Origin of the sequence: Corallococcus sp. CA054B, from assembly GCF_003611625.1 — a bacterium.
GTDB classification, from domain to species: domain Bacteria; phylum Myxococcota; class Myxococcia; order Myxococcales; family Myxococcaceae; genus Corallococcus; species Corallococcus coralloides.
Genome location: NZ_RAVY01000024.1, coordinates 1 through 55,036 on the forward strand (window position 1 = coordinate 1; position 55,036 = coordinate 55,036).

Sequence of the window (55,036 nt, forward strand, 5' to 3'; positions counted from 1 at the left end):
GTCCGTCTACCTGGCCGAGCACGTGTCCATTGGCAGCCGCGTGGCGGTGAAGGTGCTCCACGAACACCTGACGCGCTACCCGGAGCTGGTGCAGCGCTTCCACGCCGAGGCCCGGGCGGTGAACCTCATCGGGCACGAGAACATCGTCAGCATCTTCGACCTCAACGCCACGGCGCCCCGTCCGTACCTCATCATGGAGTTCCTGGAGGGGGCGCCCCTGTCGGCGTGGGTGGGGACGCCCATGTCCGCCGGGGCGGTGGTGCCCATGCTGATGCAGGTGTGTGACGCGCTGCATGCGGCGCACGCGCGGGGCATCGTCCACCGCGACCTGAAGCCGGACAACATCTTCCTGGTGAAGCGCGGGCGGGGGATGCCGTTCGTGAAGGTGCTCGACTTCGGCATCGCGAAGCTGGTGGACGCGAGCATGCCGGAGACGGTGGCGGGCATCATCGTGGGCACGCCGGAGTACATGGCCCCGGAGCAGTCCCTGAGCCGGCGCCTGGACGGCCGCGCGGACCTGTACGCGGTGGGCGTCATCGCCTACCAGCTGCTCACCGGGCGGCTGCCCTTTCCCGACGAGGGGCTCACCGCCCAGCTCGTGGCGCACCAGACGCGCACGCCCCCGGCCCCGCGCTCCATCTGCCCTTCGGTGCCGGCCGCGCTGGAGGCGGTGGTGCTGCGCGCGCTGGCGAAGACGCCGGAGGAACGCTTCCCCCACGCGCTCGCCCTCAGGGCCGCGCTGGAGCAGGCCCTCGCCACGCGGCCCCCGTCGCCGCGCGCGGCCGTGGGCGGTCCCCGTCCCATGCAAGCCGGATCCACCCCGGGGACTCCCGTCACCGGGCCCCGGCGCACCCCGCCGCTGGCCCCGCCGGGCGCGTCCGGGGGAAAGACACTCCCGTTGCCCGTGCAGGTGGTGCTTCAGCCGGGAGCCCAACCCCGGGCCTTCACGGGGTCGGACCTGTCGCGCGGCGGTGTGTTCCTGCACGCGACGGGGGAGCTGCCTCCGCTGTTCGCCCAGGTCCAGGTGGTGCTGCCGCTGTCCACGGGGCCGCTGTCCGTCACGTGCGAGGTGGTGCGCCACGTCTCGCCCGAGCAGGCCCAGGCCTGGAGCATGCGCCCGGGCTTCGGCGTGCAGTTCGTCGCGCCGTCCGCCGCGCTGAAGGCCCGCGTGGAGCAGCACCTCGCGAGCGCCACGGCCTCTCCGCTCCCCGCGCCCCGGGAGCTTCCGGACGACGCCGAGGCCGAGCGCGTCCTGGCGATGTGGCGCGGACAGCTGGCGGGGGAGGGGACGCACTATGCGGTGCTGGGGCTTTCACCGGACGTGGAGCTGGAGTCCGCACGGGAGCGGGCGCGCGAGCTGTGGGGAGCCCTGTCCGCGCTGCGGCAGCGGTCCCTGTCGCGCGGGCAGCGCTCGCGCCTGGAGTCCATGCTGATCCGCGTGAGGGACGCGGGCGACACCCTGGGCGTGCCGCTGCGCCGGGCCCGCTACGACGCCCGGCTGGGCAATGCCCGGGGCGTGGCGCGGTGCCTGGAGGCGGGCCTGACCGCGGTCCAGGCGGACGCCCTCCGCCGTGAGTACCTGGCGGAACAGCCCCGGGCGGTGGGCACCGCGCGGGTGCACTTCCTCACCGGCAACGCGCTGGAGCGCGACGGCCAGCTCCAGCGGGCCCTGGAGTCCTACGAGCGGGGCCTGGAGCTGGACCCCCTGGAATGGGAGTACCACCAGCGCCGCCGGGTGGTGGACCGGGCGCTGGGCGCGCGCCTGTCGGGGCCCCGAAATGAAAGAGCCCGATTCCCTGGGGAGGGAACCGGGCCCTGACGGTGCTTCCGGCGATTCAGCCGGAAGACGTGACTACTCGCCCCCGCAGGCCGCGCTCACGCCATCGAGCTTGGCGTTGCACTTCGAGAGACGCTCCGCGAACGCCAGCTGCTCGGTCTGGGTCTTGTCGTTGCAGCCCTTGACGTCGTTCATGCAGGTCACGAACGCGTCCAGCTTGTCCTTGTCCGAGTCGCTGCAGTCGTCGAGCGACTCCTTGCAGGACTCGATGTCCTCGTCCGTCGGCTCCTGGAAGCCGGTCGTGGGCAGGCCACACTCCTCGACCTTGTCGATCAGGCTCTCAAACGCGTCCGCGGTGTCGTCGCAAATGTTGCCGCCGCAAGCGGTGAGCGAGGCCATGGCCGCCAGACCGAACAGGATCTTCTTCATGATGGTTCTCCCCCTCAGGGATGAGGTACAGGTACAGGTGGAAAGCAAGCGGCGCACATCCTAGCGAGCGCTCGGTTGCGGTCCAGTCGACTTTATTCCGGGAATTCTATTCAAAAGCAAATAGGGAGCCTGGGGGCGGGCTGATCCGCCAACTGCCTTGACTCCCCCCCGGGATTCTCGTAAGTCCCGCCGTCTTTTAGCGCGCCGGCCGGTCCTCCGTCCGAAATGCGCGTTGGATTCCATGGGTTGAACCAACCCGAAGCTGACAGGGGTTCGACGATGTACGCAGTCATTCGCACGGGCGGAAAGCAGTACCGCGTCGCCGAGGGCGACGTTGTCCGGATCGAGAAGATCGCCGGTGACATCGGCGCTGAGGTCTCGTTCACCGAGGTTCTCCTGCTGGGCGGCTCTGAGAGCCCGAAGGTGGGCCAGCCGACGGTGGCGGGCGCGAAGGTCGTGGGCAAGGTGCTGGCGCAGGACAAGCACCGCCGCGTCCTGCACTTCCGGAAGGAGAAGGAAGGCTGGACCCGTCGCCGTGGCCACCGCCAGCCGTACACCGAGGTGAAGGTCACCTCGATCTCCGGCTAGTCGCTTTTCCGGGCATTCCCCACACGAACTTCAAGGAGCAGGTGTCATGGCCCATAAAAAAGGTCAGGGTTCTTCGCGCAACGGGCGTGATTCCAACCCGCAGTACCGTGGCGTGAAGGTGTACGGCGGTGAGACCATCACGGCGGGCAGCATCCTCGTCCGTCAGGTCGGCACGGTCATCCACCCGGGCACGAACGTGAAGCTCGGTCGCGACTTCACCCTCTTCTCGACCGTGGACGGCGTGGTGAAGTACGAGCGCCTCGGCCGCGACAAGAAGAAGGTGTCCGTGTACCCGGCCGCCGCCGAGCAGGCGAGCGCCTAGTCAGTGGCCTCGGGGCAACCCGGGGCACGGCTTACCGAGCGGGTCGTTCCCGGTCCTTCCGTTCCCGTTGGGAACGGGCGGATGCGAGGACGGCCCGCTTTGTGTTTTTCCAGGAGGGCGTTCGCCCCATGAAGTTCGTCGACGAAGTACGCATCTACGTGAAGGCAGGAGACGGCGGGAACGGCGCCGTGGCCTTCCGGCGTGAGAAGTTCATCGAGCGCGGCGGCCCCAATGGCGGGGACGGCGGCAATGGCGGCTCCGTGGTGTTCGTGGCGAACCCGCAGCTGACCACGCTCCTGGACTACCGCTACCAGCAGCACCACCGGGCCAAGAGCGGCGAGCACGGCATGGGCAGCGACTGCAACGGCCATGGCGCCGAGGACCTGGTCCTCCAGGTGCCGGTGGGCACGCTGATCCGCAACGAGCAGACGGGCGAGCTGCTGGTGGACCTGAGCGACCCGGGCCAGCAGTTCGTGGCGGCCAAGGGCGGCCGGGGCGGCCTGGGCAACATGAACTTCGCCACCTCCACGCGCCAGACGCCGCGCTTCGCGCAGGACGGCGGAAAGGGTGAGGAGATCACCCTGCGGCTGGAGCTGAAGCTGCTGGCGGACGTGGGCCTCCTGGGCTTCCCCAACGCGGGCAAGAGCACGTTCATCTCGCGGGTGAGCCGGGCGCGGCCGAAGGTGGCGGACTACCCGTTCACCACGCTGGTGCCGAACCTGGGCATGGTCCAGTACAAGGACAACCTGTCCTTCGTCATGGCGGACATCCCCGGCATCATCGAGGGCGCCAGCGAGGGCGTGGGCCTGGGCCACCAGTTCCTGCGCCACGTGGAGCGCTGCAAGGTGCTGGTGCACCTCATCGACATGGGCGCCGAGGGCGAGGGCCGCAAGCCGCTGGACGACTTCAACATCCTCAACACGGAGTTGAAGAAGTACAGCGCGGAGCTGGCCAGCAAGCCGCAGGTGGTGGCCGCCAACAAGCAGGACCTCACGGAGGGCCGTGAGCGGCTGGGGCCCTTCACGGAGGCGCTGCGCCGCCGGGGCATCCGTGTGTACCCGGTGTCCTGCGCCACGGGCGAGGGCATGCAGGCCCTGATGGACGCGGTGGCGGAGGTGCTCTTCACCGGCAGCACGGACAAGCTCCACGTCGAGATGCCGACGGAGAGGTCCGCCTCCAAGGCGCCGGCGAAGAAGGCTCCGGCGAAGAAGGCTCCGGCGAAGAAGGCGGTGGCCAAGGCCCCCGTGAAGAAGGCCGCCGCGAAGAAGGCCGCGAAGCAGGCGGCGCGCAAGGGGCCGGCGAAGAAGGCTTCGGCCAAGAAGGCCGCCGCGAAGAAGGCTCCTGCGAAGAAGGCCGCCGCGAAGAAGACTCCTGCGAAGAAGGCCGCTGCGAAGAAGACCTCGCTCAAGCCGGTGGCGAAGAAGGCCGCCCGCAAGGCCCCGGTGAAGAAGGCCGCCCGCAGGGCCCCGGCGAAGAAGCCCGGCGGGAGGCGCTGAGCCGATGGCTGGTGGAGGCCCCCGCTACGAGAAGTTCGAGCGCGAAGGCGTCGAGCCGGAGCAGTTCCTGCTCGACGTGCGGAAGGAGAAGATCGACCGCGTCGTCAGCCAGCGCACGCGCAACTTCGTGGTGGTGCTCGACCGGCTGGAGGACAACTTCAACATGGCCGCGGTGCTGCGCACCTGCGAGTCCATGGGCGTTCAGGAGGTGCACGTCGTCATCAACCCGGAAGCGCCCTTCATCCCCAACCTGCGGGTGGCCCAGGGCTGCGACAAGTGGTTGGACGTGCACCTCTACAAGACGTTCGCGGAGTGCCGCGAGCACCTGAAGGGGCGGGGCTTCAGCCTCTACGCGTCGGCGCTGCGCGAGGGGGCCACCAACCTCTACACGCTGCGCTTCGACACGAAGTTCGCCATGGTGTTCGGCAACGAGCGCTATGGCGTCAGCGACGACGTGCTCAACGGCGTGGATGGCACCTTCTGGGTGCCCATGAAGGGCTTCAGCCAGAGCCTGAACATCTCCGCGGCGGCATCCGCCAGCATCACCCGGGCGATCGCCTGGCGGGACGAGCACCTGGCGGGGGGCTCCGGAGATCTGACGCCCACGGAGGCCCAGGAACTGCGGGAGCGCTTCTACCTGCTGGGCGTGAAGCAGCGGAAGCGTCTGGTCAAAGCCACACAGCGGTGAATGCCGGCCCCCCGGGGGCCGTCCGGATGCGGTAGATGGACCCTGCGGGCGCCCTGGGTGCCCGCTCCGGAGGCGCACGCCATGTTGCTGGAATCCCTGCTCTTCACGCTCCTCACGCAGGCCCCCACCACCGCGCCCGCGCCGAAGCCCGCGGCCGCCGCCAAGGCCCCCGCCGCCGCTCCCAAGGATGCCGGCACGGCCGCCATGCCCCCCGCCGCGAAGCAGGGCGACGCGAGCGTGGCCGCCAATGCCGCCAAGCCCACTCCGAAGCCGATGGCGCCCGAGGTGAAGACGCTCGTGGACCGGATGCAGGCCTTCTACGAGAAGACGGGCGACTTCAAGGCGGGCTTCAAGCAGGACTACAAGTACAAGGCCTTCCGCCGCACGCAGACGTCCACGGGCACGGTGACCTACAAGAAGCCGGGCCTGATGCGCTGGGAGTACGAGAACCCGTCCAAGCGGACCTTCGTGCTCGCGGGCAACAAGGTCTACATGCACGACCCTGAGGCGCAGACGCTGTCGGTGGCGGCCATGGACACCAGCCAGCTGTCCGCGTCGGTGACGTTCCTCTTCGGCCAGGGGAAGCTGGCGGACGAGTTCGCCATCACCAAGGGCGACTGCAAGGACTGCAAGGGCACGCTGCTGGTGCTGGATCCGCTGAAGAACGAGCCCCGCTTCCGCCAGGTGCGCCTGGAGGTGGACCCCTCGACGGCGCAGGTGCTCAAGAGCACGGTGGTGGATCCGGACGGCAGTGAGAACACCATCGCGTTCCTGGACCTGAAGACGAACGTGGGCATCTCCGCGGACAGCTTCAAGCTGAACCCGCCCGAGGGCACCCGCGTGGACGACTTCACCAAGAAGGCGCAGTAGGACGGGCCGCCCTCCATGCGTGGCGTGCTGCTGGCGGGATGCGTGCTGCTGGGCGCGGGGTGTCACTCCGCCGCGCCCGCGGGCCCTTCACGTCCCACGAGCCTCGCGGGGCAGACGCTGCCCCTCCTGTCGTCGCCCTCGCTGCGGCTGACGGTGGCGGGGCGGTTGGGAAGCCGGGCCGTGCCGGTGGTGCTGGACGTCACGCGGCCGCTGTCGCTCGTGTCCTCCAGCTGCTTCGGCGGTGAGCCGCCCGTGGCCGCGGGGACCGCGCGCGTGCCGGAGTCCTCCGGAGGCCATCGCTCCTGGCCGGAGGTGCCGGCCCCGCCGGTGACGGTGGGCCCGGTGGCGCCGCCCCTGCGCACGCTGCTGCTCTCCGGTGAGACGGGCTGCTCGGTGACGCTGGGGCAGGACGTGCTGTTCCCGTATGCCCTCACGGTGGATCCGCTGCGCCGCGAGGTGACCTTCACCGCTTCACGTCCCCGCGAGGCCTACGACGCGGAGCTGCGCGCGACGGACTCGGTGCGCGAGTCCCACGTGGTGGAGCTGAGCCGCGAGCCGCTGGGCGACTGGCCGCTCCTGGCCGTGCAGGTGACGCAGGGCGGAGCGAGCATCACCGGCCCCTTCGTGCTGGGCACGCGCGAGCCCTTCTCCCGCCTGGCGGTGGACCCCGCGCTGGGGCTGGGGCTTCAGCCGCTGGAGACGGCCGCGGGCCTGCCGCCGCGCACCTTCGTGGTGGACGCGGTGGAGGTGGCCGACGGCCTGGGCGTGAAGCCGCTGGTGATGGAGGCCGCGGGGCGCTGGCCGTCGCAGAGCAGCCTGGGCCGGCTGGGCCCGGACGTGTGGGGCCGCTTCACCGCCACCGTGGACGCGCAGGGTGGGGCGCTGGTGCTGCGCAGGCCCCACGTGCGCACGCCCGAGGGCGGAGGCCGCCAGCAGTGCGCGGGCGAAGGTGGCGCGTTCAGTGAGGAGGCCTGCTACGGCATCTTCGTGCGCGCGGAGCCCGACGGCGCGGTGGCCCTCTCCGGCGAGGTGTTCCGGGACGTGCCGGAGGGCGTGCGCCTGTACGTGGAGCCTCGGGGCGCGGAGGGTCAGCGTCTGGAGACGGGCTGTCAGGTGGGCCTGAGCTTCCCGACCACCACGCGCGGAGCCAACACCCAGCACCGGCTGCCCTGGGCCTCGCTGGCGAAGACCCTGCCCGCGTGCCACGCCGCGCTCCAGGGCGCGAAGAGCTACGCCGTGTCGCTGGTGGAGGAAGGGCGTCAGCCCGAGTGCCCCACGACGTGCGCCTTCGTCACGGAGTCCGCGTCGCGGCGCACCGTGTGCGAGTGCCAGCCCACGCCGCTGGGCGAGGGCGTGGCGGTGCCGACGAAGGGCTCGGGCCCGCAGCCGCCGCCCGTCGAGGAGCGCGAGCTGGAGCCCGAGGATCCGAAGTAGGGCCCACGAACGGCTCGGGCCCGCGACCGCCTCCGGGTGGGAGGACGGGGCGGGCCCGGGGTACGGCCTTCGTTCGTGACGGACTACTCCGGCCGCGGCTCCGGCGGACGCGCCAGCGCCTTCAGCGGCACGGGCGCGGGATGGGCCTCGCGCGGGGTGTGCTCGCGCTGCTTCGGATCCGGACGCTCCACCACGCGGGCGATGAGGTCGTAGTCGTGCGCCTCCGTCACCTCCACGGTGACGAACTCGCCCGGGTACGCCAGGCCGTCGTTGATGTAGACCTGCCCGTCGATTTCCGGCGCCTGGCCCTCGTGGCGGCCCACCAGCAGGTGCTCGGACTCCTCGCTGGGGCCCTCCACCAGCACGGTGAGCTTCTGGCCCACGAGCTTCTTGTTCTGCTCGCGGTTGATGCGCTTCTGGATGGCCATCACCTCGCGCCAGCGGCGCTCGATGGTCTTCGCCGGGACCTTGTTCGGCAGGTCGAACGCGGCGGTGTTCTCCTCGTCCGAGTACTGGAACACGCCCAGGCGCTGGAAGCGCTGCTCCTTCACGAATTCCTTCAGGAGCTCGAAGTCCTCCTCCGTCTCACCCGGCAGGCCGACGATGAGCGAGGTGCGCATCACCAGGTTCGGCACGCGCTCGCGCAGCTTGCCCAGCAGCTTCTTGAGGAACTCCGAGTTGCGGCCGCGCTTCATGGACAAGAGCAGCTTGTCGCTGGCGTGCTGCACCGGCATGTCCAGGTACTTGGCGATCTTCGGCTCGGTGGCGATGACGTCGATGAGCTCGTCCGGGAACACGCGCGGGTAGGCGTAGTGCAGGCGGATCCACTTCACGTCCACCTTCACCAGCTCCTTGAGCAGCTCGTGGAGCTTCGGCTTGCCGGGCAGGTCATGCCCGTACGCCGTCAGGTCCTGCGCGACGAGGTTCAGCTCCTGCACGCCGCTGTCCGCCAGGTTCCGCGCCTCCGCCACGATGTCCTGCACCGTGCGCGAGCGCTGGCCGCCGCGCAGCGTGGGGATGATGCAGAACGCGCAGGCGTTGTCGCAGCCCTCTGAAATCTTCAGGTACGCCGTGTACTTCGGCATCGAGTTGATGCGCGGCGTCTCCGCGTTGTGGATGTAGTCCGGATCCGGAATCACCTGGCGCGGCGTGGCCTCCGCCGCCAGCAGGTCGCCAATCTGGGCGTACGCGCTGGTGCCCAGGAAGTGGTCCACCTCCGGCATCTCCTGCGACAGCTCCTGGCCGTAGCGCTGGGACAGGCAGCCGGTGACGACGAGCGTCTTGCACGCGCCCGACTTCTTCAGCTCCGCCATCTCCAGGATGGAGTCCACCGACTCCTGCTTCGCAGGGCCGATGAAGGCGCACGTGTTGACCACGATGACCTCGGCCTGCGAGGCCTCCTGCACGAGCGAATAGCCGCGCGTGCGCAGCGTGCCCAGCATCACCTCGGAGTCCACCCGGTTCTTCGGGCAGCCGAGGGTCATCATGTACAGGCTCTTGGTCTCTTCCACGCGCGTCTACCGCTTTCCCAGTTGCGTCCGCTCGAAGTGGTCCGCACTCCAAACGAAGTTGATGATGGCGCCGTTCGAGTAACCGATGTTCAGCGCCCCGTCTTCTTCCAGCTCCACCGAGGTGGCGCGACCCAGCGCACAGGTGGCGGCCGGCCAGTCGAGCACCCGCTGGGCTGTCTTCCCCGACACCACATAGAGCCCCATGCGGAGCTCGTCATCGGAGTCGCATTGACCCTCGACGGCATAGGGATTCTTCCCAGTGAGCACGGTAACGACCGGCCGTCCGTCCGGCAGGCTTAATGTTTCCGGCAGGTTCACGCCCATCTTCGACGCGTCCACCGCGTTGGGCGCCACCAACTCGCGCAGCGAGCCGGGGGTGAGGGGCGCGTCGCCCTGGGCCCAGTTGGGGTAGCTGAGCACGCCCCAGCCCAGCCAGCCGGTGGGGGCCGCCTCCAGGGCGGTGACGTTCTCCGGGGGCTTCAGCTTGAGGTTCTTGCGCGCCTCGTCCGGCAGGCGCAGCGCCTCTCCCTCCGGCATCGTGCCGCCCTTGCAGTTGGACACCGGCACCACCTTGGCGCCCACCTGGTCCTGGTCCTCGTAGGTGATGCAGAGGTCCATGACGAGCGGATCCACCGCGGGGAAGCGGGGCAGGGCGCGCACGGGAATCATCGCCACCACCGACAGCGTGTCGCCCTGGCGGTGCACGGCGGCGTTCACCAGGCCCTGCGCGAACTTCGGCGTGCCGCTGTCCGCCCCGGAGGTGCGCTGGCCGTCGAAGGCGAAGCGGTAGGTGTAGCCCGTGGCGGTGGGCCCCGAGTCCGGGAAGTAGAGCGTGAGGGTGATGACGTCACCCGCGAGCAGCTGGTTGTCCGTGGCCTCCACGCCCACGAAGAGCGTGTCCTTGCGCCAGCCCACCCGGGCGGAGAAGTTCGCGGTGGCACCCTCGGTGGACAGCGGCTTGAGGACCAGCGGCGAGCCGAAGTCCTTGAGCCCCTTCTCCGGCCGGGGCGCCTTCTTGAGCACGGGCACCGGCTTGCTGGGCCGGGGCGCCGCGCCCTGCGCGAACGCGCCGGTGGCGAGGAGCAGACAGAGGGGCAGGGGGGCCAGACGGGCGGCGTGCATGGCGAAGGGGCGCCTCTAGTCGCGGAAGTTGGTGAACTGCATGTCCAGGCTGAGGCGGTCCTGCTCCTTGCGGAACAGCGCCATGGCCTCCTGCAGGTCGTCCCGGTTCTTGCCCGTGACGCGGAGCTGATCCGCCTGGATGGAGCCCTGCACCTTGAGCTTCGACTCCTTGAGGACCTTGATCAGCTCCTTGGACTTCTCCACCGGGATGCCCTGCTGGAGCTTGATGGGCTGCTTGACGTTGGACAGGCCCGTCTTTTCGATGTCGCCGAACTCCAGGACGCGCAGGCTGATGCCGCGCTTGGCCAGCTTGCCGAGCAGGACCTCCTTGGCGGCCTGGAGCTTCTCCTCGCTGTTGGTCTTCAGCGTGAGCGCGGAATGATCCGGGGCGATGTCGATTTCGGCCTTCACGCCCTGGAAGTCGTAGCGGGTGCTGAGCTCCTTGCGGGTCTGATTGACCGCGTTGTCGAGTTCAGCCAGATCGATCTTGGAGATGACGTCGAAGGAGGGCATGGGGGGACCTTTCGCGCCCTTAACATACCTACACCCGGACGACCAAGGGCACCACCAGGGTCCGCCGGGAGGTGTGCTGCTTGAAGGCCCGCTTCACCGCCTTCGTGAGCTCCTCCCGGACCAGGGCGTCGTCCCCCCGGAGCAGGGGGTTGAGCTCCTCGAAGAAGGCCCGCGCGTCCTGGGCCACCCGGGCCAGCACGCCCTGCTCGTCCGGGCTGAGGCCCTGGCCGGACAGCTGGGGCCCCGCCACCAGCGCCTGGGTGTCGCGCCTCAGCACCACCGCCGCGGCCACCACACCCGTCTCCGCCAGCCGGTTGCGCTCCACCAGCGTCTCCGGCGTCACCACGCCGTCCCCGGAGCGCTCCATCATGAGGCGCCCTGAAGGCACGCTGCCAGTGAAGCGGCCCCGTCCCTCCTCGAACGTCACCACGTCCCCGTCGTGGGCCAGCAGCAGGCCTTCCGCCGCCATGCCGGCTTCGCGCGCGGTGGTCAGGTGTCGGTGCAGGTGCCGGACTTCCCCATGCACGGGGATGAAGTTCCTGGGGCGGATCAGCTCCAGCACCCGGCGCTGCTGGGGGCGGCTGGCGTGTCCGGAGACGTGCACGCCGGGCTCCACCTGCGCGTAGACGATGCGTGCGCCGCGCCAGTGGAGCTGGTCGAGCAGCGCGCCCACGGAGCGCTCGTTGCCGGGGATGGGCCGGGCGCTGACGATGACGGTGTCGCCGGGCTCCAGGCGCACGGGCCCGTCACCATTCGCCAGCTGGGTGAGGCCCGCGCGCGGTTCGCCCTGCGCGCCCGTGGTGAGCACCGCCACGCGGTGGGGCGCGAGCTTGGGCACGTTGTCCAGGTGCACGAAGAGCGAGTCGGGCACGTCCAGGTAGCCCATCTCCCGCGCCAGCTCCACGTTGCGCACCATGCTGCGGCCCTGGAGCGCGACGAGCCGGCTGGTGCGCTCGCACAGGTCCAACAGGTGCCGGATGCGGTGGAGGTTGGAGGAGAACTGGGCCACGACGATGCGGCCCTTCGTCTCGTGGAAGAGGCGCTCGAAGGTGGTCTGCACCACGCGCTCGCTGCCGGTCTCGTCCACGTGCTCGGAGTTGGTGGAGTCCGACAGCAGGCACAGCACGCCTTCGTCGCCCGCCTCGCCCCAGCGCTCCAGGTCCGTCTTGAGCCCGTCGATGGGGTCCGGGTCCAGCTTGAAGTCGCCGGTGTGGATGACGGTGCCTTCGGGCGAGCGCACGATGAAGCCCACCGCGTCCGGCACGGTGTGCGTCACGCGCGTGGCCTCCACGCTGAAGACGCTGCCCACGGGGAAGGGGGTGCGCGGCTCGATTTCGCGCAGGTCCGCCTTCACGCCCAGCTCCTCCAGGCGCTGCCGCGCGAGCGCGAGCGTGAAGCGCGTGCCGTAGATGGGGACGGGCACGTCGCCCAGCAGGTAGGGGAGCGCGCCGATGTGGTCCTCGTGCCCGTGCGTGAGGAGCACGCCCTTGAGCTGGGCCGCGTTGCGCTGCAGGTGCGTGAAGTCCGGGACGATGATGTCCACGCCGGGCATTCCCGACGAGGGGAACATCAGGCCGGCGTCGATGAGCAGCATCTCCCCACGGCAGGCGAGCACCATGGCGTTGAGGCCGATTTCGCCAAGGCCGCCCAGAGGGATGACGTGGAGCATGTGCCCGGGAGTCTAAGGGCCTGGCCCCTCCCGTGCGTGGGAATCCGCACACCCCACCACCGCGAGCCACTGCCCGCCTGCTTGACGGATTCAAACTAAAGGCTTAGTTGTATTTGAACTAAGGATTTAGTTCGAAGCCGGGAGGCCCTGCCCGTGACGAAGCCGCCGTCCGTCGAGGAGTCCAAGCCGCTCACGCCCGTGGAGCTGGAGCTGATGCAGCTCGTGTGGAAGCTGGGGGAGGTGAGCGTGGCGGACGTGCTCGCGGCGCTGCCGCCGGAGCGCAAGCTGGCCTACACGTCGGTGTCCACGGTGCTGCGCATCCTGGAGCAGAAGGGCGTGGTGCAGAGCCGCAAGGAGGGGCGGGGGCACCTGTACTCGGCGCGGCTGTCTCGCGAGGCCTACGAGGCCCAGAGCGTGCGCCACCTGGTGGCCACGGTGTTCGACGGGACGCCGTCGTCGCTGGTGGCGCGGCTGGTGGAGGCGGTGCCGCTGTCCGCGGAGGAGGTGGAGCAGATCCGCAAGCTGCTGGGCCGCAAGGGAGGCCGGGGATGAGTGCCCTTGTCCGGGACGTGCTGGCCGCGTACCTCACGGCGGCGGTGCTGGTGGCGGTGGGCTTGGGGCTCTTGCGCGCGGCGCTGGCGTTGGGGATGGAGCGGCGGTTGGACGCGCGGCAGACGCTGCGCGTGGGGCGGGTGACGCTGGGGCTGGCGGTGCTCCTGCCCTTCGTGGCGCTCGCGGCGCGGGAGTGGATGCCGTCGGCGCCGCTCTTCAAGTTCGAGCGTTCCCTGGCGGGCTACGCCGCGCCGCTGGTGCCTGTCGAAGCGCGGCCCGTGCTCGGCGCCGTGCCGGAGACGCGGTCCCCGGGCGCAGACCTGCCGTGGGCGAGGGTCGGAGTGGGGTTGGTGGGCGTGGGGGCGTTGGCGTTCCTGGCGTGGGAGCTGCGGCGGTATGCGCGCTTGCGGCGGAAGCTGGAGACGCTGCCCGTGCTTCGTCGCGTGGGCCGGGTGCGCGTGGTGCTGGGGGACGCGGCGGACGGCGCGTTCTCCGTGTGGTTTCCCGGCGGCGGCGCGTGGGCGGTGGTTCCCGCTGAGGTGTTGGAGGACTCGGAGGCGCTCCGGCTCACGGTGCGGCATGAGCTGCAACACCACCGGCAGCGGGACACGGTGTTTGCCTATGCGCGGCTGGGGTTCGACAGCGCCTTCTTCTGGAATCCGTTCGCTCGGGCGTTCTCGCGGTGGTTGGCGGAGCGTCAGGAGTTCGCCTGTGACGAGGCGCTCGTCACGGTGAAGCACGTGTCCGCGGAGGCGTATGCGCGGTGCCTGTTGCAGGCGTCGCTGCGTGTCCCTGCTGCCTTTTCCCTTCCCGCCGGTGTCACCGGCATGTCCCACCCCACCGTCAGGAGGATCCACATGCTGTTCCAGCCACGTCCCCGTAGCTCCGTGCGCACCCTGGGGCTGTCGTTGTCGCTGGCGTTGGTGCTCGCGCCGCTGGCGTTGTGGGCGCAGGGCACGGTGCGGGGGCGCGCGGTGTCGCTGGCGGAGGCCCGCGCGCTGGCGGAAGCGGGGCAGAAGGCGGGGGACCTGCCGGTGGTGGTGGATGCCGCCGTGGTCGAACAGCTCAACAAGTTCGTCACCACGCGGAAGGGCCGCGACTTCATGCGCAAGGCGCTGGCGAACCTCCAGGAGCACCGGGAGGCGATGACGGGCACGCTGCGCTCGCGCTCCCTGCCGGAGGGGCTGCTCGCGGTGGCGATGGTGGAGTCGGCGGTGAGCAACCTGCCGGAGACGTCTCGCGAGCCGTCGATGGCGCCGGGGTCGAGGGGCGCGGGCGTGTGGATGTTCATTCCGGAGACGGCGCGTCGCTACGGCTTGAAGGTGGAGGCGGGACGCGACGAGCGGCTGGACGTGGCGCGGGAGACGGAGGCCGCCGCGGCCCTCTTCCAGGCGCTGTATGCGCGCTACGGCGACTGGCGGCTCGCGCTCGCGGCGTACAACCAGGGGGAGGGCGCGGTGGACCGCGTCCTCGCGGAGACCGGCGTGCGCGACGTGAGCGAGTTGGTGCGCACCGGCAAGCTCAATGGCTACACCGCCACCGTGCAGGCCGGAGTGCTGCTGCTGCGCAACCCGCACCTGCTCGACTGAGCGTTTGTCCACCGCGCGGGGAATGTTCCCGCCACGCCCGGGTTCGGATGCGCGCCACCCTGCATTCGCGCGAGGATGGCGGCGCTCAGCGCCAGGGGTGGAAAAGGCCATGAAGATCGTCGCGCTCGTTCGTCCCGCGGGTGAGGTTCCGGAAGCCGCCCAGGTGCTCGCCGCCGCGGCGGGCATGGCCCCGGCGGAGGCCCGCATGCGGCTGGCCCCCGAGCCTCCCGCCCTGATTGCACGCCTGGCTCCCGATGCGGCGGATGCCCTGGTGAAGACCCTCCGGGACGCGGGGCTCGCGGCGCTCGCCATCGACGAGTCGGAGGTCGCGGAGCGCGTCACGGCTCGCACCGTGACGTTCGGCGCGGCGCAGGCGACGTTCACGCCTCGCGCGGGCGCGCCGCTCACCATGGCCTGGGAGGACGTGACGGTCATCCTCCGGGGCGCATCGTCCCTGCGCACGCAGAGCGAGCACACGGAGAAGACGACGAAGGTGGCGCTGGGCACGGCCCTCATCACGGGCGGCCTGAAGATGACGAAGACGGAGGAGAAGAGCGTGCGCGGCTCGCAGGAGGAGACGTCGCAGGTCGTCTTCGTCTTCGACCGCGACGGCAGGGGCGCCGTGCTGCCGGAGCTGGGCTTCGACTTCTCGTGCCTGGGGCCCGCGATGCAGCCGTCGCGCACCGCGAACATGGTGACCCTGGCGCGCCTGGTGCGTGAGCGTGCCCCGTCCGCGTTCTACGACGAGCGGCTGATGCGGCTGGGACGCCGGCCCTTGCCCTTCGTGCTGGGCGGGGCCGTGCAGGTGGTCAGCGGCGCGATGTCGCACTCCCGCATCAACACCGCGCAGGGCCTGGACGTGCTCGCGGAGGCCATGCGCCTGGGCGTGGCCCAGGGCGACCTGCCCTGACCGCTCAGGACATCGGCGTGGAGCCCTCCGGAGGCGGACGGGAAATCCACGCGGCGATGAACACATCCAATTCGCCTCGCATCACGTCCTTTACGCGGGGCGTCCCAGCGCCGGTGCGGGGATCCTCCACGCGCGCTCCCCGGCCCAGGAAGTAGCGGCGGGCCTCGTCGGTGCTGGCGCCCTGGCCGGCGACGACGCGCGCGGCGATGCCCTTGAGCTCGTCCAGCTCCCCGGCGCCAATGAGCGTGAGCACGCGGCCCGTGGCCTCGTCCTTCGCGGTGACCTCGTTGCGCACGCGCTGGAGGTACTCGCCCTCGCGGCTCTTCACCGGCCGGCCCTCCAGCACCAGCAGCTCCCGCTCCACCTCCTCCAGCGGCCCACCCCGGTGCACGCGCACGTACGCGCGCTGGCGCTTCTCGTCCTCCAGGCGGCGGTGTAGCCCCGCCTCTCCCGCGAGGAACCCATACGCTCCCGGTCCTGCGATGCGCACCACCACGCGCGCGGGGGCGTCCGCCTCCGCGACGGCGGTGGCCTCGTAGCCCCGGCGCTGCGCCCAGCCCAGGTACATGGTGGCCAGCTCCTGCACCCACACGTCCTGCAGCTCCGACGCGTCGCTGGCGCAGATGTCCACCAGCGCCTCGTTGTCCAACGTCGTGGCCCCGGCGGCCCGCAGCGCCTCTGCCATCTGGACCTCGCGCGCGACCTCCTCCACCTGCTTCGCGGCGGAGCCCAGCTGCATCTCGTTCTTCGCCTCGCGCACCAGCCGGCGCCCGAACTGGCACGCGGCCTCCAGGCGGTCCAGCTCTCCCAGCTGAGCCTCCACCGTGCGGAAGGCGCGGAGGACGTCCGCCGCGCGCAGCGAGTCGTCCCAGAGGTTGGGCGCCTGCGTCTCCGCGAGCAGCGCCGCGCGGCGTTCCTCCAACTCCGACCGTCCCGTGGACTCGGCGAGCGCGCGCGCACGGCCCACCAGCCGGTCCATTTCAATCAGCAGCGACTTGCGGTCCAGCCGGCGCTTCACCGCCGCGGCCTTCGGCGTGGGCAAGAGCAGCTGCGCCGTCACCTCTCGGGGCGGCGGCACGGGCTCCGCGACCGCGACCACGCGGCCTCCCGGGCGGGCCTCCACGCGCACGGGCGTTCCCGGCGGCAGCGGCCTGCGCGCAATCTCCACCGCGAGCGCCGCGGTGAGCGTCTTCTCGATTTCACGCTGCAGGTAGCGCGCGCCGAACTGCGGCGAATAGCCGCGCTCCACCAGCCGGTCCACCACCTCCGGCGTCACCTCCACGTCCAGGGCGCGGGCGCGGATGCCCTCGCGCTCCAGCACGCGGCCCACCTCGCGCTGGGCAATCTTGCGGATGTCCACGCGCGACAGCGGACGGAAGTGGCAGATGGCGTCGAAGCGGTTGAGGAACTCCGGACGGAAGGCCTCCGCGATGCGGCGGTCCACCTCCGACACCTGCTCCTCCGCGCGCTTGTGCGCGGCGAAGCCCAGGCCCGCCTCGCGGTACACCTCCGAGCCCACGTTGGACGTGGCCACGATGAGCGTGTTGTTGCACGACACCGCTTCGCCCGCGCCGTTGACGAAGGTGCCCTCGTCGAAGAGCTGGAGGAACCGGTCGTGCACGCTGCGCGCGGCCTTCTCGAACTCGTCCAGCAGCAGCACGGTGAACACCTTGCCGTCGAGCAGCGCGGACAGCTCACCCCGCCGCGTCTCCAGCGCCGGTGCCCATGAAGCGCCGAAGGGGACGCTCTCATCGCCGTCGTTCGGGTAGTCCGCCATGTTGAGGCGCACCAGCCTGTCCGCGGATCCGAAGAGGTACTCCGCCAGCAGCTTCGCCAGCTGCGTCTTGCCCACGCCCGTGGGCCCGGCGAAGAGGAACACGCCCAGCGGGCGGCGCGGGTCGTTGAGCCCCGCCTTGAGCAGCGCCACCGAGCGCAGCACCGCGGCCACCGCGTCCGTCTGGCCGAGCAGCCGCTCCCCGAAGAAGCGCTCCGTCTCCTCCAGGTCCAGCGGCATCGCGTCGTCCACGACGAAGCGGGGCAGGCGCGTGGCGGCGCAGAAGCGGGTGAGCACGTCCTCCGGCCCCACGTGGTCGCGCGCCACGCCCGCGGCCTCCGCCGCCGTCTCCTTGAGCAGCTCGATGGCCTTGCGCGGCATGTGCTGCGCCAGGAGGAACTTCGCGGACAGCCGCAGCGCCAGGTCGCACGCGGCCGGGTCGATGGGCAGCCGCAGCTCGCGCTCCAGCTCCTCCGCCACGCGGCCGACAATCCAGCGCGCCTTCTCCAGCGGAGGCTCGTTCAGCGGCAGCAGGTGGAGCCGCTCGGCCAGGGCCTCGTCGGCGCGCAGCAGCTCCTGCACGCGCTTGGGTTCGGTCTCGAAGATGAAGCGCAGGCCGCCGGTGCGCAGCGCGCGCACGGCCACCGGCGCCAGGGGGCCGCCCAGGGCCACCGGCAGGTCGCGGATGTAGACGATGGGGCAGGGGTGGCGGCCCAGGTGGGTGAGCAGCTCCTCGAAGGACTCCGCGGCCTGGCGCTGGGTGCTGCGCGCCAGGATGTTCGCGACGGACACCTCCACGAGCCGTGCCTGGGCCAGGTCTCCGTCCACGCGTCCTTCGGCGATGCGGCGGGCCACCTCCTGCACGAGCGCGCTCTTGCCCACGCCGGGCTCGCCCGCCAGCAGCGGGTGCTTGCCTCCACGCGCCAGGAGCCCCAGCACCTCCGTCACGGAGGTGTCCACGCCGTGGGCGGCCGGCAGCTTGCCCTCGCGCGCCATCGCGGTGAGGTCGCGGTCGATGAGCCGCTCCTGGTCTTCGTTCTTCCTCGTCGCCATGGTGTGGTCCGGAACGCCCCCTCGACGTGCGGCACTCTAACCGTTGCGGCGCGGAAGCGAAGTCCCGGCCCATCCGCGTGGGCCAGGACCTTACGCTTCCAGCTCCGTGTGCCAGTAGGCCACGTCCCTCAGGAACTTGCGCCAGGACAGGGGCAGGCCCTTCTCCATGAGGAACGACACGACCAGTGCGTCCGGCAGCCGCTTCGGCTTCGCGGGCACGGTGCGCAGCGTCATCCGCGCCTGCGCCGGGGTGCGGTTGCCCTTCTTCTGGTTGCAGGGCACGCAGGCGATGACGATGTTGTCCCAGCTCGTGCGGCCACCCTGCGCGCGCGGCAGCACGTGGTCGTACGTGGCCTCCGGACGGGTCACCTTGCGGCCGCAGTACTGGCAGCGGCACTGGTCGCGCTGGTAGACGTTCTCGCGGCTGAAGCGCACGCCGCGCGGGCCCTTCCACAGGGCTCGCACGAAGCGGATGACGGACGGCATGCGCAGCTCCACCGTCACCGAGCGGATGACGCGGTCCTCGTACTCCTCGACGACCTCCACCTTGCCCTGGACCAGCAGCATGACGGCGCGTTGCCACGGGATGCGTGCGACGGGTTCGTAGGACTGGCTCAGCACCAGCGTTTCCATGACACAGGGGCCTTTCGGGCGGGACAGGCCGCCAGGGAGTCGAACCCTGCTCGTCCGGATTTGGAGTTCGGACTGCACCCGGTGCGCGGCCTATGGGTGGGAAGCGGAAGGTGGGTGGGAGCCCGGACATGAAGAAGGCCGGGTCCCCGTTGTCGGGAGCCCGGCCTCCAGGGACATGCCGCGTCAGGGACGGGCGTGACGCCTTCAGGAGCCGGGCGAGGCGAGGCGAAGGGACGCGAAGCCCCGCCAGCGGCACGTGGAAGGAGCGGTCACCGGGCTGGGACGCGAGGCCGCGTCGATGCCGTGACCGGAAGGGTTCAGGTGCTTGAGGTTCATCGGGGCCTGCTTCATCGCCTGGCGCATCGGGACCGCTCCTTTCGCTCCCAGCGACGGACGCGGAAATTCAGTCCTGACAAGCAAGCAGGGCGGCAGGGAGCCTTCAGTGCGTCGCGGAAGCGCCCCTCAGGGCTTGGGGGACGTGGCGGTGGCGGGCTTCAGGTAGCGGTCGAGGAACGCCAGGACGCGCCGGTCCACCTCCGCCTCGTTCTTCTTCTTCTTGAAGCCGTGGCCCTCGTCGGGGAGCAGCAGGTACTCCACGGGCACGCCGTTCTTCTTCACCGCCGCGACGATGTCGTCCGACTCCGCCTGGAGGACGCGCGGGTCGTTGGCGCCCTGCACGACGAACAGCGGCTTCTGGATGCGCTCCGTGTGGAAGAGAGGGGAGGTCTCCCTGAGCATCGCCTCCTGCTTCTCCGGGTCGCCAATCTCCTGGAACATGGCCTGACGGAAGGCGCCCCACTCGGGCGGCATGCTCTTGAGCGTGCGCAGCCAGTTGGACACGCCGAAGACGTCCACGCCCACGTCGAAGGCGTCCGGGTGGAAGGCGAGCGCCGCCAGCACCATGTAGCCGCCGTAGCTGGCGCCGAGGATGCCCGCGCGCGAGCCATCCACGTACGGCAGGCTCGCCAGGTACTTGCGCGCCTCCACGCAGTCGAGCAGCGGATCCTTGCCGTGCTTCTGGTCGTCCGCCTTCAGGAACGTCTTGCCGTAGCCGGCGCTGCCCCGGTTGTTGATGCCCAGCACCACGTAGCCGTGGTTCACCAGGTACTGGACGAAGTTGTTGTAGCCCCGGCTCGTCTGGCCGCCGGGACCGCCGTGCACGTAGACGATGGCGGGGGCCTTGTTCTGCGCCGTCGCCTGGTGCGGCTTGAAGAGCAGGTTGGGGATCTCCATCCCGTCGAAGGACTTGAAGCGCACCACCTGCGCGTCCACCAGGTCCTCCGGGTCCAGCTCGCGGCTCATCGTGTCCGTCACGCGCCGGGTCTTCTTCGTGACCAGGTCCAGGACATAGAGGTTCGCGGAGGTGCGGTCCGTCTCCAGCTGGACCGCCAGCTGCTTCTCGTCACGGGAGAAGACGACGTTGGAGATCATCCCGGCGGGGAGCTGCGTCAGCGGAACCTGGGTGCCGGCCTTCACGTCGTGCAGGCGCACCTCGGTGCCGGCGTCCACGTTGATGATGGAGGCGCGGAACGCCCCCGAGCGCGAGAACCAGGTGCCGTAGATGTCCCAGTCCGTCTTCTCCACGTCCTCCCACTTGCCGGCCTCCTTCGCCGGGCGCACCACGCGTTCGAACTCCGAGCCGTCGTCCGTGATGACGTACAGCTCCCCGGTGACGGGGTGGATGTCCCCCACGCGGTAGCTGGCCGAGCCCGTGTGGGGCGTGAGGTTCTTCAGCGTCTTCGTCGCGACGTCGTAGCGCCACACGTTGCGGTCCGACGTGGTGACCGCCTCCTCCAGCGCCACCCAGCTCTCGTCCGGGGCCACGGCGGCGACGCCGAACCCCTTGTCGTTCTGGACCAGCAGCGTGCGCGCGCACGTCTTCGCGTCATGGCGGTACACGTCCATGGCGCCCGGGTCGCGCTCGTTGGTGGTGATGTAGAACGCGCTGTCGTCGTGACTGAAGCCCAGGAAGTGGGCCACGCCCTGCTTCATGGGCGTGAGGTCCTTCTCCTTGCCGTCCGGGGTGCGCACGTAGACGTGCGACTGCTCATCGCCGCCCTTGTCGCGCTCGAAGAGGAAGCGGCTGTCACGAGGGAAGGCCCCGACCACCCGGATGCTGTCCGTCTTCGAGCGCGTCAGCGCGGTGGGCTTGCCCCCACCCACCGGCACGCTGTGCGCGTTGAAGATGCCGGACGCGTTCGACGAGAAGAGCAGCTGCTTGCCGTCCGACGTGAAGACCGGGGCCACCACCTCCGTGGACCCCATGAACTGCTCCACCGTGTACTGCTTCGACGGCCGGGTCACCGACGCGCCCGTGGCCGCCTTCACCGCCGAAGCGGGCTTCGTGGCGGGCGGGGGGGCAGGGGGGGCGGCCCCCAGGAGCGGCAGGAGCAACGTCGGGGCAAGGAGACGGGACAGGGACTTCCACGCGGGCATGCGGGCTCCTGGAACGGCGGACCGGGGCACTCTGGGCCAAGCCCCGCCGGGTTCAACAGAGGAGGGCGACAAACCTGACATAAGGCTGTCACGGACCGGGGCGACATTGATTGCGTTCCCACAACGCGGCACCGGAGATTCCGCCATGACCCAGAACGACCTTCAGAAGACCCCTGCCCTGCGCGGCCTGCACACCTACGCGGGCGGCTGCCTGTGTGGCGCCGTGCGTTACGAGGCCACCGTGGACCTGGCGGGCGTGAGCCGCTGCAACTGCACCATCTGCATGAAGTACGGCTACGGCGGCGGCGCGGGGATGAAGCCGGACGCCTTCCGGCTCCTGAAGGGCCAGGACGCCCTCAAGAAGTACGGGCGCGACGGCAGCCCCAACACCCGCAGCTTCTGCTCGAACTGCGGCGTCGTGTGCTTCGGCGACGGCGACGTCCCGGAGCTGGGCGGGAAGTTCGTCTCCATCTACGTCAACACGCTGGATGACGTGGACCCGTCGCTGCTCACCTTCGGGTACTGGGACGGCCGGCACGACAACTGGGCGGCCGGGATGCGCTCCACGCCGTGGCCCTTCCAGGCCGCGGCCTGAGGACGTCCGGAGGGGCAGGGGCCTTCAACGCCCCTGCCCGTCACCGCCCATGACTACACATTCCCCGCGGCGGCCCGGCCCGCGGCGCGGCCGGAGAAGATGCAGCCGCCCAGGAACGTGCCTTCCAGGGCGCGGTAGCCGTGGACGCCACCGCCTCCGAAGCCGGCCACCTCACCTGCCGCATAGAGCCCTGGGATGGTCTGCCCCTGGGCGTTGAAGACGCGGCCCTGGAGGTCCGTTTCGAAGCCGCCCAGCGTCTTGCGCGTGAGGATGTTCAGCTTCACGCCGATGAGCGGCCCTGCCTTGGGGTCCAGGATGCGGTGCGGCTTCGCGGTGCGCACCAGCTTGTCCCCCCGGTAGTTGCGCGCCTGGCGGATGGCGGCCAGCTGCAGGTCCTTGCTGAAGGGGTTGTCCATCTGGAGGTCGCGCGCCTTCACCTCGCGCTCCACCGTGGCGAAGTCCAGCAGGGGCGTTTCCGTCTTCGCGTTCATCCCGGCGACCAGGTCGCGCAGGTTGTCGGAGATGACGAAGTCCTCGCCCTTCTCCTTGAAGGCCTCCACCGGGCCCATGGCCTTCTTGCCCACGGCGCGGTTGAGCACGCCCAGCCAGTCCTTGCCGGTGAGGTCCGGGTTCTGCTCCGAGCCGGAGAGCGCGAACTCCTTCTTGATGATCCACTGGTTGAGGATGAACCAGGTGTGCTCGTGGCCCGTCTTGAGGATGTGCTCCAGCGTGCCCAGCGTGTCGAAGCCGGGGAACAGCGGCGGCGGCAGGCGCTTGCCGGTGGCGTCCAGCCACAGCGAGCTGGGGCCCGGCAGGATGCGGATGCCGTGCCGGGGCCAGATGGGGTTCCAGTTCCGCAGGCCCTCCGTGTAGTGCCACATGCGGTCGCGGTTGATGAGGCGCCCGCCCGCGGCCTCCGTGATGGCGATCATCCGGCCGTCCACGTGGTCGGGCACGCCCTGGATCATGAACTTGGGCGCGGGGCCCATGCGCTGGGGCCATGCCTTGCGCACCAGCTCGTGGTTGCCGCCAATGCCGCCGGACGTGACGATGACCGCGCTCGCGCGCAATTCGAAGTCACCCACCGTCACGCGCGAGCTGCTGGCGCCGCGCGGGACCTCCGTGGGCTCCAGCCTCATGCCGCGCACGCCCACCACGGCGCCGTTCTGGGTGAGCAGCTCATCCACGCGGTGGCGGAAGTAGAAGGTGAGGGTGCCCTGGGCCTCCGCGGCCTTGGCGCGGCGGACGAAGGGCTCCAGCACGCCGGGGCCGGTGCCCCAGGTGACGTGGAAGCGGGGGACGGAGTTGCCGTGGCCCACGGCGCCGTAGCCGCCGCGCTCCGCCCAGCCCACCACGGGGAACCAGCTCATGCCCTGCTGGACCAGCCAGGGGCGCATCTCGCCCGCGGCGAAGTCGACGAAGGCCTCCGCCCACTTTCGCGGCCAGTGGTCCTCCTCGCGGTCGAAGGCGGCGGTGCCCATCCAGTCCTCCAGCGCGAGCGCGTGGGAGTCCTTGATGCCCATGCGCCGCTGCTCGGGCGAGTCCACGAGGAACAGGCCGCCGAACGACCAGAACGCCTGGCCGCCCAGGTTCTGGGGTCCCTCCTGGTCCACCACGGCGACGCGCTTGCCCGCATCCGCGAGCTCGGTCGCGGCGACGAGTCCCGCGAGCCCTCCGCCCACGACAATGACATCCACTTCCTGTCCCATGCGTGCCTCCCGGTAGCACCTGGCGCGCGGATGATAGCGGTTCGCGCGGATTGCGCGTGGCCCTTCACATGCGCAACTCAGAAGGGGAGGTGAATCAGCCATGTCACGCAAGACAATGGATTGCCGGGAGGCCCCCAGCGAGTCCAACTGCTCGCTGACCATCACCGGCGAAGAGGACGAGGTGCTGCGGGCCGCGGTGGAGCACGCGGTGTCCGTCCACGGGGAGAAGGACAGCCCCGAGCTGCGGGAGATGATCCGCGGCTCGCTCAAGGATGAGGCGCCCATGGGCGCCCCCATGCGGAGCCCCGAGCCCGCGCGGCCGGGCATGCAGTGAAGCGTCCTCCGAAGCGCCGGGGGGCAGGCCCGGAGGCGGACCGGGCGCCACGGCGCTCCGGAGGGTAGAGTTCCGCGCATGGACTCAGGAGTGAAGGGCAACACGGGGCCGCTGGGCCATGACGCCGCTGCCTACGCGCAGCGTCAGGAAGGGCTGTCCCCGGAGCCGCTGCGGGACGCGGCCTGGAGCGTGGCGGGGCAGCGGGCCTTTGGCGTGGTGCTCGACGTGGGTTCGGGCAGTGGCGGGTGGATCCGCCGGCTGCAGCGGAACCCGGCCATCGAGCGCATCCTCAGCACGGACATCCACGACGCGGGCGCCAGCCGCCTGCCGGGCGTGGAGTTCCAGCTGCGGGACGTGTCCCGGGACGCGCTGCCGTGGGGCGATGCCTCGGTGGACTGGGTGTTCGCCATCGAGGTGCTGGAGCACCTGGCCAACCCGCGCCACTTCGTGAAGGAGGCCTTCCGCGTGCTCAAGCCCGGAGGCCACCTCTTCTTCACCACGCCCAACAACGACAGCCTGACAGCGCGGCTGTCCTTCCTCGTCCGGGGCTACTTCCCCGCGTTCTGCGAGCAGGACTACCGCGACTCCGGACACATCACGCCCATCACGGAGCTGGACGCGCGGCGCATGGCCGTGGAGGCGGGCTTCCAGTCCATTGATTTCGAGTACCCGCTGCCCGGACGGATTCCCCGCAGCAGCGTGTACTGGCAGCGGTTCCTGCCGGGGCTGCGCGGCCGGTGGTGGAGCGACGGGCTGTTCGCGCTGCTGACGCGCCCGCGCTGAAAAGACAGGCGACAGGACTGGCCGCCTGTTCAGTATTCGTGGTAGCCCCGGCCGCGAACCAGCGAGGAGCGTGGATGCAACAGCGTTGCGTGTGGGTGGGGACGGATCCGCTGTACCAGACCTACCACGACGAGGAGTGGGGCGTGCCGGTGCGAGACAGCCGCGCGCTCTGGGAGATGTTGATGCTGGAGGGCTTCCAGGCGGGGCTCGCGTGGATCGTCATCCTGCGCAAGCGCGAGGCCTTCCGGAAGGCGTTCAAGGGCTTCGACCCGAAGGTGGTGGCGCGCTTCACGGAGAAGGACGTCACGCGCCTGATGGCGGATGAAGGCATCGTCCGGGCGCGCGCCAAGATTGAAGCGACCATCGGCAACGCGCGCGCCTATCTGAAGATGCAGGAGGCGGGCGAGGACTTCTCCGCGTTCGTCTGGGGAATGGCGGGAGGCAAGCCCATCCGCAATGTGTGGAAGGGCCGGGGCGACGTGCCGGCGAAGACGGAGCTGTCGGAGGCGTACTCCAAGGCCTTCAAGCAGCGCGGCTTCAAGTTCGTGGGGCCGGTCATCGTCTACGCATGGATGCAGGCCACGGGCATCGTGGACGACCACACGGTGGACTGCTTCCGGCACGGCGTGCAGCACCGGTGAAGTGAAGCGATGAAACTCCTGGGAGGAATGCGATGCGGATCAGTGTCACGAGCGTGATGGTGGATGACCAGTCCAAGGCCCTGAAGTTCTACACGGAGGTCCTGGGCTTCGTGCTGAAGGTGGACGTCCCGATGGGCCCCAAGGACCGGTGGCTGACCGTCGTCGCGCCGGACGCGCCGGAGGGCACGCAGCTGCTGCTGGAGCCCATGGGCTTCGCGCCCGCGCGCGTGTTCCAGAAGGCGCTGTTCGACGCGGGCATCCCGCTGACGTCGTTCGGCGTCGACGACTGTGCGGCGGAATATGAACGCATGGTGAAACTCGGCGTGGTGTTCCGCAGCAAGCCCACGGTGATGGGCCCTGTCACGGTCGCTGTCTTCGAGGACACTTGCGGAAACCTCATCCAGATGGCGCAGGTCTGAGCCGGTGATGTTGCCCCGGGCTCCCGGGGTGTTGCGCTAGCGTGGAGCCATGTCTTCGGAGCGCAGCAAGGGCCGTGTCCGCACGGTGGAGGAATGGTTGGGGCGACTCTCCTCGCGCGATGTGGGCGCACGCGAGGAGGCGCAGTCGGCGTTGGAGGAGCTGCTGGTGTCCGGGGCGCCAGAGTCGCGGGAGCGGACCGCGCGGGCGCTCCTGGAGGAACTGGGGCGGCCCGGAACATCGGTCGCGGAGCCCCTGCTGTTCCTGTTGCAGCGCAGCTGGTGGCCTCCGCAGGCGGGCCTCACCGGGCTCGCCGTCCAGAGTGTGCTGGCGGTGCTGACGCGGATGGAGGCGGACGCCCCGGCGCTGGAGAACGCGGCGAACGTGCTCGCCGGGGTGTGCCGGGTGGATCCCTTCCAGCTCGCCGCGCTGGACGGGCTGTTCCAGCACCCGAAGGCTTCCGTGCGCGGCGCCATGGCGCGCGTCGTGGGCCGGCTGGGGACCGCCGCGGCGTCGGAGCTGCGCCAGCTGCTGGCGCTCCTGGAGGACGAGGAGGCCGTGGCCCTCTCCGCGCTGGAGTCCCTGGCCGCGCTCGCGCCGCTGGCGCCGGACCTCACCGCGCCCCGGCTGCTGGAGCAGGTGCGCAAGTCGGACGGTGCTCGCCTCTACCTGGCCCTGGTGTCGCTGCGGGGCCTGCTGGAGGAGTTGAACGGAGAGGCGCGGCCCGCGCCCGCGTTGCCGGACCTGGAGTCCGCGCTGCTGAGCACGCTGCCCGCGCCGGAAGCGCCCATCCGGCAGGAAGCGGCGGCGCTGCTGGGGTTGTGCGGTCCGCTGTCGCCGGAGGCCATCGCGGCCCTGCGCGAGCACCTCCGCGACGAGAGTCCGCACGTCGCGGCCCGCTCCGCCGTGGCGCTGGTGCGCTCCGGCGCTCCGGCGGCGGAGGCCCTCTTCCTGCTGAAGGGCCAGCTGGGCCCGGCCGCGTCGCGCGAGCTCCAGGAGGCCGCCGTGGCCGCGCTGGAGGAAGCGGACCCGGCCCGGCTGGGCCGGGCCCGGGGGATGCTGGAGACGGCGGCTCGCGACGCGGCGGGGCTGACGCGCGAGGCACTCTTCGAGTTGCTGGGGCAGCTGCCCTGAGGCGTCAGCAGCCCAGGTTGTTGCCGGGGCTCACGCCGAGCAGGGAGCAGAACTGCAGGTACTTGTCGATGCGGCTCTGCACCTGGCCGGGGTTGCGGCCGTAGCACTCCACCGACCCGTTGATGGTGCGGATGGTCTCTCCGAAGCCCGCGCCGTTGACGATGGCGTTGTGGGCCGTCATGGAGCCGGCGCCGTTCTGCGTGGTCCAGAACCAGAAGCCCGTGCGCCACGCGGCGTTCGCGTCCTGGGCCAGCAGGTCCGGGTTCGCCTGGAGCGGCAGGCCCAGCGCGTTGCCCGCCGCGCAGTAGTTGCCGTTCCACGACAGCTGCATGGGGCCGCGTCCGAAGTACCGCTTGCCCGGGGCGCAGCTGCATCCCGGGGGACCCCACGACGTGTCGCAGTAGTCGCCCTTGTTGATCTCCTCGATGTGCACGAGCCCGCCCGTCTCGTGCGACACGTTGGCCAGGAAGGCGGCCACCTCGCGCTTGCGCGTGTCGGTGTCACCCGTCGTCGCCAGGCCCGGGAAGCCGTTCGCGGCGGCGATGAGCGCGTCGTACGTGTAGAAGCCATTGCGGTTGGGGAACATGGTGTTGAACATGTCGCGGGTGAGGATGCCCCCGAAGCCCGAGCCGCCTCCGCTACCGCCGCCGGAGACCTTGTCGAACGTCCAGCGCTGGTTGTCGCGGTCCGCGTAGAACGGGTACTGGACGATGAGCGTGCCGTTGTCGAAGGAGCCCCACGACAGGTCCATGGCCATGCCGGTGTGGCGCGGGTGGAAGCTGAACTGCGTGCCGCCCCGGTTGATGAACTGGAACTGCTGGTTGGCGCCGTCGACGTAGGTCCACTGGTGGAGGACCGCGTTCTCCGCGGTGCTGACGCCCTGGATGTCCAGCGCCTTGCCGCTGTTGACGTTGATGATCTTCCAGAACCCGCCGGACGTGGGCGAGATGCGGAACTTCTGCGCGTTGGTGCCGTTGCAGTCCCACTGCTGCACCTTCGCGCCATCCGCCGTGCTGGACGACGCCACGTCGATGCACTTGTTCGTCCGCACCGAGCGGATGACGTAGTCGCCCTCCGTGATGGTCGACACCACGGCGGCGCTCTCCACCTGGCCCACGGTTTCTGGCGTGGTGTCTCCGGCCTCGGGCCCCGAACAGCCCGCCAGCGCGCCCACGACTCCCAGCAACGACAGACCGCGGAACATTCCCTTGTGGCTCATGACGTCTCCCTTGGGTACCGCCAGCAGGTGAAGGAACTCCTGGGAGGTGGATTCGTACATCCCAGGTCGACTTTGTTTTTTGAGAGAACAAAGTCTCCAGGGCTTCATGTCATTAGACTTGGTATTCAGTCAATCCTTGGAATCCAAAAGGGTGTTGGGTGAACAGGGATTGAAGGACGCCGGGCGCGGAGGCGCAGCCCTGGTTAAGCTGCCGGGCCAGTTCGTTCCCTCTTCCCCAGAGGTCTCATGCACAAGCCCAGGATTGGCGATGGTCCCCGCGTCAAGGCGTCGTCGCTGCCGAAGTCGCCGTCCGCCACCTCCGCGCCCAAGGCGCCGAACACCGTCGCCACGCCCTCCGCGAGCACGAGCAAGAAGCGCCCGCTGGACGCTTCGGACGCGGCGTCGTCGCCGGAGCCGAGCAAGCTGGCGAAGACAGACGTCAAGGACAACACGACGGAGGCCCGGCTGAAGCGGGCGAAGCTTCGCGAGGAGCGCCGTCAGTCGTCCGCGGACGCGGTGGGCTCGTCGAACGGCCGCAGCGGCTTCGTGTCCACCGCTCAGGACCTCATGAATCTGAAGCCGAAGGTAGACGGCAAGCAGCTGGTGGGCACGTCCTTCGGTCCGGTGAACGCGAACCCATTCACCAGGACGTCCGACCCGGCCTTCATGATGACCACCGTGAAGAAGAACTACGACAAGCAGTCGGTGGGGCACAAGTATTCGGACATGGTGGCTGCGATGAAGGCCGGGGGCGCCAGCGACAAGGACATCGCCACGGACCTGCTCAACGCTTTGGACCCCAAGGCAGCCGCGCCCTCCGTCATCACTGACGGCAAGTCGAAGAATGGCGCCGCCAAGATGACAGCCGTCATAAACGTGTCCGAGCCCATGCGCGTCCCGGGTTCCAGCAAGGCAGGCCGAGCGGCGCTGCGCATGGTGCAGGACGAGAAGCTCACCCTGGAGCAGGCCTTCACCGGGGACAACCCCGGCTACCCCATGGCGAAGAGCCCGGACTACATGCGCCGCGCGGTGAACTACGATGACCAGAACTTCCGCAAGGAAATCCCCAGGCCGGAGCAGTTCGACAAGTTGGCGGAGTACATGTCCGACAGCAGCGACGACGAGTCCTGAGCTGCCGTCTCACAGCCTCTTTCAGGAAGCGCTCCGTGAAGAGGTCCGCGTCCCCTGGCCACCGCGCGGACACGCAGCGCCCGTCCTCCACCACGAAGGCGGGCGCGCGTGGTCCGTCGCGGTGCCGCGCTTGGACGGGACGCGGGGGCCGCGCTCGAAGTGGCTCGGGTCCGCGAGCGCGGCGACGACCTCCTCCGCCACGCAGGCAAGGGAGGTCCGGTGGCAGCGCCCCAGCCAGGCGGTCAGGAGCCTCGCTCGACCTCCATACGGTAGCCCACGCCGCGCACGGTCTGGATGGAGAAGCGGGACGCGCTGGTCCACTTGAGCTTGCGCTTCAGGCTGGAGACGAAGTTGTCCACGGTGTGCGGATCCACCACCACGTCCGTGCCCCAGACCGCATCCAGGATTTCGTCGCGCTTGAGCGCCCGCTCGCGCTCCTTCAGGAAGAAGGCCAGCAGGTCGAACTCCTTGCGCGTCAGCTCCACCTCCGCGCCCTCCGGCGTCTCCACCCGCCGCCGGTCCAGGTCCACGCTGTAGCCCGCGAAGCGCAGGACCTTCGCCGGGGCGACACCACCACCGCGCTTCAGATGGGCGCCCACGCGCGCGAGCAGTTCGCGCAGCCGGTAGGGCTTGCCCAGGTAGTCCTGCGCGCCGGACTCGAAGCCGCGCACCACGTCCTCCTCCAGCGTGCGCGCGGTGAGCATCAGCACCGGCACGCTCAGGCCCTCCTCGCGCAGCGAGCGGCACAGCGAGTAGCCGTCTCCGTCCGGCAGCATCACGTCCAGGAGGATGAGCTGGAAGTCGCGGCGGGAGAGTTGCTCGCGCGCCTCCTTCACCGTGGCGGCCTCCTCCACGGCGTAGCCGCCCTGATGCTCCAGGTTGTCGCGCAGCGCGAGCCGCAGGTTCGGGTCGTCCTCCACGACGAGGACGGTGGGGGCGGCGGTGGTCATGTGATGCTCCGGGCCTCGGGCCGGTACTCGGGAAGGGTCAGTTCGAAGGTGGTGCCTTCAGGGCTGGAGGCCGCCACGCGCAGCGTGCCCCCGTGCAGCCGGGCAATCCTCCGGCACAGCGCGAGCCCCAGCCCGCTGCCGGGAACTTCGCGGCCGTCGCGGCCGGACAGCCGGTAGAACTCGCCGAAGACGCGCTCCCACTCGGACGCCGGGATGCCGGTGCCGTTGTCCGTGAAGTGCACGCGCCCGCCGGGCAGCGTCTGGATGTGCAGCCGCACGGGGCTGCGGGTGTTGTACGCGCACGCGTTGCGCGCCAGGTTCGCCAGCAGGAGCCGCAGGAGCTGCGCGTCCGCGTTCAACTCGCGCGCGTCCACGTCCGCGGTCAGCTCCACCGGCACCGGCGCGCCGGACTCCAGGTCCCGGCGCAGGTTGGAGACCAGCTCGTCCAGCCGCACCGGCGCGAGCTTCGGCACCCAGCGCCCCTTGTCGATGCGGTTGAAGGACAGCAGGTTCTCCACCAGGAAGCCCAGGCCGTCCGCCTCGCGGATGATGCGCGCGGGGTAGTCCTTCGCGTCCGCGCCCTCCGCCACCCGCCACTCCAGCGTCTCCGCGAGCAGCCGGATGGAGGCCAGCGGCGTGCGCAGTTCGTGCGACACCGTGGCCACGAAGTCGCTCTTCAATTCCAGGAAGCGGTACTTGCGCTGCTGCGCCACGAACGCCAGCGCCGCGATGGTGAGCGCCAGCGCCGCGCACAGGGCCAGCATCCATGTCTTGAGCTGGTAGCGGCGCTCCAGCGCGTCCTCGCTCCGCGCCCAGATGGACGACTCCACCGCCACGGGCAGCGACGTCAGCGTCACCACCGCCGCATCCACCGACAGGGTCACGCGTCCGTCCGCCTCCAGCAGGCCGCGCTCGCGCATCTCCCGGGTGAGCCCCGCCAGCAGCCCGGGCAGGTCCAGCGCCAGCCCACGCACGTCGCCTCCGGACAACGGCTCCAGGTACCAGCCGGACCGCGTCAGCATCGGCTCCGGTACGTCGGCTGGCATGGGCAGCGGCGACGTCGCCAGCTCGCGCACCCGTGCCTCGAAGTCCGCCACCGGCACGCCCACGCGCGTGGAGAGCGCCGCCACCTTCTCCCGCAGGAAGTCGAAGTCCTCCGGCGTGAAGCGCGAGCGCTTGAGCAACAGCAGCCGCTGCAACCCCTCCAGCCGGCCACCCCCCTGGCCGTCCACGAGTCCGTCGCGGACCAGTCCCCGCATCAGGTCCGGCACCACGTCGCCCCGCGCCGCCACGTCCTCCAGCACCACCAGCAGCGACGGCAGGTCGCGCGTGGACGCGAGCACGAATCGGGCGCGGTGCTGGAGCAGCGCCATCAACGACAGCTGGGTGGCCTTCCGGTCCTTCGCCTTCAGCGCCTGCTCCACCAGCGACAGCCGCTCCAGCCGCTCCTTCCACGGGCCTTCGTCCTCGTCCGCGACCTCCGTGCCCGCGCGCAGCCTGGCGTAGCGCTCCTTCGCGGGGGCGTCCCCGGCCGTGTCGAACTGCGCCATCCGGGGCAGCACCTGCTCCCCCTGTTCCCGCAGGTACAGCCCCGGCGTGGCCACGAGCGGATCCTCCTTCGCCGCCGCCCGCGTGCCGCGCGAGTCCTCCATGCCCTCACGCAGCGCCTGCCCCAGCGACGCACGGGCATACTGCTCCAGGGCCTCGCGCCGGGAGCGGAGCGAGGCCCGCGCATCCTCGCGTTCCGCGGCGAAGATGCGGTGGAGGTAGCCCAGGCCGACCCCGAGCCCGGCGAGGCCGAGCGCGAGGGCGACGAGGGTGGGCAGCAGCCTGCGCGGCATCCGGGACGTCCCTACTTGATGGTGGGGACGCGGTCGGCATCCATGGTGCGCACCGGCGCGATGGACTCGAAGCGGTCCTCGCGGAGGTCCAGCTTCTTCGCCAGACGGATGAGCTCGCCCAGCTCCACCACGTCCTGGCGGGTCTTCAGCGGCGTGCCCAGTTCCGCCCACAGCGACATGAGCGCGTCGTAGGTGAGCGGCCGCGCCCAGTAGGAGCCGCGCAGCTTCTCCGCGAAGGCGGCGGCCACGTAGGACAGGCGGGTGGGGGAGGCGGCCTTCTCGTAGGCGGGGCGCAGGAGCGTCACGGGCATGGCCTTCTCGATGAGGCGCGAGCTGCCGCCCTCCGGGGCCTTGTAGCGGATCCGCAGCGTGCCGAAGTTCGTCTGGGACGGGTCGCGCAGCTTCACCTCGTAGAGGGCGGTGACGGCGTGGCCCGCGCCCACCTCGCCCGCATCCACGCGGTCGTCGTCGAACTGCTGCCGGGTGAGCAGCCGGTTCTCGTAGCCGATGAGGCGGTAGCGGGACACCGTCTTGCGGTCGAACTCCACCTGGAGCTTCACGTCCTTGGCCACCACCTGGAGCGTGCCGGTGAGGTTCTGCACGAAGATGCGGCGGGCCTCCTGCAGCTTGTCCACGTAGGAGTAGTTGCCTTCACCCACCTGGGCCAGTCGCTCCATCAGCACGTCGTTGTAGTTGCCCATGCCGAAGCCCACGGTGGACAGGGTGATGCCCGCCGCCGCCTGGTCCTTCACGCGCTCCCAGATGCCGTCCGCCTCGGTGATGCCGTTGTTCGCCACGCCGTCCGAGCAGAGGACGATGCGGTTGATGCCGCCCTTCACGAGATGGCTCGCGGCCAGCGCGTAGCCCAGCTCGATGCCCGCCTGGGCGTTGGTGGCCCCCTCCGGCTGGAGGCTGTCGATGGCGCTCAGGATGGCGGCCTTCTTCGAGGCGTTGGTGGGGGCGAGCACCTGATGGGCGGTGCTGCCGTAGACGACGATGGCCACCTGGTCCCGCTCATCCAGCGCGTCCACCAGCAGGCGCAGCGAGCGCTTCACCAGGCCCAGCCGGTTCTCCATGTTCATGGAGCCGGACACGTCGATGACGAAGACCAGGTTCCCCGGTTTGCGCTGGTCGCGGCTCACGTCGCGCGCCTTCACGCCGATGTGCACCACCTGGTAGCCCTTGCGCGCGGGGGAGGGGAAGCCCTCCACGTTCACGCTGAACGGCGCGTCCGTGGCGCTGGCGTAGTCGTAGTCGAAGGTGTTGACGAACTCCTCCACGCGCACGGCCTGCTCGTCTGGCAGCGAGCCGCGCTCCAGGTACGCGCGCGTCAGCGTGTACGACGCCGTGTCGGTGTCCACGGAGAAGGTGGAGAAGCGCTCCTCCTCGGTGTCCACGGTGGGGTTCACGCCGTAGCCCTTGAAGTACATGTCGACGAAGGGTTGGCCAGTCAGGGCCATGGTGCGCTCCGGCGCGGGCTGCGGCTTGCCGTCCACCACGTAGCCGTGGCCAGGCGCGGGTCCCGCCAGGGGCTCGCTGGAGCGGACCGCGCCGCCCTGGCCCACGGGCCGCATGACCGCGATGCGCTTGATGAACTCCTGGTCCACGTTCACGCCCTGGTTCGTGGATCCCACGTCGATGGTCGGAGGCGCGCCGACGATGAGTTCCGTGCTCAAGAACTTATCGCCGGCCAGCTCCACGTTCAGCCGGATGGCGCGATTCTCTCGCAGCGGGATGCCCGGGCGTGCGTACGGTTTGTATTCTTCCTTCTCGAACCTCACGGTGTATGTGCCCGCGGGGATACGCGGGATGCGGTAGTTCCCCTGGGCGTCCGTGACGACCGTCTGTTCGCCCTGCAGGCTCGGCGAGGTCGCGCTGACGACCACGTCCGCGATGGGCTTGCGGGTCTCGACGTCAATCACCGTGCCGAAGATGGCGCTCGTGGGGGGAGCGCCTGCGTCCGGCTGGGCTCCCGCGGGCACGGAGGACGTCATCAGGAGCAGCGGCAGGGTGCTTCTCAGGAGGGACTTCAGCATGGACCACCTCTCGCGCATCAGGGTGGAGCCATCATCCAGATGCGCCCCGCATCGAACCGCATGGGGGGCTCGTCTCCTCATCATGGTTTCATCATGACGGGAAATCGTGCCGGGGGCGGGGTGTCTGATTAGAAAGGCCGTCCATGACGGCACTCGACACCCTCTTTCCCTCCGAAGAGCAGATTCCCCCCGGCGTGCGGCTGCCCGCGTACCTGGAGCAGCGCGAGTACCTGGTGGGAGGCGAGCTGCGCACCTGGGCCGGTGAGCTCAACCCGGTGGCGAGCCCCGTCTTCGTCCGGACCCCGGAAGGGCTGAAGCAGAAGGTCATTGGCGCCACGCCGCTGCTCACCTCGCGCGAGTCCCTGGACGCGCTCGCGGCGGCGGTGAAGGCCTATGACTCCGGCCGGGGCGTCTGGCCTTCCCTCAAGGTGGCCGAGCGCATCGAGCACGTGGAGCGCTTCCTCACCGCCATGCGCGCCCAGCGCACCGTCGTGGTGAACCTGCTCATGTGGGAGATTGGCAAGACGCAGCCGGACTCGGAGAAGGAGTTCGACCGCACGGTGGACCTCATCGTGGAGACGATCCGCGCGCTGAAGGAGCTGGACCGCACCTCGTCCCGCTTCGTCCAGGACCAGGGCATCATGGCGCAGATCCGCCGCGCGCCCATGGGCGTGGCCCTGTGCATGGGGCCGTACAACTACCCCCTGAACGAAACCTTCAGCACGCTCTTCCCCGCGCTGCTGATGGGCAACACCGTGGTGTTCAAGCCGGCGAAGTTCGGCGTGCTGCTGGTGCGGCCCCTGTTGGAGGCGTTCCGGGACTGCTTCCCGCCCGGCGTCATCAACATCATCTACGGCCGGGGCCGGGAGACCGTGGGCGCGCTGATGGAGAGCGGGCAGGTGGACCTGTTCGCCTTCATCGGTACCAACAAGGGCGCCAGTGAATTGAAGCGCATGCACCCGCGCCCGCACCGCCTCAAGTCCGTGCTGGGCCTGGACGCGAAGAACCCGGCCATCATCCTGGAGGACGCGGACCTGGATAACGCGGTGAAGGAGTGCATCACCGGCACGCTGTCATTCAACGGCCAGCGGTGCACGGCGCTCAAGCTGCTGGTGGTGCACCGGAACATCGTGGACGCGTTCCTCGCGAAGTTCACCGCCGCCGTGGACAAGCTCAAGCCCGGCATGCCGTGGGACCCGGGCGTCGCCGTCACGCCGCTGCCGGAGCCGGGCAAGGGGACGTACCTCCAGGGGCTGGTGGACGACGCGGTGTCCAAGGGCGCGCGCGTGGTGAACCAGACGGGCGGGCAGGCGTCCCGGTCGTTCTATTCACCCACGGTGGTGTACCCGGTGACGCGGGACATGCGGCTGGCCACGGAGGAGCAGTTCGGTCCGGTGGTGCCGGTGATGGTCTTCGACGACGACGCGGAGGCCGTGCGGCTGGTGGTGGAGTCGCAGTTCGGTCAGCAGCTGAGCCTGTTCGGCAAGGACTCGGCGCGCATCGGGCGGTTCATCGACGCGTTCTCCAACCAGGTGGGCCGCATCAACCTCAACTGCCAGTGCCAGCGCGGGCCGGACACGTTCCCGTTCAACGGCCGCAAGGACTCCGCGGAAGGGACGCTGTCCGTGGCGGACGCGCTGCGGGTGTTCTCCATCCGCACGCTGGTGGCGACGAAGACGACGCCGGACAACACCGCGCTCGTCCAATCCATCCTGACCCGCCGAGAGTCGGATTTCCTCACCACGGACTTCCTCTTCTAGTCCCGCCTTGGCCCTGGGTGGTATGCCCTGGGGCATCCCATGGCGCCGCGCACCACGACCCTCGAGCTGCACAAGGAAGAGATGAAGTTCTCCGCGGGGCACTTCACCATCTTCTCCGCCACGCACCGCGAGAACCTGCATGGGCACAACTTCTCCGTCTACGTCGCGCTGACGGGGGAGGTGTCCGACGACGGCCTGCTTTCGGACTACGGTCCGCTCAAGCAGGCCATCATCCAGCGCTGCAAGGCCTGGAACGAGACGTTCTTCCTGCCCGCCCACTCCAAGCACCTGCGGCTGGAGCGGGACGAAAAGGGCAACCACGTGGCGCACTTCAACGGCGAGGAGCTGCGCTTCCTCGCTCGCGACGTCACGGTGCTCCCGGTGGCCAACGTGTCGCTGGAGGAGCTGGCGCGCGTCTTCGGCGAGGAGCTGGTGGGCGACGGCAGCGCCATGGCGCGCGACCACATCACGGGGCTGGTGGTGAAGTGCGCTTCGGGCCCCGGGCAGTGGGCCTCCTGGGAGTGGAAACGCGATGTCTGATCAGGTCCTCATCACCGGCGCCAGCCGGGGCATTGGCCGGGCGGCGGCGGAGCGGTTCCGCAAGGAGGGCTGGCGTGTCATCAACGTGTCGCGAAGCCCCTGCACCGTGCCGGGCGTCGTCAACGTGCCGGTGGACCTGGCCGTGCCGGGCTGGGAGCCCGCGGTCGAAGCGGCGCTGCGCGTCGGGGCAGGGCAGGGGCGCCTGTCCGTCATCCACAACGCGGCGCTTTACGAGCATGACGACGCGCTGACCATGGACGCGGACCACCTGCGCCGCGTGCTGGAGGTCAACGTCGTGGCCCCGCTGGTGCTCAACCGCCTGGCGCGGCCGCTGCTCACGGACGGCTCGTCCCTGCTCTACGTGTCGTCCACGCTGGGGGAGAAGGCCGTGAAGGGCGTGGCGTCCTATGTGACGACCAAGCACGCGCTCATCGGGATGATGCGGGCCACCTGCCAGGACCTGGCGGGGACGCAGGTCCACACCGCCTGCGTCTGCCCGGGCTTCACGGACACGGAGATGCTCCGCGAGCACATGGGCACGGACCCCGCCGTCCGGGCGAGCGTGGCGGGGATGACGACGTTCGGGCGGCTCATCACGCCGGAGGAGATCGCCGGCGTGCTCTACCTCTGCGCCACCACACCGGTCCTGAATGGCGCGGTCATCCACGCCAACCTGGGCCAGATCGAGCGCTGAGCCCGCTTCAGCCTTCCGCGGCGTAGACGGTGCACGAGGACGTGCAGGTCTCCGCCACGCGGATGCGCGCGACGGTGGTGCCGGGCACGTTCACGCGCTCGAAGAGCCACGCGGCCAGCAGCTCGCTCGTGGGGTTCTCCAGGCCGGGGACGTCGTTGAGCAGCCGGTGGTCCAGCTGGGCGTGGAGCGGCTGCCAGGCGGCGTTCAGCTCCGCGAAGTCCACGATCCACCCGAACTGCGGATGCACGGGGCCGCGGAGGGTGATTTCGATGCGGTAGCTGTGGCCGTGCACCCGCGAGCACTTGTGCCCTTCCGGAACGTTGGGCAGGCGGTGCGCGGCCTCGAAGGTGAACTCCTTCGAGATTTCGGTGACGAGGGGGGTCTTCTTCAAGGGACGATCTCCTAACGGCGGCCTTCTACCTGTCATGTCCCCCGGCGTCCACGTGCCTGGAGGCGCGGGCCCGGACGCCAGGCGATTCCACGGAATCAGATGATCCCGCCTCCCGCATCCTTTCCTTGTTGGACCTGCGCGCACAGGCTGCCCGCCCCCTTCTTCCCGGAGGCCTTCGTGATGCGCCGTACCTTCCTCGCACCGCTCCTGGTGCTCGCCAGCCTGCTGGCCTGTGGTCCTGTTCCAGAACAGGAGTCCCCGTCCACCGCGACCCGCGCGCAGGGCCTGACCTCCGCCAACGGGCTCGTCACCCTGGAGGCCGTGGGCACGGGCCGGCCCTACACCTTCGCCACCGCGCAGACGGGCACGCAGCTCTACATCGACCGGACGTACACGCTGACGGGCCTGTCCCCCCGGCTCCAGGGCGGCGTGCTGCTCCAGGCGGCCAACGACGACAAGCTCTACACCGGCGCGTCGCAGGTGCGGCTGGGCCTGAACTCCGCCGCCACGGTCTACGTGGCCATGGACCGCCGCAACACGGTGCTGCCCGCGTGGCTGGCGGACGGCACCTGGGCGCTCACCGACGAGGTGCTCGCCACCAACGACCCCTCCGCGACCACGTCCAATTCCTCCACGCCCATGAAGGTGTACGTGAAGTCCGTGCCCGCGGGGACGCTGGTGCTGGGCGGCGGCATGGCGGCTCCGGCGCAGGGCACCAACGCGCAGTACGTGGTCGTCATCCAGTACGCCAGCAGCGAGCCGGGCGTGGTGGCGCGCTTCTTCCCCAACCTGAGGATGCAGGGCGTTCCGGTGCTGCGTCACCTGTCCACCGTGAACGTGTCCTACGGAACGGGGGCGCCAGTGGCCGGCATCCCGGCGGACTTCTTCGGCATGCGCATCGAGGGCTTCGTCACGCCCGCCTTCACGCAGACGTACACGTTCCGCACCTCCGCCAGCGGGGGCGTGCGGCTGTGGGTGAATGGCCAACTCCTGGTGGATGACTGGTTCGAGCACGCCGTGGAGCAGCGCTCCGGGAGCATCGCCCTGTCGCAGGACGTCCCCGCCAGCGTGGTGCTGGAGTTCTTCGACGCGGAGGCCGCGGCCTCGCTGCTGCTCCAGTGGCAGAGCCCGAGCCAGCCCTGGCAGACGGTGCCCGTGTCCCGCCTGGAGACGCCAGCGCTGCCCCTGCCGCGTCCCCTGGGCGCCCACTGCACCGCGGGCGCGCAGTGCCGCTCCGGCGGGTGCAGCGTGTTCCCCGTGGGCAACGTCACCATCTGGAACGAGGGTGACGCCGTCTGCACGCCCGAGGTCGCGGAAGGGCAGCCCGGCCTGAAGGCCGAGTACTTCACCTCCGAGTTCCTCTACAACCGCGCCACCGTGCGGCGCGAGGCGTTCCTGGGGACGTACTGGGGCGCGTCCTCGCCCGCGCCCGGCGTGCCCGCGGACAGGTGGTCCGCGCGCTGGTCCGCCACGCTGACGGCGCCCACCACCGGCACGTACACGCTGCGCACCAACACCGAGGACGGCGTGCGCCTGTGGCTGGACGGCGTGCTGCTCGTCGACCATTGGATGGAGGCGGAGGGAGGGCAGACGCACGACGTCGCCGTGTCCCTCACCGCCAACAGCCCGCATGACCTGGTGATGGAGTTCTTCGAGGGCTACGGCGACGCCCACGCGCAGCTGTCGTGGACCGGCCCGGGCATCCCCTGGCAGACCGTCACCACGGCGCTGAGCACGCCGCCGCACTTCACCTGCCGGCCGCACGGCTCCCAGTGCCGCTCCAACGAAGACTGCTGCGGCGGCTTCTGCTCCGTGTCCCCGGTGGGCAACGTCACCATCTGGAACGAAGGGGCCACGGTGTGCGGCCCCCGGTGAGCTGAGCCATCAGCGAGGGCCCGCGCTCAGCCTTCGAGCGCGGCGCCCAGCCGTGCGAGCACTCCCGGCCAGCCCGGCTTCATCCCTTCGAAGGCCCGGCGCCCCATGGGCGAGTCCAGGTTGAAGCCCTCGTGGACGAGCGTGAGCCGCGTCCCCGTGCCCTCGGGCACGAGCCGCCAGGTGAGGGTGGTGTCGAGCGTGCCGGTGGCGAAGCGGTACTGGAGCAGCCGCTCCGACTCCACCGCGAGCACCTCGCAGGGCTGCTGGCCCCAGGGGCCCATGTCGAGCGTGAAGCGGTGGCCCACGATGGGGCGCACGTCGCCCGCGGCCCACCACCTCGCGTGGAGCGCCGGGTCCGTCAAAGCCTTCCACACGGCGGAGGGCGGATGGGCATACACGTGGTCCAGCTGGATGACGGCAGGGGGATTCATTTGCGTGACTCCTCGTCGAGCACGTCCTCGAGCGCGGCGAGCCGCTGCTTCCAGTAGTGCGTGAAGGCCTTGAGCCAGTCGTCCACCTCCGACAATGGACGCGGATCCAGGTGGTAGTAGCGCTCCCGGCCGCGCGGCTCCTCGCGGACGAGCCGCGCCTTGCGCAGGACCTGGAGATGTTCGGAGACGGCGGGCCGCCCCAACTGGAAGCCGCTCGCCAGGTCGTTCACCGCGCGCGGCCCCTTGCGCAGCTGCAGCAGGATTTCCCGGCGCACCGGATTGGAGAGCGCCGCGAAGACATCCGGGTCGGACATGGCCCGGATTGATACGTCGGAACTTTCCGACGCGTCAAGAGGCGTCGGAGATTCCCGACGCGTTGGCGAATGTCCTGACGCGGTTACCTGCGGGCGGCGCGTGCCTGCGCGAGGGGTGCGCGCTGTTCCCGGCGGATGGGCAGCCGGAGGATGTGGGCGTAGCGCGCGAGCCGGTCCTCGAAGCGCCGGGCATCGCGGCCCCAGTGCACGACGACGTTGCGCTCCGGGTCCTCCCGGTGCGTCAGCGCGATGCCGTACTCGTCCTGCGCGCCAATCCAGTCCGGGTGGTGGCGCCGCTCGCAGTCGAGGCCCACGTAGTGGTCCAGGGGCTCGCTCCAGGTGAAGGCGCTCAGGGCCCCGGCACCGCGCAGGATGACCTCCCGGGCCGTCACCACCACCTCCAGCCGGGTGCGGACACACCGCAGGATGAACGTCACGGACACGAAGCCGCCCAGCACCACCACCAGCGGCAGCATCCACTCCTCGCGCAGCCGGGCCAGGGACAGGCCCTGGTCCAGCGCGTAGGCGAGCGGAATCACGACGAACAGCACCAGCGTGAGCAGGGGCCACACGACCTGGCCGAACAGCGGACGCGTGTGGAAGCGCAGCGGGAGGTCACCCCCCATGTCCATCTTCTGTGGAACCGGTGAAAGCACTTCGAAGAAGGACATGGGGCCTGCGTCTCGGGTGTGCGGGCGATGGATGCCTTTGACCCAAGCTCAACATGGCGGTGGATGGGCTGTCCACGTCTTCCCGGGTAGTCCGGGAGTCTCCGGACGGGCCGCGCCCTTCAGCGGGAGTGCTGTTTGAAGAAGTCCCACATGATGGTGGTTCCGTCGGGACCCGCCGGGTCCGCGAACGGGAAGGCGCCGTCACCGCCGGGCCATGCGTGCCCCATGCCCTGGATTTCGATGTGCTGCACCAGGAGCACGCCGTTGGAGACGTAGTCCCTCACGGTGTACTTGCGGCCTCCGGCTGAAACAGCGGACGTCGTCCGGGCCGGGGTGTTGGACACGCTGTTGTTGTTGGAGCCGTCGTCGCCGTAGTCATTGGTCTGGAGGAACTGGCGCGCGGCCTGCTGTCCATTGACGGGATTGACGACGTCATCCGACGTGCCGTGGACCACGAGCACCGGCACCTTGCGGCGCGGCTTGCCCGAGCACGCCCACGCGTCATGGCCCCGGTCATCCGGCGAATAGATGCTGCCGAACGTCATGGCGTAGAGGCTGCCGGACGCCGTGGTGGCCGCCTTGTACATGGCGCCCGCGCCCACCATGCCCGCGGCGAACACATCCGAATGGCAGGCCATCAGGACGCTGGTCATCACCGCGCCCGCGGAGACGCCGCCCAGGTAGACGCGGCGCGAGTCCACCGCGTAGTGGCCCTTCACCTGGTCCACCATGCCCACGATGAGCGACGGCTCGCCAATGCCTCGCTCCTGGTTGGAGGAGAACATGAAATTCCAACACTGGGTGCCATTCGCATACATGGCCTGATTGGGATAGAGCACCAGGAACCTCTCCGCGTCCGCCTTCGTGTTCAGCCGCGACAGGCCCGCGAACTGGTCCGGGTTCTGAAGACAGCCATGCAGCCCCACGACGAGCGGGAGCGGCTCACCGGGTTGGTAGCCGGTGGGGACCCAGAGCTGGAAGCTCCGGGTGCCCCAGACGTTGGAATAGACGCCGTGGACCCACTCGCCCGCGTGGGCTGGCGTGGCGCCCAGCACCGAGAACAGCGCGCACACCGCCACCGCCATGCGAGCCATGGCCTGGACCTTCCGAGTCACCGACATGTGTCTGTCTCCTGCTTCAGCCAGGACGCGTCATGCGCCCGGGTGACTCGACTTCCCGGAGGAACCTCTCCACCGCGTCGGCGACCTGTCCGGGTTGATCCACGGGCGCGGCATGCCCGGAATCCGTCAGCACTTGGAGCCATGCGTCCTTGAGCCGGCCCGCGTAGGCCTGCTTCGTGGACAGCGGCGTGTAGTCCCGTTCGGAGTGCAGCACGAGCACGGGACAGGTGATGTCCTTCAGCCGGTCCTGGACGCTCCAGCCGGCGAGCCCCCGCGTCGCGCGCAGGTACACGTCCTTCGCGTTGGCGCCCAGGGATTCAATGGCCCGTTGGCGCAGGGCCTCCTGCTCCGGCTTGGGGAACAGCTTCGGGGCCACGCGCTTCGCCAGCCCCCGGGGACCCAGCAGGCGCAGCACCAGCAGGCGCGCCGCGAACTCCAGCTTCCGGCGGAACGTGCGCGCCACCATGTCCGGTCCGCTGTTGACCACGGTCAGGCTGCGCACCAGGTCCGGCCGGTCCACCGCCAGCTGGAAGCCCATCATCCCGCCCATGGACAGACCGATGACGTGCACCTGCGTCAGCCCCAGTCCGTCACACAGCGCGGCGATGTCCCTGGCGAAGAGGGCCACGCCATACGCGCCCGCCGGCTTGTCGCTCCGGCCGTGGCCACGCGCGTCCGGCACCAGCACCCGGTGGTGCGCCGACAGCCGGGGCACCACCGCGTCCCAGTCGCTGCCGGACGAACCCAGCCCGTGGAGGAGCAGGATGGGCGCTCCCTCGCCGGACTCCTGGAGGTGCAAGGTGACGCCGTCGGGAAGGGAGAACGTGGGCATCGTCAGGTGAACGACCGTTCAGAGGGGAGGATGGACTACGCTTCCAGGGTCGGTAGAACCGTAGCTGAACGACCGTTCGTTTTTCAAGGTGACCCCATGGCGTCTTCCTCTCCGTCCCGTCTTCGCGCGCGCAAGGCGGTGCTTCCGGCCTCGGCGTCGGCTGACGGCACGCGTCGCCGCATCCTGGAGACGGCGCTCCAGCTCTTCGCGAGCCGGGGCTTCCATGACGCGTCCATCCGGGACCTGGCCAAGGAGCTGGAGCTGCGGCCCAGCGCGCTCTACGCGCACTTTCCTTCCAAGGAGCACGTGCTCGCGGAGCTGGTGCGGTTGGGGCACGAGGCGCACCACGAGGGCTTGCGCACGGCGCTGCTTGGCGCGGGGGCGAAGCCGGTGGAGCAGCTCCGGGCCCTGGTCCGGGCGCACACGCAGCTGCATGCGACGCATCCGCAGCTGGCCGTGGTGGTGAATGACGAAATCCATGCGCTGCCGCCGGAGCTGGCGGCGCCGTCGCTGGCGCTGCGGGAGCAGTCGTCGGCGTTGCTGATGGCGGTCATCGAACGGGGGCGCGCGCAGGGCGTGTTCTCCGTGCCGAACGCGGGCGTCGTCGCCGCGGCCATCTCCGCCATGGGGCTGCGGCTGCCCTACTGGTTCGAACCCACGCCCGCGCTGGACGTGGACGCGCTGGCGGACCTGCACGCGGAGCTGGCGCTGCGGATGCTGGGGGCGAAGGCCGGGAAGTGATGTGGGGAGGTGGCGCGGCGTCGGGCGGTGGGCGCGTCACCCACGGTATCCTGGAGTGCATGCCATGCCGGTTCGTATGGTGTGCGCATGGCGGGACCTCCGAAGGAAATCCGAACGAAGTTCGCGGGCATCGGGCTGGACACGGACAACTGGGTTGTCTTCGAGCAGAAGCTCGCCCGCTGCTACGGCACGACCCTGACGATCATCAAGTCCTACCTGTTCGAGATCGTCGGCACCTGCAAGGACGCCGCAGCCTGGGACCGGGTGTTCTGGCTGGTGGAGCGGTCCCGGCACAAGCCCCCCCGGAGCTTCGACACGCTCACCCCGCTGAAGACCGTCGCCAAGCGGCTGTTCACGGTCTCCGCGGGGCTCCTGGAGGGCGCGTCGGACCTCAAGATGCAGAAGGCCTATCTTGGTCTCAACACCGACTTCGGCGAGTTCCATCAAAGCTACAAGGACTTGAAGGCGAAACACCTGTCCGAGCTGGGGGTCGGGCAGAAGGTGACGCCCTCCACTCCGGAGACGTTCGTGTCACGCGTGGACCGGACGGTCGACCGTGTCGCGAACGGGACGAAGAAGAAGAGCCGGTACTCCGGTCTGGCCAAGACCGACATGAGCCACGTCGAGGTCATTCCCGGGGACCGGGACACCTGGATTGACGCGCTCGTGCGGCTGACGGCCTTGCGCAAACGCATGCAGGGGGCGGAGCTGGCGAAGGTCGCCCAATACAAGACGGAGGATGGCTGGTTCCACATCCTCACGGAGGTCCGGCTCGGCAACAGCCACTCCGGTGTGTGGATCCACAACTCGAAGAAGAAGAACGGCGAAGGGGCGACGCGCGTCATCTCCTTCGTGGACAAGGACGGCAAGCTCATCACCCCGGAGGTCGACTCCGCCGAGGACCTGGACGGCCTGCGCATCGCGGACCTGTCCTACGCGGAGCTCTACGCGCTGCTGGAGGAGGTGGAGTCCCGCTTCTTCGGGGACAGCGCGGGGCTGGCGCGGCTGCTCTGCTTCCTCTTGGGGACTGGTGAGGAAGTGCCGATGCCGGTGGCGAACTTCCTGGAGAAGACGCTGCTCTACCAACCCAAGCTGAAGGCCTTCGGGCAGAAGCGCACGGTGGTGGAGGGGCCCGCGCACCTCACCGTCGAGTCCGCCCTGGTGTCCTTCCTGGCCGTGCTCTTCTTGACCGAGCCCCGGCACTCGCTGCCCATCTGGATCTCCAATGCGGACGCGCTCCAGTGCATCGCGCGGACCCGGCTCACCTTCTACGACCTGCTCCACCCCAACATGACCTTCGCCGCGGAGGTCCGCCCCTACCTCCAGCTGGACTTCCGCTCCGAGCAGGAGGTCACCTCCATTGGCACCCTGCTCGCGTCCGCGAACACGGCCAAGTACACCCTGAGCCCGGAGGAGGAGCACACCCGCAAGCTCAAGGAATTGATCATGCCGGCGTGTGAGCTGTACTTCAAACACGGCAACGTCAACGGCATGAAGACCGTCGTCGACTCGATGGGCGCGAAGCTCTTCCAGGCGGAGGAAGACGACAATCAGGAAGACGACCTCTTCGACCGCTCGACGAAGAAGCAGCCCAAGGTGAAGGACTCGGTGTGGTTCACCGAGTTCCTGGACTGGGGAGACCTCGACGAGTTCGGGAAGAACAACAAGAAGATCGCTCGCGACTACCGGGGCAACCTCATCCGCATGCGCCAGCTCACCTTCGTGGCGCCGGTGGCGAAGATGCTGGTGCTGAGGGAGATCCTGGACTCATGACCGGGACGGGTTGGCGCATGGGTTGCTAAATGTCGCCACGCCGGCCGGGCAGGGTGCCCGGCCGTGGCTCCTTGGCCGCGATGCTCCCCGACTCTCCCATTCCGCATGCGGCACCCGGCCCACGGCGCGGCCTGCGGGCCACCGCCGTCCTCACGCTGCTGTGCCTGCCGTTGTCGGTGTCCACGCCGGTGTCGCCGCCGCCCCGCCTGGTCCTCTGGGCCTGGGAGCGGCCGGAGGACCTGCGCTTCCTGGAGGGCCGGGCGGTGGACGTCGCCTTCCTGCTCGCGACGCTCGACCTCACGGACGAGGACGTCCACGTGCTGCCCCGCAGGCAGCCGCTCCGGGTTCCTTCGGGCACGGCGTTGAAGGCCACCGTGCGGTTGCAGATGCTCCCGGGGAGTTCGCTCGCGCGCTTCGGCCCGGAGCGCCTGGAGTCGTTGGTTGGGAGTCTGGAGGCGCTCGTGCGCCGCCGCCCTGACGTGACGGCGCTGCAACTGGACTTCGATGCCCGTGCATCGGAATACGACGCCTACGTCGACCTGCTCCAGCGGCTGCGCGCGCGCCTGCCTCCGGGGATGCCGCTGTCCATCACGGGGCTCGCGTCGTGGTGTGTGACCGGCAGCTGGATTGCGCGCGCGCCCGTGGACGAAGTGGTGCCGCAGCTCTTCCGCATGGGCCCGGACGCGCCGGCCTGGCGTGCCCGGTTCGCGCGCGGCTTGCCCCGTCCGTGCTCGGGCAGCATGGGCCTGGCCATGGACGAGTGGCAGCCCGTGCCTCCTGGCGTTTCGACCCTCTATCTCTTCAACCCCCGGCCGTGGACGCCTGATGCGTTCGCTCGCGCCGTGGCGGAGACCCGACCATGAAGAACGCAAGAACAGTCCTGGGGCTCGTGGGCCTCGCGGTCCTGCTGCCTCCTGTCATCGCCGACGCCTGTGGACCTGACTCCGGGCCCGAGCCCCGCTTCTACGTCGTGGACAATCCCGACCAGCCCTTCAGCCACTACGCCGCCGGGCGCCTGGGCATCCTCCGCCGCACCTTCGATCCGCCGTACCTCGCCTTCGCCTTTCGCTCGATGATGGGCATCCCCACCACGGCGGATGAGCAGAAGCACCTGGTGGCGGGGTGGATGGACGCGGAGTCCCGCTATGGGCCCGACCCGAGCTGGGCCCGCGATCAATGGACCGCCGTCCGGCAGGAGGTCGCAGCCTTCAAGGACCTGCCGCAGGTGGACGTCAACCAGCTGGTGTACGCCTCCAACGACGCCTACATCCACGGCGATGCCTTCCTGCATGCCGCGGCCACGGCCCGCGCGCTCGCGAAGGAATGGAAGCAGCGCCCGGCCCTGCTGAAGGAGTGGGGTGGCAACCAGGACAACGTCTTCAGCAAGGGCTGCACCCTGGCCGACCCGGCGTCGGGCATCGAGGAGTCGCTGACGCCGCGGGAGAAGGCGCGCAGGCAGGCCGAGCGCGATTACCAGGCCGCGTCCATGCACCTGTACTGCGGGAAGTTCACGGAGGCGGCGGAGGCCTTCCAGAACATCGCCAGTGCCGCGGACTCTCCCTACCGGGTCCTCGCCGCGTATCTCGTGGCGCGCACCCGCGTTCGCGAGGCGCTGTTCTCCCAGCCGGACGACTACTACGAGGCGCGCAAGCTGGACGAGGACTCGCTCGCGCGCTTCACCCGGGCGGAGGAGGCCATCCAGAAGGTGCTCGCGGATCCGAAGCTGCGCGAGGTGCACGGCCCCGCGCGCCGCCTGCTGTCCCTCGTGCGGTTGCGCCTGTCGCGGGACACCTGGCGGTGCGAGCTGTTCTCGCGGGTGCTGGAGAAGGGGACGGGCTCCGGGCTGGAGTCGGAGCTGGCCGGCCTCTCACTGGGGGTCGACGCGGAGGGCAACGCCGTCACCTGCCCGGGGCTGAAGCCTCGCGCGGCGGAGCTCTTCGAGTGGCTCCGGCTCATGTCCGCCTCTCCCTTCGAGGAGACGGACGCTCCAGCCGCGCCATGGCCCGCGAAGGCCTACGCAACCGCCGTGGCCCGCTGGAAGAAGTCCGGGCATCAGCCCTGGCTCGTGCTCGCGCTGCTATCAGCCCGCGCGGACGCGCCGGAGGTGCCCCAGTTGCTCACGGACGCGGCAGCGGTGCCGGTGGAGTCCCCCGCGGGCATGACGCTCGCGTGGCGCTCCGTGCAACTGCTGCGGGAGCGGGGACAGCTGGCGGAGGCCCGGGCGCGGCTGGACGCCATTCCCCTGGAGTTGGTGCGCGACCAGCCCTCCACGGATAACGCCCTGCGCGAGGAGCGCATGCATCTGGCGCACGGCTGGGACGAGGCCCTGCGCAACGCGGCCCAGTTCCTGGTGGAGGAATTCGTCACGGCCCCCCAGCAGGACGGCCGTGCACCGATGGGACTCAGCGCCGCGCGGGCCACCTTCCTGGAGTCCCATGTCCCCACGCGCCGGCTGCGCGAATGGGCCGCGCTTCCCACGCTGACCCCCGAGCTGCGCCGGCAGCTGTCGTGGGCGGTGTTCGCCCGCGCCGCGGTGGTGGGGGATGACGCCATGCTCAAGGCCCAGGCGACCACGCTCGCGGAGACGGAGCCCAAGGCGCGCGCGGAGCTGCTGGCCATCGTGGGGCGGCCCACGGCGGAGGAGCGTCAGTTCGACGCGCGGCTGCTGATCATGGGGCTGCCGGTCGTCTCCGCGAGGTTGGAGCCCGCCAGGGACCGTCTGGCCAACGTCTCCCCGAAGCTGGACCTGACCGAGGACCTGAGCTGGTACCGCAATGGCTGGTGCGTGCCGGGGCCGAAGGACCTGGAGGATCCGCTGAAGACGCCGCTCCCGTTCGCGAGCCCGGAGGAGCGGGCGGACGCCGCCGCGGAGTGGAAGGCCATCAACGAGGCGGGCTCCTCCGTGGCCTTCTTCTCCCGCGTGGCGCTGGACTGGGCGAAGGCGCACCCGCAGGACCCGCGCTCGCCCATCGCGCTGTTCCGAGCGGTCCGCTCCAGCAAGCGCGGCTGCGGCCAGAACACCCCGGAGGCGAAGAAGGCCTTCGCGTACCTCCACAAGCACTACGGCAAGACGGAGTGGGCGCGCAAAACGCCCTACGTGTACTGACGCGAGCGGCCTACTACTTGGGCTTCACGATGCGGAAGATCTTCCGCCGGAAGATCTTGTCGCGCGCCTCGTCGGTCAGGCGCGTGGACTTCACCTGCAGGTAGATGGAGGGATGGTCCGAGTAGTACTTGCCCTCGGACTTCAGGTGCCGGGAGCCGCTGGCGCCCATCAGGCCGTACATGCCGGGACCGGACAGCTCCAGGTGCTCCGTGTCCGCCTGGTAGTAGCCCATGTAGTGGGCGTTGCCCGCCGAGTTCGAATACTGCTGCTGGAAGAGCGGGATGGCCTCGCTGCTCTTGTGGGCCAGCATGTACGTGGGCTGCGTCTCCGGCCGGCCGTCGAAGAAGACGCCCCGGCTTCCCTGGGCCGTCTCCTGGAGGTCCATGTTGAAGTCCCCCACCATCACCTGGATGCCCTCGGACTTGCAGAAGGCCTGCAAGGCATTGCGCTCCACCTGCCGCTCGTGCGGATTGGAGCCCGTCAGCGACGCGCGCAGGTGCACCCCGGCCACCGTCACCGAATAGCCATACCGGTTCCCGAGCGTCACCTTGAGGATGTACTCGTCCTTGGACTTCAGCTTCGTCTGGATGGACGCCGTCTTGCGCGTGAGCGTGGTCGCCTCCAGGTAGAAGCCGTCCTCCTTCACGTTGTCCAGCTGTCCGTCGATGTCCTCGCGCAGGTAGAGGGCAATCTCGTTGACGTGCTTGATGCCCTTCACCGTCGCGTCGTCAATCAGGTGCTTGCGCACGTAGGACATGCCCAGGCCGGAGACGTCGATGCGGTCCGGGAAGGGCGAGCCCGTGGGGTTCTCCGACAGGAAGATGAAGACGGGGTAGTGCTTGTAGCCGCGCAGGTTCCGCTCGATGCGGCTCTTGCGCCGGTCGCTCCAATGGGACGTGTCCGCCGCCTGGGGGCCGTTGCTCTCCAGCCAGGACTGGAGGTTGTCGTCATAGTCGGCGTCGCGGACGTGCATGTTGCGGATGAGGTCGCACTCCTGCTGCACGATGTCCGCGAGCTTCGCGGCGATGTCCGGCCCCTGCAGGAACGCGCTGGCGCCCATGCTGGGGACGAGCGGGTTCGCGAGGTTCGCCCCGTCCACCCGCGCCCCCGTGTCATCCCACGTCGCGCTCAGCCCCTTCACGCCCTTGGTCGTGTTGGCCTTGTAGAACTTCTTCGCCGCGTCGAAGGGGATGAACAGGATGGAGATGCGGGGAAGGGTCGCGGTGTCGATACCCTCGTCGAATTCGCGCTTCGGCATGGCGTCCCTGGGTGTGCGAGCGGGCTACTTCCAGGAGCAGCCCTTGATCTTCTTGCAGAACGCTTCGTTGGTGGCCTTCTCGCACGCGATGGCCACGCCGCCGCACATATTGGACCCAAACATGTAGGCACATCCAGGTTGGCTGCTGCAGTACATCTGGGAGAAGACGCCACAGAAGTTCGCCTTGCCCGTGCAGCGGCCGGCGCCCTGGGACGCACTGGCGTCCTTCTCCGGCGTGGCGGCCGTGCCCGCGTCCCTGCCTTCGACCCCGGCATCCGCCGCGTGAGCGGGAGCGCCCAGCAGGACCGCCGCCATCGTGAGCGCCATGAAGAGACCGACACGCTGTCCGTGCTGCGCCATGTTCCTGTCCTTGAGAAGGGGACTCCGCGACGTACAGCATGCCCGCCTGCTCGAGTGGGAGTCGAGCGGCCACGGCCTTGGGCATACGGCTCCTTCGAGGCGGGCAGCGTAGCCTGTCGCGGCGCGAGCCGCCGTCACCCGGCTCAGCGGCGGGGGAGCTGCTCTCGCGCCATTTCGATGAAGGCCCGCAGCGGACGCGAGGCCCTCGCCCGGTGGGGGTAGTACAGGAAGAGGCCGGGGACGCTCGGGGCCCAGTCCTCCAGCACGGGCAGCAGCACGCCGTCGCGCAGCCAGGCCGTCGCCTGGATCTCCGCGATGTAGGTGAGCCCCAGGCCCTGGCGGGCCATGTTCAGGATCATCGCGGAGCTGTCCGACGTGAGTGGCCCCTTCACCGGCACGGTGAGCTCCTTCGTCCCCTGTTCGAACTCCCAGTGGTAGGGCAGCCCCGTCGAGGGCGAGCGGTATCCCAGGCAGGTGTGGTGGCCCAGGTCCCGGGGATGCCGGGGCGTCCCGTGCCTTTCGAAATACGCGGGCGTGCCCACGACGACGAAGCGGAAGGCCGGCGTCAGGCGCACCTGGACCATGTCGCGCTGCACCGCCTCCGTGAGCCGGATGCCAGCGTCGTAGCCCTCCTTCACGATGTCCACGAACCCGTCCTGCACGGACACGTGCACCTGCACCTGCGGGTAGGCCGCGACGAAGCGCGGCAGCACCGGCTCCACCACGGGTGACACGGAGAACGCGGGCACCGACAGGCGCAGCGAGCCCGTCACCTCCGGGGTGCCTCCGGCGGCCAGGTGTTCGAGCGCCGCCAGCGCGGACTGCAGGCCCGGGCCGGCTTCGTCCAGCAGCCGCTGTCCCGCCTCGGTGAGGGACACGCTGCGCGTGGTGCGGGCGAGCAGCGCCTGCCCCAGCTTCTCCTCCAACTGGCGCACCGCCTGGCTCACCGCGGACGAGGACACGCCCAGCTCCTTCGCGGCCTGGCTGAAGCTGCGCCGGCGGGCGACGGTGACGAACACGGTCAGGGCGTTGAGGGGTGTCAGGGCCATTTCGAAGAAAGTCTAAACAGTCCGTGCAACTTCCGCGTCTTCATCCGGCGGCTTCCGGGAGGCACCTTGTGCGCATCCAACACGGGGGCATTCCATGACGACGAACGCACGCATCGATTCGCTGGCGCAGTACCACCTGTTGGGCCGCAGCGGCCTGCGGGTGAGCCCGCTGTGCCTGGGCGCCATGACCTTTGGCACTGAATGGGGCTGGGGCAGCCCCAAGGACACCGCCCACCGCATCCTCGCCCGCTACCTTGAGGCGGGTGGCAACTTCGTGGACACCGCGGATGGCTACACGGGCGGGTCCAGTGAAGCCATCATCGGGGACTACTTCGCCCAGGCCGGCGGCCGTGACCGCGCGGTCATCGCGACGAAGTTCACCATCAACACCCAACCCGGGGACCCGAACGCGGGCGGCAACGGCCGCAAGAACATCCGCAGCGCGCTGGAGGGTTCGCTGCGGCGGCTGAAGACGGACTACGTGGACCTGTACTGGCTGCATGCGTGGGATGGCATGACGCCGGTGGAGGAGGTGATGCGCACGCTCGACGCGCTCGTGCGCGAGGGCAAGGTCCGCTACATCGGCCTGTCGGACGTGCCGGCCTGGTACTTCGCTCGCGCGCAGACGCTGGCGGAGCAGGAGGGCTGGGAGCGCGTCGCCGCGTTGCAGCTGGAGTACTCGCTGGTGGAGCGCAACATCGAGCGCGAGCACATCCCCGCGGCGCTGGCGCTGGGCGCGTCCATCACGCCCTGGAGCCCGCTGGCGTCGGGGCTCCTGTCCGGCAAGTACACCCGCGAGGGCACGCAGGCGAAGGGCGAGGGACGGCTGCCGTCCATCCAGGGCGGAGGCAACCCGGGCTTCGAGAAGCTCTTCACCGAGCGCAACTGGGCCATCGTGGACGTGCTGCGCGAGGTGGCGACGGAGCTGGACCGGTCGCCCGCGCAGGTGGCGCTCGCGTGGGTGACGCGCCGGCCCGGCGTGGCGTCCACCCTCATCGGCGCGACGCGGATGGAGCAGCTGGAGGCGAACCTGCATGCGCTCGACGTGCGGATTCCTGACGAGCTCGCCGCGAAGCTGGAGGCCGTGAGCCGCCCGGAGCTCGTCCACCCGTACCACTTCTTCGAGGATGCCTTCTTCACCGGAGGCATGTTCACGGGCGGCACGACGGTCCGCGCCGAGCCCACGTGGTTCCGGCCGGCGCCCCGGTAGCCTCAGTTCCTCAACGTGGGCGAGGCCACCAGCCACGTGCGGAACTTGCGGCGCTCGATGCCGCTGGGGGGAGGGGCTGCGTCCGTGGGTAGCGTGTCAGCCATGGAGAAAGTGTGGCACGCGGCCACGGGCCGACCCAACGACCTGGCAAGCCCTGTGCTGCACCTGTCACCCAGAGCGCGGAAAGCATTCGGGACACGACCTTGCTGCACGCCGTCAGCGCGCGGCTTGAACCGCTTCCATGTGAGCCGGGAGGCGGATGTCGGGGCGGACTGGCACCCCTCCCGCGCTCATCCACGTAATACTTCCGCTGCCATCCCTGACCCGGAAATTCGCCCACCTCTCTCAACCAGGTGAAGAAGGCGGCGGCCTCCAGGTACTCTTCGGACCGCTCGCGCTGCGCGTTCCTGAATCCGTGGATGTACGCGTCCAACCGCTCGATGCGAAGCCCGTCGAGCGTGCTATCCGTCTCCCGACCGAGGCCAATGAAGAAGCACCAATGATTCGGTGCCTCCAGGCTGAGCTTGTAGAGATGCTTCAGGAGCATGGCGTCATCGTGTGTCACCTCGCGGCTCCCTTTCCAGGGGGAACCCCACCGTCCAGATGGCTTCGGGGGCAAGGCGGGACGCGCGCGGCGCTTCGGGGGATACTGCCTGCGGGAATCCCCCCGGAGGCGGGGACGAGGACGGCGGTCATGCGCAGGTGGCTCATCGGTGGGGTGGTGCTCCTGGTCGCGTGCGGCCTCGTGCTGTTCCTGGCCCTGCGCTCTGGAGGACCGGCCGCGCCGGAGGGCAACGCGGAAGCCACACTGACGCGGAAGCGTCCCACGAACCTCGCGTCCACACCGGCACGCTCCGGCCCCGTGGAAGGACTCCCGACATCGCAGTCCCCGAGTGACGCGGATGGCCTCCTGGACGTGGAGGTGCTCGCGGATGGGAAGCCTTCACTCGGAACCACCGTGCGGCTCTACGCACCGGGCGCGCGGGCGTCCGCATGGACGCTGACGGGCTCCGGCCTCACGGATCCAGCGGGACACGTCCGTCTCGCCTCGGGGCCTGGCCGCTATCTGGTGGCGGTGCGCGCTCCGGGCCGGGCCCCACTGCTGCGCGAGGTGGTCCGCCCTCTGGGTGAGTCGCGCACGGCGCTGAGCATCTCCCTGGAGCCCGCGCAATCGCTCACCGGCCGCACGGTGGTGCGTGGCTCGAATGAACCGCTGCCGCTCGTGGAGGTCGTCCTCACCGCGCATGCTCGCGAGCTGGAGGTCTGGCAGCGCGCGGACGCTCCTGATGACGAGCGCGTCTATGCCACGAGCGACGAGCGGGGGAACTTCCGCATCGACGGCCTTGCCCCGGGCACCTACCTGCTGGAGGCGCGGCCCCCTGGCTACGCGCGCGTGGTGCTGAACCGCCTGCGCATTCCCACGGACGGCCCGCTGACGCTGGCGTTCCGACTGGCGAGCGTCATCGAGGGCTTCGTCGTGGACTCGAAGGGCCTGCCAGCCGCGGACGCCGAGGTGCGGGTGGGCGGCAATCCCTCCCAGGCGGTGACGACGGGCGCGCAGGGTGGCTTCTCCGTGGAGGTGGAGCCCGGCTCCCACCTGCTGTCCGCGCGGCGAGGCGAGGAGTCCGGCGCGCTCGACCTGCCGGTGCTCTGCGTCGCCGGCAGCACCGTGCGCGACGTGCGCATCCAACTGGGACCGGGCGCGGTGCTGGAGGGCCGTGTGCTGGAGAAGTCCGAGGGCGCTCCACTCGCCGGAGCGCGTGTCGACGTCAGCCTCTCCGGCGCGGACGCAGACCCCGCTGTCGCCATGTCGGACGCCGAGGGGCACTTCGTCGTGCGAGGGCTTGCTCCCGGCAGCTACGACGCGAAGGTCACGGCCCCGGGCTTCTCGCCCGCCACCCGCTGGGGCCTGACGGTCAACCAGGGTGAAAGCTTCCCCGTGGAGTTCAAGCTCTCACGCGACGGCGCGGTGGAGGGGCAGGTGCGTGACCGGAGCGGCGCGCCGGTGGCCGCGGCCCGGGTCTCGGGCGTCAGCATCGGGCGCAATGAAACGGATGCGAGCTCCATCGACGCCCGCACCGACACGGACGGCCGCTACCGGCTCGAGGGGCTCGCCACGGGCCTCACGTCCCTCTCCGCACGCCATGAGGGGGCGACGACGGGCGTCCGCCAGATCGTCACCGTGGAGGCGAGCCGCACGGTCCAGGCGGACTTCACGTTGGAGGGCACGGGCACCGTGGAGGGCCGGGTGCGCGCGGGCCGGGGGGCGCTTCCGGACGCGATGATGGAGGTGACGGCCCTGGCGGATGACGTGCCGCAAGACATGACTCCAGGCCTGGGCCATGTCGTCGTGACCGCGGGAGGTACCTTCCGCATGGTGCTTCCTTCGGGCGACTACACGCTCCTGCTCACGGCGCGCGGCCGTTTCGACCCGGGCCAACAGCAGAAGGTACGGGTGGAAGCGGGAAGGACGGTCCAGGTCGAGTTCACCTGGGAGGAGAAGCACGACGCGAACGAATACCGGGGCGTCGTCCTGGAACCGGATGGCTCGCCTTCTCCCCGCGCTGTCATCACCCTCACGACGCCGGAGGCACAGGGCATCCCCCTGTCCATGACGCCCACGGATGACGAGGGCCGCTTCGCCATTCCCCTCACCCGCGTGGGAGGCTCCGCCGCGCGTCGCGTGCTGCTGTCCGCGCGCAACGGCGGACGCTCGAGCGAGCCTGTGTCCGTGACGGCCGACCGGGACGTGGT

Annotated in this window: 50 protein-coding genes (1 of these 50 cut by a window edge); 27 read left to right on the forward strand and 23 right to left on the reverse strand. The window is 69.8% G+C overall.

Annotated elements, in window-relative coordinates; all coding sequences use genetic code 11:
* A partial coding sequence (locus tag D7V80_RS08750) for a protein kinase (protein WP_120587722.1) occupies window positions 1-1,819 on the forward strand: 1,819 nt, incomplete at its 5' end.
* Window positions 1,820-1,852: 33 nt separating this feature from the next.
* Here the strand turns inward: D7V80_RS08750 and D7V80_RS08755 are convergent.
* A complete protein-coding gene (locus D7V80_RS08755) occupies window positions 1,853-2,206 on the reverse strand; it encodes a hypothetical protein (protein WP_120587723.1) in 354 nt (117 codons plus the stop codon).
* A gap of 279 nt (window positions 2,207-2,485) precedes the next feature.
* Here D7V80_RS08755 and rplU point away from each other — a divergent pair, with 279 nt between their 5' ends.
* The 6 genes from rplU (at window position 2,486) to D7V80_RS08785 (ending at window position 7,604) form a co-directional block, all read left to right on the forward strand.
* Window positions 2,486-2,794: a 50S ribosomal protein L21 gene (rplU, locus tag D7V80_RS08760; RefSeq protein ID WP_014394222.1), complete on the forward strand. Its 309-nt coding sequence runs from the start codon at window positions 2,486-2,488 to the stop codon at window positions 2,792-2,794.
* Between the two features lie 46 nt (window positions 2,795-2,840).
* Window positions 2,841-3,116, forward strand: a complete 276-nt coding sequence (rpmA, locus tag D7V80_RS08765; RefSeq protein WP_014394223.1) for a 50S ribosomal protein L27 — start codon at window positions 2,841-2,843, stop codon at window positions 3,114-3,116.
* 128 nt (window positions 3,117-3,244) lie between these two features.
* Window positions 3,245-4,612 (forward strand): GTPase ObgE, encoded by a 1,368-nt coding sequence (gene obgE / locus D7V80_RS08770; protein WP_120587724.1) that lies wholly within the window; start codon window positions 3,245-3,247, stop codon window positions 4,610-4,612.
* Between the two features lie 4 nt (window positions 4,613-4,616).
* Window positions 4,617-5,300, forward strand: coding sequence for an RNA methyltransferase (locus tag D7V80_RS08775; RefSeq protein WP_120587725.1), 684 nt, complete (start codon window positions 4,617-4,619; stop codon window positions 5,298-5,300).
* An 81-nt stretch (window positions 5,301-5,381) separates the two neighbouring features.
* Window positions 5,382-6,170 (forward strand): outer membrane lipoprotein carrier protein LolA, encoded by a 789-nt coding sequence (locus tag D7V80_RS08780; protein WP_120587726.1) that lies wholly within the window; start codon window positions 5,382-5,384, stop codon window positions 6,168-6,170.
* Between the two features lie 15 nt (window positions 6,171-6,185).
* Window positions 6,186-7,604, forward strand: a complete 1,419-nt coding sequence (locus D7V80_RS08785; RefSeq protein WP_120587727.1) for a hypothetical protein — start codon at window positions 6,186-6,188, stop codon at window positions 7,602-7,604.
* Between the two features lie 83 nt (window positions 7,605-7,687).
* Here D7V80_RS08785 and rimO read toward each other — a convergent pair whose 3' ends face one another.
* Genes rimO through D7V80_RS08805 form a run of 4 tightly spaced genes read right to left on the reverse strand, consistent with a single transcriptional unit; the run spans window position 7,688 to window position 12,419 of the window.
* Window positions 7,688-9,088 (reverse strand): 30S ribosomal protein S12 methylthiotransferase RimO, encoded by a 1,401-nt coding sequence (gene rimO, locus D7V80_RS08790; protein WP_370452473.1) that lies wholly within the window; start codon window positions 9,086-9,088, stop codon window positions 7,688-7,690.
* A gap of 33 nt (window positions 9,089-9,121) precedes the next feature.
* The gene (locus D7V80_RS08795; RefSeq protein WP_120587729.1) at window positions 9,122-10,237 is read right to left on the reverse strand and encodes a hypothetical protein; all 1,116 of its coding nucleotides are present in this window, start codon (window positions 10,235-10,237) and stop codon (window positions 9,122-9,124) included.
* 15 nt (window positions 10,238-10,252) lie between these two features.
* Window positions 10,253-10,750, reverse strand: coding sequence for a YajQ family cyclic di-GMP-binding protein (locus D7V80_RS08800; protein ID WP_014394230.1), 498 nt, complete (start codon window positions 10,748-10,750; stop codon window positions 10,253-10,255).
* A 28-nt stretch (window positions 10,751-10,778) separates the two neighbouring features.
* Window positions 10,779-12,419 (reverse strand): ribonuclease J, encoded by a 1,641-nt coding sequence (locus D7V80_RS08805; protein ID WP_120587730.1) that lies wholly within the window; start codon window positions 12,417-12,419, stop codon window positions 10,779-10,781.
* Window positions 12,420-12,572: 153 nt separating this feature from the next.
* On the opposite strand from D7V80_RS08805, the gene D7V80_RS08810 reads away from it, so the two are divergent.
* From D7V80_RS08810 to D7V80_RS08820, 3 genes are all read left to right on the forward strand, one after another.
* Window positions 12,573-12,971 carry a BlaI/MecI/CopY family transcriptional regulator gene (locus tag D7V80_RS08810; protein WP_120587731.1) on the forward strand — a complete coding sequence of 133 codons (399 nt, stop codon included), beginning with the start codon at window positions 12,573-12,575 and terminating at the stop codon, window positions 12,969-12,971.
* A complete protein-coding gene (locus D7V80_RS08815) occupies window positions 12,968-14,560 on the forward strand; it encodes a M56 and MltD domain-containing protein (RefSeq protein ID WP_120587732.1) in 1,593 nt (530 codons plus the stop codon). Before D7V80_RS08810 ends, D7V80_RS08815 begins: the two co-directional genes overlap by 4 nt.
* Window positions 14,561-14,669: 109 nt before the next feature.
* A complete protein-coding gene (locus tag D7V80_RS08820) occupies window positions 14,670-15,470 on the forward strand; it encodes a hypothetical protein (RefSeq protein WP_120587733.1) in 801 nt (266 codons plus the stop codon).
* A 4-nt stretch (window positions 15,471-15,474) separates the two neighbouring features.
* Here D7V80_RS08820 and D7V80_RS08825 read toward each other — a convergent pair whose 3' ends face one another.
* The 4 genes from D7V80_RS08825 to D7V80_RS08835 all read right to left on the reverse strand — a co-directional run bounded on the left by D7V80_RS08825 (window position 15,475) and on the right by D7V80_RS08835 (window position 21,366).
* Complete coding sequence (locus tag D7V80_RS08825; protein WP_120587734.1) at window positions 15,475-18,297, reverse strand: AAA family ATPase; 2,823 nt, start codon at window positions 18,295-18,297, stop codon at window positions 15,475-15,477.
* A 90-nt stretch (window positions 18,298-18,387) separates the two neighbouring features.
* Window positions 18,388-18,930 carry an HNH endonuclease gene (locus D7V80_RS08830; protein WP_014394236.1) on the reverse strand — a complete coding sequence of 181 codons (543 nt, stop codon included), beginning with the start codon at window positions 18,928-18,930 and terminating at the stop codon, window positions 18,388-18,390.
* 204 nt (window positions 18,931-19,134) lie between these two features.
* Window positions 19,135-19,293 carry a hypothetical protein gene (locus D7V80_RS41715; RefSeq protein ID WP_158616577.1) on the reverse strand — a complete coding sequence of 53 codons (159 nt, stop codon included), beginning with the start codon at window positions 19,291-19,293 and terminating at the stop codon, window positions 19,135-19,137.
* A 99-nt stretch (window positions 19,294-19,392) separates the two neighbouring features.
* Window positions 19,393-21,366, reverse strand: coding sequence for a S9 family peptidase (locus tag D7V80_RS08835; protein ID WP_120587735.1), 1,974 nt, complete (start codon window positions 21,364-21,366; stop codon window positions 19,393-19,395).
* Between the two features lie 145 nt (window positions 21,367-21,511).
* On the opposite strand from D7V80_RS08835, the gene D7V80_RS08840 reads away from it, so the two are divergent.
* Entirely contained in the window at window positions 21,512-21,961 is a 450-nt protein-coding gene (locus D7V80_RS08840) for a GFA family protein (RefSeq protein ID WP_120587736.1), read from the forward strand.
* 53 nt (window positions 21,962-22,014) lie between these two features.
* Here the strand turns inward: D7V80_RS08840 and D7V80_RS08845 are convergent, their stop codons facing one another.
* The gene (locus D7V80_RS08845; RefSeq protein ID WP_120587737.1) at window positions 22,015-23,670 is read right to left on the reverse strand and encodes an FAD-binding dehydrogenase; all 1,656 of its coding nucleotides are present in this window, start codon (window positions 23,668-23,670) and stop codon (window positions 22,015-22,017) included.
* Between the two features lie 100 nt (window positions 23,671-23,770).
* On the opposite strand from D7V80_RS08845, the gene D7V80_RS08850 reads away from it, so the two are divergent.
* The 5 genes from D7V80_RS08850 (at window position 23,771) to D7V80_RS08870 (ending at window position 26,979) form a co-directional block, all read left to right on the forward strand.
* Window positions 23,771-24,004, forward strand: a complete 234-nt coding sequence (locus D7V80_RS08850; RefSeq protein WP_014394245.1) for a DUF1059 domain-containing protein — start codon at window positions 23,771-23,773, stop codon at window positions 24,002-24,004.
* Between the two features lie 78 nt (window positions 24,005-24,082).
* The gene (locus D7V80_RS08855) at window positions 24,083-24,787 is read left to right on the forward strand and encodes a bifunctional 2-polyprenyl-6-hydroxyphenol methylase/3-demethylubiquinol 3-O-methyltransferase UbiG (RefSeq protein WP_120587738.1); all 705 of its coding nucleotides are present in this window, start codon (window positions 24,083-24,085) and stop codon (window positions 24,785-24,787) included.
* Window positions 24,788-24,861: 74 nt separating this feature from the next.
* The gene (locus D7V80_RS08860) at window positions 24,862-25,428 is read left to right on the forward strand and encodes a DNA-3-methyladenine glycosylase I (protein ID WP_120587739.1); all 567 of its coding nucleotides are present in this window, start codon (window positions 24,862-24,864) and stop codon (window positions 25,426-25,428) included.
* 32 nt (window positions 25,429-25,460) lie between these two features.
* Window positions 25,461-25,847, forward strand: a complete 387-nt coding sequence (locus tag D7V80_RS08865) for a VOC family protein (RefSeq protein ID WP_120587740.1) — start codon at window positions 25,461-25,463, stop codon at window positions 25,845-25,847.
* 49 nt (window positions 25,848-25,896) lie between these two features.
* Window positions 25,897-26,979, forward strand: a complete 1,083-nt coding sequence (locus D7V80_RS08870) for a HEAT repeat domain-containing protein (protein ID WP_120587741.1) — start codon at window positions 25,897-25,899, stop codon at window positions 26,977-26,979.
* 4 nt (window positions 26,980-26,983) lie between these two features.
* On the opposite strand, the gene D7V80_RS08875 is transcribed toward D7V80_RS08870, so the two are convergent.
* The gene (locus D7V80_RS08875; RefSeq protein ID WP_120587775.1) at window positions 26,984-28,198 is read right to left on the reverse strand and encodes a glycoside hydrolase family 19 protein; all 1,215 of its coding nucleotides are present in this window, start codon (window positions 28,196-28,198) and stop codon (window positions 26,984-26,986) included.
* Window positions 28,199-28,444: 246 nt separating this feature from the next.
* On the opposite strand from D7V80_RS08875, the gene D7V80_RS08880 reads away from it, so the two are divergent.
* Complete coding sequence (locus tag D7V80_RS08880) at window positions 28,445-29,329, forward strand: hypothetical protein (protein WP_120587742.1); 885 nt, start codon at window positions 28,445-28,447, stop codon at window positions 29,327-29,329.
* Between the two features lie 242 nt (window positions 29,330-29,571).
* Here the strand turns inward: D7V80_RS08880 and D7V80_RS08890 are convergent, their stop codons facing one another.
* From D7V80_RS08890 to D7V80_RS08900, 3 genes are read right to left on the reverse strand one after another with little or no spacing between them, the layout of a single operon-like run.
* Entirely contained in the window at window positions 29,572-30,279 is a 708-nt protein-coding gene (locus D7V80_RS08890) for a response regulator transcription factor (protein ID WP_120587743.1), read from the reverse strand.
* On the reverse strand, window positions 30,276-32,120 hold the full coding sequence (locus D7V80_RS08895) for a HAMP domain-containing sensor histidine kinase (RefSeq protein WP_120587744.1): 1,845 nt from the start codon (window positions 32,118-32,120) through the stop codon (window positions 30,276-30,278). Before D7V80_RS08895 ends, D7V80_RS08890 begins: the two co-directional genes overlap by 4 nt.
* A gap of 11 nt (window positions 32,121-32,131) precedes the next feature.
* On the reverse strand, window positions 32,132-34,156 hold the full coding sequence (locus tag D7V80_RS08900) for a von Willebrand factor type A domain-containing protein (protein ID WP_199738455.1): 2,025 nt from the start codon (window positions 34,154-34,156) through the stop codon (window positions 32,132-32,134).
* Window positions 34,157-34,299: 143 nt separating this feature from the next.
* Here D7V80_RS08900 and D7V80_RS08905 point away from each other — a divergent pair, with 143 nt between their 5' ends.
* From D7V80_RS08905 to D7V80_RS08915, 3 genes are read left to right on the forward strand one after another with little or no spacing between them, the layout of a single operon-like run.
* Complete coding sequence (locus tag D7V80_RS08905) at window positions 34,300-35,916, forward strand: NADP-dependent glyceraldehyde-3-phosphate dehydrogenase (protein ID WP_120587745.1); 1,617 nt, start codon at window positions 34,300-34,302, stop codon at window positions 35,914-35,916.
* 39 nt (window positions 35,917-35,955) lie between these two features.
* Complete coding sequence (locus D7V80_RS08910; RefSeq protein WP_014394259.1) at window positions 35,956-36,456, forward strand: 6-carboxytetrahydropterin synthase; 501 nt, start codon at window positions 35,956-35,958, stop codon at window positions 36,454-36,456.
* Window positions 36,449-37,150 (forward strand): SDR family NAD(P)-dependent oxidoreductase, encoded by a 702-nt coding sequence (locus tag D7V80_RS08915; RefSeq protein ID WP_120587746.1) that lies wholly within the window; start codon window positions 36,449-36,451, stop codon window positions 37,148-37,150. Before D7V80_RS08910 ends, D7V80_RS08915 begins: the two co-directional genes overlap by 8 nt.
* A 7-nt stretch (window positions 37,151-37,157) precedes the next feature.
* Here the strand turns inward: D7V80_RS08915 and queD are convergent, their stop codons facing one another.
* Entirely contained in the window at window positions 37,158-37,541 is a 384-nt protein-coding gene (queD, locus tag D7V80_RS08920; protein WP_233585221.1) for a 6-carboxytetrahydropterin synthase QueD, read from the reverse strand.
* Window positions 37,542-37,721: 180 nt separating this feature from the next.
* On the opposite strand from queD, the gene D7V80_RS08925 reads away from it, so the two are divergent.
* Window positions 37,722-39,416, forward strand: a complete 1,695-nt coding sequence (locus D7V80_RS08925) for a PA14 domain-containing protein (protein WP_120587748.1) — start codon at window positions 37,722-37,724, stop codon at window positions 39,414-39,416.
* 26 nt (window positions 39,417-39,442) lie between these two features.
* Here D7V80_RS08925 and D7V80_RS08930 read toward each other — a convergent pair whose 3' ends face one another.
* The 5 genes from D7V80_RS08930 to D7V80_RS08950 all read right to left on the reverse strand — a co-directional run bounded on the left by D7V80_RS08930 (window position 39,443) and on the right by D7V80_RS08950 (window position 42,785).
* Entirely contained in the window at window positions 39,443-39,847 is a 405-nt protein-coding gene (locus tag D7V80_RS08930) for an SRPBCC domain-containing protein (protein WP_120587749.1), read from the reverse strand.
* Complete coding sequence (locus D7V80_RS08935; RefSeq protein ID WP_120587750.1) at window positions 39,844-40,161, reverse strand: helix-turn-helix transcriptional regulator; 318 nt, start codon at window positions 40,159-40,161, stop codon at window positions 39,844-39,846. Before D7V80_RS08935 ends, D7V80_RS08930 begins: the two co-directional genes overlap by 4 nt.
* Window positions 40,162-40,244: 83 nt before the next feature.
* Window positions 40,245-40,787, reverse strand: coding sequence for a hypothetical protein (locus tag D7V80_RS08940; RefSeq protein WP_147447025.1), 543 nt, complete (start codon window positions 40,785-40,787; stop codon window positions 40,245-40,247).
* Between the two features lie 164 nt (window positions 40,788-40,951).
* Window positions 40,952-41,953 carry a PHB depolymerase family esterase gene (locus D7V80_RS08945; protein ID WP_120587752.1) on the reverse strand — a complete coding sequence of 334 codons (1,002 nt, stop codon included), beginning with the start codon at window positions 41,951-41,953 and terminating at the stop codon, window positions 40,952-40,954.
* Between the two features lie 16 nt (window positions 41,954-41,969).
* Window positions 41,970-42,785 carry an alpha/beta fold hydrolase gene (locus tag D7V80_RS08950; RefSeq protein WP_120587753.1) on the reverse strand — a complete coding sequence of 272 codons (816 nt, stop codon included), beginning with the start codon at window positions 42,783-42,785 and terminating at the stop codon, window positions 41,970-41,972.
* Window positions 42,786-42,881: 96 nt separating this feature from the next.
* Here D7V80_RS08950 and D7V80_RS08955 point away from each other — a divergent pair, with 96 nt between their 5' ends.
* The 4 genes from D7V80_RS08955 (at window position 42,882) to D7V80_RS08970 (ending at window position 48,405) form a co-directional block, all read left to right on the forward strand.
* Window positions 42,882-43,526 (forward strand): TetR/AcrR family transcriptional regulator, encoded by a 645-nt coding sequence (locus D7V80_RS08955; RefSeq protein WP_120587754.1) that lies wholly within the window; start codon window positions 42,882-42,884, stop codon window positions 43,524-43,526.
* 87 nt (window positions 43,527-43,613) lie between these two features.
* Entirely contained in the window at window positions 43,614-45,299 is a 1,686-nt protein-coding gene (locus D7V80_RS08960; RefSeq protein WP_120587755.1) for a hypothetical protein, read from the forward strand.
* A gap of 80 nt (window positions 45,300-45,379) precedes the next feature.
* Window positions 45,380-46,162, forward strand: a complete 783-nt coding sequence (locus D7V80_RS08965; protein WP_120587756.1) for a DUF3142 domain-containing protein — start codon at window positions 45,380-45,382, stop codon at window positions 46,160-46,162.
* Window positions 46,159-48,405 carry a hypothetical protein gene (locus D7V80_RS08970; protein WP_120587757.1) on the forward strand — a complete coding sequence of 749 codons (2,247 nt, stop codon included), beginning with the start codon at window positions 46,159-46,161 and terminating at the stop codon, window positions 48,403-48,405. Before D7V80_RS08965 ends, D7V80_RS08970 begins: the two co-directional genes overlap by 4 nt.
* Window positions 48,406-48,418: 13 nt before the next feature.
* Here the strand turns inward: D7V80_RS08970 and D7V80_RS08975 are convergent, their stop codons facing one another.
* From D7V80_RS08975 to D7V80_RS08985, 3 genes are all read right to left on the reverse strand, one after another.
* Entirely contained in the window at window positions 48,419-49,663 is a 1,245-nt protein-coding gene (locus tag D7V80_RS08975; protein WP_120587758.1) for a hypothetical protein, read from the reverse strand.
* A gap of 24 nt (window positions 49,664-49,687) precedes the next feature.
* Window positions 49,688-50,023, reverse strand: coding sequence for a hypothetical protein (locus D7V80_RS08980; protein ID WP_120587759.1), 336 nt, complete (start codon window positions 50,021-50,023; stop codon window positions 49,688-49,690).
* 143 nt (window positions 50,024-50,166) lie between these two features.
* A complete protein-coding gene (locus D7V80_RS08985) occupies window positions 50,167-51,072 on the reverse strand; it encodes a LysR family transcriptional regulator (protein WP_120587760.1) in 906 nt (301 codons plus the stop codon).
* Window positions 51,073-51,166: 94 nt separating this feature from the next.
* Between D7V80_RS08985 and D7V80_RS08990 the strand changes: the two genes are divergently transcribed.
* Together D7V80_RS08990 and D7V80_RS08995 are read left to right on the forward strand one after the other, a co-directional pair.
* The gene (locus tag D7V80_RS08990) at window positions 51,167-52,282 is read left to right on the forward strand and encodes an aldo/keto reductase (RefSeq protein ID WP_120587761.1); all 1,116 of its coding nucleotides are present in this window, start codon (window positions 51,167-51,169) and stop codon (window positions 52,280-52,282) included.
* 694 nt (window positions 52,283-52,976) lie between these two features.
* A protein-coding gene (locus tag D7V80_RS08995) for a carboxypeptidase regulatory-like domain-containing protein (RefSeq protein ID WP_158616578.1) crosses the window boundary here: on the forward strand, window positions 52,977-55,036 show its 5' portion. It continues 544 nt past the right edge of the window; only the first 2,060 of its 2,604 coding nucleotides appear in the window; its start codon is at window positions 52,977-52,979; the stop codon falls past the right edge of the window.

Bases quoted from the DNA above. Each gene is read 5' to 3' on its own strand.
- D7V80_RS08755 (WP_120587723.1), bottom strand. From the start codon at position 2,206: ATGAAGAAGATCCTGTTCGGTCTGGCGGCCATGGCCTCGCTCACCGCT.
- rplU (WP_014394222.1), top strand. From the start codon at position 2,486: ATGTACGCAGTCATTCGCACGGGCGGAAAGCAGTACCGCGTCGCCGAG.
- rpmA (WP_014394223.1), top strand. From the start codon at position 2,841: ATGGCCCATAAAAAAGGTCAGGGTTCTTCGCGCAACGGGCGTGATTCC.
- obgE (WP_120587724.1), top strand. From the start codon at position 3,245: ATGAAGTTCGTCGACGAAGTACGCATCTACGTGAAGGCAGGAGACGGC.
- D7V80_RS08775 (WP_120587725.1), top strand. From the start codon at position 4,617: ATGGCTGGTGGAGGCCCCCGCTACGAGAAGTTCGAGCGCGAAGGCGTC.
- D7V80_RS08780 (WP_120587726.1), top strand. From the start codon at position 5,382: ATGTTGCTGGAATCCCTGCTCTTCACGCTCCTCACGCAGGCCCCCACC.
- D7V80_RS08785 (WP_120587727.1), top strand. From the start codon at position 6,186: ATGCGTGGCGTGCTGCTGGCGGGATGCGTGCTGCTGGGCGCGGGGTGT.
- rimO (WP_370452473.1), bottom strand. From the start codon at position 9,088: ATGACCCTCGGCTGCCCGAAGAACCGGGTGGACTCCGAGGTGATGCTG.
- D7V80_RS08795 (WP_120587729.1), bottom strand. From the start codon at position 10,237: ATGCACGCCGCCCGTCTGGCCCCCCTGCCCCTCTGTCTGCTCCTCGCC.
- D7V80_RS08800 (WP_014394230.1), bottom strand. From the start codon at position 10,750: ATGCCCTCCTTCGACGTCATCTCCAAGATCGATCTGGCTGAACTCGAC.
- D7V80_RS08805 (WP_120587730.1), bottom strand. From the start codon at position 12,419: ATGCTCCACGTCATCCCTCTGGGCGGCCTTGGCGAAATCGGCCTCAAC.
- D7V80_RS08815 (WP_120587732.1), top strand. From the start codon at position 12,968: ATGAGTGCCCTTGTCCGGGACGTGCTGGCCGCGTACCTCACGGCGGCG.
- D7V80_RS08820 (WP_120587733.1), top strand. From the start codon at position 14,670: ATGAAGATCGTCGCGCTCGTTCGTCCCGCGGGTGAGGTTCCGGAAGCC.
- D7V80_RS08825 (WP_120587734.1), bottom strand. From the start codon at position 18,297: ATGGCGACGAGGAAGAACGAAGACCAGGAGCGGCTCATCGACCGCGAC.
- D7V80_RS08830 (WP_014394236.1), bottom strand. From the start codon at position 18,930: ATGGAAACGCTGGTGCTGAGCCAGTCCTACGAACCCGTCGCACGCATC.
- D7V80_RS41715 (WP_158616577.1), bottom strand. From the start codon at position 19,293: ATGCGCCAGGCGATGAAGCAGGCCCCGATGAACCTCAAGCACCTGAAC.
- D7V80_RS08835 (WP_120587735.1), bottom strand. From the start codon at position 21,366: ATGCCCGCGTGGAAGTCCCTGTCCCGTCTCCTTGCCCCGACGTTGCTC.
- D7V80_RS08840 (WP_120587736.1), top strand. From the start codon at position 21,512: ATGACCCAGAACGACCTTCAGAAGACCCCTGCCCTGCGCGGCCTGCAC.
- D7V80_RS08845 (WP_120587737.1), bottom strand. From the start codon at position 23,670: ATGGGACAGGAAGTGGATGTCATTGTCGTGGGCGGAGGGCTCGCGGGA.
- D7V80_RS08850 (WP_014394245.1), top strand. From the start codon at position 23,771: ATGTCACGCAAGACAATGGATTGCCGGGAGGCCCCCAGCGAGTCCAAC.
- D7V80_RS08855 (WP_120587738.1), top strand. From the start codon at position 24,083: ATGGACTCAGGAGTGAAGGGCAACACGGGGCCGCTGGGCCATGACGCC.
- D7V80_RS08860 (WP_120587739.1), top strand. From the start codon at position 24,862: ATGCAACAGCGTTGCGTGTGGGTGGGGACGGATCCGCTGTACCAGACC.
- D7V80_RS08865 (WP_120587740.1), top strand. From the start codon at position 25,461: ATGCGGATCAGTGTCACGAGCGTGATGGTGGATGACCAGTCCAAGGCC.
- D7V80_RS08870 (WP_120587741.1), top strand. From the start codon at position 25,897: ATGTCTTCGGAGCGCAGCAAGGGCCGTGTCCGCACGGTGGAGGAATGG.
- D7V80_RS08875 (WP_120587775.1), bottom strand. From the start codon at position 28,198: ATGAGCCACAAGGGAATGTTCCGCGGTCTGTCGTTGCTGGGAGTCGTG.
- D7V80_RS08880 (WP_120587742.1), top strand. From the start codon at position 28,445: ATGCACAAGCCCAGGATTGGCGATGGTCCCCGCGTCAAGGCGTCGTCG.
- D7V80_RS08890 (WP_120587743.1), bottom strand. From the start codon at position 30,279: ATGACCACCGCCGCCCCCACCGTCCTCGTCGTGGAGGACGACCCGAAC.
- D7V80_RS08895 (WP_120587744.1), bottom strand. From the start codon at position 32,120: ATGCCGCGCAGGCTGCTGCCCACCCTCGTCGCCCTCGCGCTCGGCCTC.
- D7V80_RS08900 (WP_199738455.1), bottom strand. From the start codon at position 34,156: ATGCTGAAGTCCCTCCTGAGAAGCACCCTGCCGCTGCTCCTGATGACG.
- D7V80_RS08905 (WP_120587745.1), top strand. From the start codon at position 34,300: ATGACGGCACTCGACACCCTCTTTCCCTCCGAAGAGCAGATTCCCCCC.
- D7V80_RS08910 (WP_014394259.1), top strand. From the start codon at position 35,956: ATGGCGCCGCGCACCACGACCCTCGAGCTGCACAAGGAAGAGATGAAG.
- D7V80_RS08915 (WP_120587746.1), top strand. From the start codon at position 36,449: ATGTCTGATCAGGTCCTCATCACCGGCGCCAGCCGGGGCATTGGCCGG.
- D7V80_RS08925 (WP_120587748.1), top strand. From the start codon at position 37,722: ATGCGCCGTACCTTCCTCGCACCGCTCCTGGTGCTCGCCAGCCTGCTG.
- D7V80_RS08930 (WP_120587749.1), bottom strand. From the start codon at position 39,847: ATGAATCCCCCTGCCGTCATCCAGCTGGACCACGTGTATGCCCATCCG.
- D7V80_RS08935 (WP_120587750.1), bottom strand. From the start codon at position 40,161: ATGTCCGACCCGGATGTCTTCGCGGCGCTCTCCAATCCGGTGCGCCGG.
- D7V80_RS08940 (WP_147447025.1), bottom strand. From the start codon at position 40,787: ATGGGGGGTGACCTCCCGCTGCGCTTCCACACGCGTCCGCTGTTCGGC.
- D7V80_RS08945 (WP_120587752.1), bottom strand. From the start codon at position 41,953: ATGTCGGTGACTCGGAAGGTCCAGGCCATGGCTCGCATGGCGGTGGCG.
- D7V80_RS08950 (WP_120587753.1), bottom strand. From the start codon at position 42,785: ATGCCCACGTTCTCCCTTCCCGACGGCGTCACCTTGCACCTCCAGGAG.
- D7V80_RS08955 (WP_120587754.1), top strand. From the start codon at position 42,882: ATGGCGTCTTCCTCTCCGTCCCGTCTTCGCGCGCGCAAGGCGGTGCTT.
- D7V80_RS08960 (WP_120587755.1), top strand. From the start codon at position 43,614: ATGGCGGGACCTCCGAAGGAAATCCGAACGAAGTTCGCGGGCATCGGG.
- D7V80_RS08965 (WP_120587756.1), top strand. From the start codon at position 45,380: ATGCTCCCCGACTCTCCCATTCCGCATGCGGCACCCGGCCCACGGCGC.
- D7V80_RS08970 (WP_120587757.1), top strand. From the start codon at position 46,159: ATGAAGAACGCAAGAACAGTCCTGGGGCTCGTGGGCCTCGCGGTCCTG.
- D7V80_RS08975 (WP_120587758.1), bottom strand. From the start codon at position 49,663: ATGCCGAAGCGCGAATTCGACGAGGGTATCGACACCGCGACCCTTCCC.
- D7V80_RS08980 (WP_120587759.1), bottom strand. From the start codon at position 50,023: ATGGCGCAGCACGGACAGCGTGTCGGTCTCTTCATGGCGCTCACGATG.
- D7V80_RS08985 (WP_120587760.1), bottom strand. From the start codon at position 51,072: ATGGCCCTGACACCCCTCAACGCCCTGACCGTGTTCGTCACCGTCGCC.
- D7V80_RS08990 (WP_120587761.1), top strand. From the start codon at position 51,167: ATGACGACGAACGCACGCATCGATTCGCTGGCGCAGTACCACCTGTTG.